The sequence below is a fragment of the Nonomuraea sp. NPDC049480 genome, assembly GCF_044465905.1.
Taxonomy (GTDB): domain Bacteria; phylum Actinomycetota; class Actinomycetes; order Streptosporangiales; family Streptosporangiaceae; genus Nonomuraea.
Window position 1 is genome coordinate 793,390 of the sequence record NZ_JBITMD010000002.1, and the last position, 56,487, is coordinate 849,876.

Consider the following 56,487-nt stretch of genomic DNA (forward strand, 5'->3'; position numbering starts at 1 on the left):
TGACCCTGCGCGGCTGGCTGCCCGCGGTCGGGGCGGCCGCGCTGAGCGGCGGCGCGGAGGCGCTGCGCGCGTTCAAGCTGGAGGTGGGCCGGGCGGTCTCGCCCATGCTGGCCGGCAGCGCGCCCAATGTCGCCGCGGCCCTGGAGAAGGCCGGCACGCCGGCGGCGCTGGAGTGGAAGCTCGACGGCGTACGCGTTCAGGCCCACCGTTCCGGCTCGGAGGTGAAGGTCTTCACCCGCACGCTCGACGACATCACCCCGCAGGTTCCCGAGCTGGTCGAGGCCGTGCTGGAGATGCCGTCCGACGACCTGGTGCTGGACGGCGAGGTGATCGCGCTGCGTCCCGACGGCCGCCCGCACCCGTTCCAGGTCACGGCCGGCCGCGCCACCAGCAAGACCAACGTCGCCCAGCTGCGCGAGCGGACGCCGCTGAGCGTGTTCTTCTTCGACGCGCTGCGCGTCGACGGCGCCGACCTGCTCGACCTGCCCTATGCGCGGCGGCAGGAGGCCCTGGCCCGCACGGTCCCGCAAGGTCTGCTGACGCCGCGGCTGGTCACGGGGGACGTGGCGGAGGCGGAGAAGTTCTTCACCGACGTGGTGAAGGCCGGGCACGAAGGCCTGGTGGTGAAGTCCCTGTCGTCCCCGTACGCGGCGGGCCGCCGGGGCGCCGGCTGGATCAAGGTGAAGCCCCGCCACACACTCGACCTGGTGGTCCTGGCCGCCGAATGGGGCCACGGCCGCCGCGAAGGCAAGCTCTCCAACCTCCACCTGGGCGCCCGCGACCCGGAGGGCGGCTTCGTGATGCTCGGCAAGACGTTCAAGGGCCTGACGGACGAGCTGCTGGCCTGGCAGACCGAGCGCTTCCTGGAGTTGGCCGAAGGGCCGACGGACGCCTGGACGGTCAACCTCCGGCCGGAGCTGGTCGTGGAGATCGCCTTCGACGGGGTCCAGCGCTCGCCCCGCTACCCCGGCGGCATGGCACTCCGCTTCGCCCGGGTCCTGCGCTACCGCCTGGACAAGCGCGTGGAGGACGCGGACACCGTGGACACGGTCCGCTCCCTCATGTTCTGACGCCGGACTCCGGCGCTGACGGCAGACGTCGGCGGAGCGCTCCCATGATCCAAGGCGCACAGGTGGGCATTATGGGCGATCTTGCCATATAAGTGACATATATCACTTACTGTCCCATTAAGGTGTCTTTATCCGTATTTGGTCCCATATGTTCGTCCTCACGTCGGCGGGGTCCCCCACCCCGCCGACGGATCGGCCCCGCCGTACGGCCCCCCCTCTCCGGCCTGGCCTTTCCCTGCCCTATCCCCCATTGAGGACCGTGGTTTACCTTGGGACAGCACTCCCAGAAACCGTTCCCCTCCGGCAGGCGCCGCTGGAGCGCCATCGCAGCGGGTGCCGCCGTCATCGCCACCGCCTCGACCACCGCTTGGGCGGCCCTGGCCAACGACGACTCCCCCACCACAGCCCGGGAATCGATCGGCAAGTCCACCGAGTCCACCGGCGAGCCGGCGACCTCGAACGAAGCCGCCGTCCAGGCCGCCCCGAAGACGCACTCCCCGGCTCCCAAACCGCCGGCGGGCGCCGACCCGAAGCCCACGAAGCTCGTCGTGCCATCCACCAAGTCCCCGCGGCCGGCGATCAAGGCCGAGACCCGGCCCACCACGTCACCGCGGCAATCCGCCGAGGCCGAGCCGCAGCCCGCCAAGTCCCCGCAGCGGTCGGCCAAGGCTGAGACGGAGGCCACGAAGCCCAAGGTCCGCGTGCTCTCGTCCGGCGCATGCGGCGCTTCGTTCTACGACGAACCTCAGATGACGGCCAGCGGCGAACGCTTCAATCCGTCCGCCATGACCGCCGCACACAAGACCCTCCCGTTGGGCAGCAAGGTCCGGGTGACGAACCCGAACACCGGCGAATCGGTCACGGTCCGCATCAACGACCGCGGCCCGTACGCCGGCGGCCGCTGCCTCGACCTCTCCGCCGCCGCCTTCGCCGCCATCGGCAACACAAGTGCGGGCGTCATGAGGGTCAAGTATGAGGTCCTGGCCCGCTAGATCGCCGGCCCGGGCAGGCACCGCACGCAACCAGGACCTCACCAGACGACCGCTGTTCCCCGCGCCACGAAGCTCCGCATGTGGAACCAGCAGCCGCGCCTCGCTGTCCACGCGCCTTTGGCGTCCACGCGCCTCGAGGTCACGGGCTCTGAACGTCGACAGCCTTCGTGGTCACGAGTCCTGGACGTCGCGAGCCCCGTGCGTCGCGCACCCTGAACGTCGGTCACACCCTGAACGTCGGGTGACCCCGAAAACGCGGATGCTACGGCGGCACAGGATTCCACGATCCTGGAGAACGCGGGCCCAGGACGCCGCAGATCCTGAAAAGCGCCGACCCCGGAAATCGTCGGTCCCTGGATTCGGAAGCACTCCGCCCCGCCGTGACCTGGCGAGGTCGCTGCGGGGCGGGAACCGGCAAACGATAGGTCCGGAGGCGATATGGCCGCTCGGGGTCACTTGACCAGGCGAATGGTCCAGGGGTAGCGGAAGGTGCTCTCCGACAGAGCGGAGACGCCGCCGACGATGGCGAGGACGACGGATGCGACCCAGATGAACGGCAGCAGCACGACACCGATCAAGGTGAACGGGAGCAGGACCGTCGCACCGACCACCGTGATCTGGAAGTTGAGCGCCTCCAGAGCGTGCCTGCGGATGTAGGGCGAGGTCTTGCCGCCGGTGAGCAGCATGATCAGGGGGCCGACGATCGGGATCCCGAGGAGCACCAGCAGGTGGGCGGCGGCCGCGCCGAGGCGTTCGTTGCTCTCCGGCGCGCGCTCGTGCCGAACCGGCGCCGGTCGCGGGACGAGCTGGGGCGCGGCCTGGGTGCCGTACAGCTCGGTCATGATGGGCATCAGGTCGCCGTGGGTGCGCGCGGTCATCGCACGCTCCAGCCGGTCGTCGAATTCGAGCTTGTCGAAGCGGCCCTCCGCGTACGCAGCCTGGACGTGCTCGACCACATGCTCTCGGTCCTGGTTGGTGACGCGCAGATGAGCTGGCGGCACCTGTCCCGGCCCGGGGGTTCTCGGTACCCCAGCCATAGTCGCCATGACACTCCTTAGATAATCGGGGCAGACATTCACATACTGCGTCGCCAATGCCGCGGGCGCCATCGGGAGAATCCCGGAGGTATCCCCGAGATCATCCCCGACGCACGGGAGCTCCAGACGGTATAAAAAGGATTCATGAGATGGCGAGACCGCTACGGCCTTCGTCGGCGGCGCGGCCCTAAGATCGCGAAGTTCGACCGTGAGGCGACAGACGCCGACATCGAGGCGCTTATCGCCTTTGCCCGTTCGCGGCGTGGCGTCGAGTTCTACGTCGAGCCTGAGACCTTTGCCACCGACACGACCGCTGTGGCGGTGGCCGACGACGGTGAATGGACCAGGCGCAGGGTCGGCTCCCCTGCCGTGATCCACAAGGTCGCTCGCGACCTTGCATTACCCGTGTACGACGTTCAGCTCACCGGGTATCCGCCACGCATGCGGGCCTACAACGAGCGTCGCCGGCGGGAAGAGGGCAGCCTCTGACCCGTCCCCGATTCCTCTATCATCCGCGCCCCCTTCGTTTCCCATTCCCCCCTTTCGTGCGTTGCCCGTCTTTGGGCGTTGGTCCGTTGAGTGCGCAGGTCTACAGGTATTGCCGGCTCGCGCGAGTGCGCGGTGTGGGTGAGCGTGTGCGCCGGTCATCCGGGTGGGACGGGTGAATCCGCCTCGTCGAGGAGGTTGACCAGCGGGAGCAGCCAGCCCGCGTGGGCCGCGCCCATGGCCTCGTCCAGCTCGGCCGGCGTGGGCAGGCGGCCTCGCATGATGGCGGGGGACAGAAGATTCTGGACCGCGTGCATGAGAAGGTTCGCCATCGAGTAGCCCGGGTCGATGGTCAGGGCCCGTTCGAGGGCGATCGTGGCCTGCACGCTGTTGCCCGCCCGCCAGGCGGCCATGGCCATCAGGGTCGCGGCGGGCGGGGCGAAGCGGGGCTCGAGCCTGCGGGTCAGGTCTCTCCAGAGCGCGGCGTGGGATTCGTGCATGAGCGTCCAGGCCTCGTCGCGGACCCTGATGATCGTCAGGTCCAGGCCCAGTCTCGCCGCTTCGGCGTCGTCGAGCCGGCCGCCTGCGGTGTGGATGGCGAGTGCTGATCGGACTCGTGCCAGGCCCTCGGCCACCTGGCGCCGGGCGAAGGCGTCCAGGTCGGTGGTGGCCGCGAGGCTGGCCCTGAGCTCCACGATCACGTCCGCCGTGGCGCGGCGCATCGCCATCCTCACGGGGCCGGTGACCGGGGCGAGCGTGCGTTCCAGTGTCTCGCGGTCCGGGAGGGCGACCAGGCCGTGCACGGTCGCCTCGGCCGCGATCCGGCTGGTGGAGGGGTCGTACGGGTTGCCCTCCGCCGGACAGCACATCGGGGCGTCGCAGACGTAGGACCAGTAGCGGCCCTCGTGGGCGCGCAGTGCCTCCCCGAGACGGACCCCGGCCTCGGCCGCCAGGAGCCTGGCCTCGTCGACCGCCGGTGTGACGACGTCTCCCGAGCCGTAGCCGATGATGACGACCTGGGTGACGCCTTCCCGGTCGAACAGGGGCACCAGCGGGGCCAGGGTGCCCGGCGGGAGCGGCAGACCCCAGCGGACCACCAGCTTGGCCTGGCCGCCGTCGAGGCCGATCACGATGAGGCTGCGGCTCGGGTGGAACCCGACGAGGTAGGGGACGGCGGCCAGGATGTCGGCGGGACTGCTCAGCGTGAGGAACGCCGAGGAGGAGGGCGAGGACGCCGAGGAGGAGGTGTTGGTGGTCATGGGCCGCAAGGGTGCCGAAGGTGCGGGTGGCGGCGCGGGCCCGAAAGCGGTTCTGGGGACAAGGCGCGTCGTTCGGCCAAGCTTGTGGACGGCGCCGGACCCCGGACGAAGGCGGTCTCGGACGTCGTCAGGCCGGCTTGATGGGGCCTGACGATCCGGGCTGAGGGGGAGCCAGGCGGTTGCGTACGAGGAGCGCGGCGCCCGCCACGGCGGCCGGCATCGCGATCACCGCCACCAGCGGCACCAGGAACAGCAGGAAGACCGCCACCCCGAACCCCAGCGCACTGGCCTTGTTCGCGCGCAGCAACGCGAAACGCTGCTTGCGGGCCATCCCCCGCCGCTCCAAGGGCAGCGTCGCGAGCTCGACTGTCAGGAAAAATCCGGACACGGCCGCGCCCAGCACCGGCGCCACCGTCTGCCCGACGACCGGCACGAAGCCCAGGAAGAACAGCGGAACCGTGAACAGCAGCACGTAGAGCAGCGTCACCGCGCTGTCCCTGATCGAGCGCGGCAGCGTACGCCACCACGGCTGTTCGACCTCGTGCTCCAGCACGTCCACCGCCGACGACAGCCGCTCGTAGAACGGCTCCCCGATCACCAGCGTGACCGCCGCGAACGTCACCACCGCCAGCGCCAGCCCACCGAGGAACAGGGCGATCCCGACCAGCGTGCGGAACAGCTCCCGCCAGCTCCACGAGTCCGCGAACGGCGTCAGGAACTCGGCCAGCTCGGCGGCGTTGGTGCCGAGATAGACGAGCGCCACCACGTACACGGCGAACGCGACCAGCGCCGGGATCAGCCCGAACGCCCACCATCGGCCGTTCCTGGCCACCCATCCGAACCCCTGGAGGAAGAAACCGACCCCAGAGGTGAAATCACGCAGTGATCGCATGCCCGGCAGGCTAGCGCCAGAAGGCCGTCACCGCGTAGCCCAGCTCCGCGAACAGTTCGCGAAGCAGCGGCAACGACAGGCCGAGCACGTTGCCGTGGTCGCCCTCGATGCCCTCCATGAACCACCCGCCGCGCCCCTCGATGCTGAACGCCCCGGCCAGGCCGATCGGCTCGCCGCTGGCGGCGTAGGCGGCGATCTCCTCCTCGGACGGCCGGCCGAAGCGCACCACGGTCGTGGCCACCTCCGCGACCTGGCGCCCGGCCGCCACGTCGATCACGCAGTGGCCGGTCACGAGGCGGCCGGTGCGGCCCCGCATGAGCCGCCAGCGCTCCACGACCTCCTCCTCGGTGGCCGGCTTGCCGTACGGGCGGCCGTCGAGCTCCAGGATCGAGTCGCAGCCGATGACCAGCCCCTCGTCCAGCCCGCTCGCCACCGCCTCGGCCTTCGCCCTGGCCAGCGCCAGACTGAGCGCGGCGGGGCTGTGCGCGGAGTAGGCGTCCTCGTCGACCCCGCTGACGATCACCTTGGGGTCGAGACCGGCGCTGCGCAGCAGTGCCAGACGGGCGGAAGAAGCGGAAGCCAGAACGATCACCGATCCAGCCTACCGGTCGTCACCAGTCGGGGTTCGACGTCCCTCGCGCGGACTGCCCCCGTTCCAGGATCCCGTACACACTGCCCTGAGGCGGCATGGCGCCGCCGAAGATGTTCGCCAGCAGCCCTTCCAGCGCCTCCGACAGCTCGGCGGGCGCCGCCGCCCGCTCCCCGGCCAGGTCGTCGGCTATGGCCGCGGCGCTCATGTCCCGGCTCGCGACCCGGCCCGCCAGCAGCGACATGACCATGGGGGCGATGAGCGGCAGCAGTTTCATGATCGTGACTCTGTCGATCCCGGAGAACCGCGCCAGCACGACCGCGGCCTGCTCGGTCCCCTGGCCGCCCAGCACGTGCCCGAGGATGCTGTGCCCGTCGCGGGTCAACGAGGCGACGTCGCCGTTGAACGGGTCGGCGTCCACGTGGTCGTCCAGCGCCCCGCGCAGCGCGTCGGCGCCGTCCGGGTGCTGGGCGTTGCGGGCCAGGCCGCCGACGACGGTGGCGGTCACGGCCTGGACGACGTCGCGGGCCTTGGCCGTGTCGGTGCCGAGCATCCCGGCGACCTGTTCCAGTCCCGGCTCTCCGAGCTGCTCGAGAAGCTCGTCCTGCAGCGTCACCGCTCTCCCCCGATCGTCGTCGGGGGAGAGCTTCCCGAATCGGGATCGAGCCAACGCCCGGATTGCGCTAATTCTCGGAAAAGCCCCTTCTCCGGTTCCCGGGGGAGTTCCGGCCCTCGGAAAGCTCCGGCCCCCGGACCACTACTTCTCCGCCGCGGCCACGGACTGGACGGTCAGCTCGCCGACGGCCGCGGACCGGGTCGTCAGCCCGGCGGCCGCGTACGCGCCGGCCTCGTCGAGCGTCTCGTGCTCCAGCAGCGCCTCCACGATGCCGTCGAGCTTGTCCCGGTTGTCGGTGAGGATCTGGACCGCGCGCTCGTAGCACTCCTCGACGATCCGCCGCGCCTCCTCGTCGACCATGGCGAGCGTGACGGGCGAGGCCTGCGGCTGCTGGCCGTCGTTGGGCAGGATGGTCAGCGGGCCGATCTTGTCCGACATGCCCCACCGGCCCACCATGCCACGGGCGATCATGGTGACCTGCTCGAGGTCGTTCTCGGCGCCGGTGGTGATGACGCCGTACACCACCTGCTCGGCCGCCATGCCGCCGAGCGCGCCGGTGATGCGGCCGCGGAGGTACTGCTCGTCGTAGGCGTACCGGTCGCTGTCGGGGGTGGACAGCGTGACGCCGAGCGCCCGGCCGCGCGGGATGATCGAGATCTTCCTGACCGGGTCGGCGCCCGGCTGGAGCATGCCGAGCAACGCGTGGCCGGCCTCGTGGAAGGCGGTCCTGGTGCGCTCCTCCTCGGGCATCACGATGCTGCGCGCCGCGCCGAGCTGCAGCTTCTCGAGCGCGTCGGCGAAGTCGGCCATCGAGACCTTGTCCTTGCCGCGCTTGGCGGCGAGCAGAGCGGCCTCGTTGACCAGGTTGGCCAGGTCGGCGCCGGTCATGCCGGGCGTGGTCTTGGCGAGCTGGTCGAGGCTGATCCCCTCGTCCAGCGGCACGCCGCGCGAGTGCACGCCGAGGATCGCGGTGCGCCCCGCCGCGTCGGGCAGGCCCACCTGCACCGTACGGTCGAAGCGCCCAGGACGCAGCAGCGCCGGGTCGAGGACCTCGGGACGGTTCGTGGCTCCGATGACGATCACGCCTTCGGCGCCGGAGAAGCCGTCCATCTCGGTGAGGATCTGGTTGAGCGTCTGCTCGCGCTCGTCGTGCCCGCCGATGCCGCCGGCCCCGCCCCTGGCGCGCCCGATGGCGTCGATCTCGTCGATGAACACGATCGACGGCGCGACCTTGCGCGCCTCCTCGAACAGGTCGCGTACGCGCGAGGCGCCCACGCCGACGATCATCTCGATGAACTCGGAGGCGGAGGCCGAGAAGTACGGCACCTTGGCCTCTCCCGCCACGGCCCTGGCCAGCAGCGTCTTGCCGGTGCCGGGCGGCCCGGCCAGCAGCACGCCCTTGGGCAGCTTGGCCCCGAGCCTGCGGTACTTGTCGGGGTCCTTGAGGTAGTCGACGATCTCGACCAGCTCGTTCTCGACCTCGTCGATGCCCGCGACGTCGTCGAACGTGACGCGCACCTTCCCGGCCTCGACCGGCTTGGCCGCCTTGGACTTGCCGAGCCCGCCCAGGCCGCCGCCCATCATGCTGGCGCCACGCCGCATGATCCAGATCCACAGTCCGGCAAGCAGCAACACGGGCAGCAGCGACAGCAGCAGGTTGGAGAAGAAGCCGCGGGTGATGGGCTGCGAGGTGATCTCGACCTGGCCGGTGGCGAGCTGCCGGTCGAGCTGGTCGGTGTTGGCGAAGGCCGGGATCTCGGTGGCGAACTTGGTGTACGACTCACCGCTCTCGGGGTTCTTCGCCGCCGCCCTGAGGTCGCCCTCGACCGACAGGCCCTGGGCGTAGACGTCCTTGACGTTCTTGGCGTCCACCTGCTTGGTGAACTCGGTATAAGAGATGGTCTCGACGGATCCGCTGTCGACGAATGACGAGACGACGAAGAAGGCCGCGTACACGACGAGCAAGGTGACGACGAATCGCCACCAGTTAATCTTGGGCCGGCCTCCCGGCGTGCCGGGCAGGCCTTCCGAGCGCCAGGGCGGCTTGCCCTTGCCTTTGTCCGGCGCCTGCGGCGGTCCAGAGCGTTCCACGGCGTCACTCCCCATATCGCCGCAACCATGATCTTTCTAGCCTAGAACACGCACCCCTGAGACCACGCGACTGATGTCCCGCCACTGCTTGCGCTGCGCGTCAGGCACTGTGACGAACGCCAGGCCGGGCTTGCTCATTCCCCCGTCCATGACCACGACGGCCGCGCGCGAGGTGTGCTTGCCGTAAGTGACGCGGTAGACGAGCATCCAGCCCCGCTTGACCTGCTGCGAGGCGAGCCAGCGGATCTTGGCTCCCTTGGGGTGGTGGTTGAGGGTCCAGCGGGCGGCCAGCAGGGCCGTGTCGCGCGCGGACTCCTGCTCCAGGATGGGGAGCGGGCAGGTGACGAACATGCCGCGCAGGCTGGTGCCGCGCTTCTTGGGCAGCACCTGCCTGGTGCTGAACGGCGCCGCCCCGTACGCCTTCCACGGTTTGGTGAGCTTGGGCACGGCCAGGCCGCTGCGCGTGTCCTTGACCACCCGCCGGGACGGGGAGCTCAGGCTCATGCGCTTGACCGCGCCGGTCAGCCGGGGGACGCGCGAGTCCGCGTACAGGGCCTCCATCGCGGTGTAGCCGGGCGCGAGCGACGGTCCCGGCGTCGGCGCGGCCTTGGCCGCAGGGGCTTGCGAAGGTGCGGGTGCGGGGCCGGACGAGGTCGGCGCGGCCGGCGGCGCGGTGACCGGCCGTGCGACGACCTCGCCCGGCTCTGCCGGGAGCACCACGACGAGCGTCACCGCGGCGGCCGCCACGGCGGCTGTCACGGCGAGCCCCCGGTACACCACCCGCATCCGGATATCCCAGATGCGGGAGCGTTTGGGCGGAGAAGCAAGGGCTCCAGGCCTGGGCGCGGTCTTCACTTGGGAACCCTTGATCACATCTTCCCCATCGTGCACGACGGGAGCGTACGACATATCGCGCCATTGCGCCCAGGAAGCAACCGAAGTGCAATCATGGCGTGGTGGAACAGGTGGAGCTACGATTCGACCACGCATCCCGAGCGTCGCAAACGCACACGAATCTCTCGGCGATCCGGCAGAGCGCGAGCGGCCTCTGGGTCGCCGGCGACGAGACCGCGACCTTCGAACATCTGGCGTGGACGGGCGATCACTTCGGTGAGCAGCGCACGTTCCGCCTGGCCGACTACATCGACCTCCCCGCGGGCCCGGAGGACGAAGCCGACATCGAGGGCCTGGCCCGGGCGAACGGCTACCTGTGGCTGGTCGGCTCGCACAGCCTCAAGCGCAAGCGGGTCAAGTCGAAGGACCCGGACAAGGCCGCCGACCGCCTGGCCACGGTGGTCAGGGAGGAGAACCGCTTCATCCTGGCCCGCCTGCCCCTGCGCGACGAGGCGCCGGGTCCCGGGGCGGTCCTGGCCGGCGGCCACAACCTCACGTCCTACCTGCGCGAGGACCGGCATCTGGGGCCGTTCCTGGCGCTGCCCGGCAAGGACAACGGCTTCGACGTCGAGGGCATCGCCGTCGTGTCGGAGCGGGTCTACATCGGGCTGCGCGGCCCCGTGCTGCGGGGCTGGGCGGTGGTGCTGGAGCTCGAGCTCCGGCGGCTCGACGACGGGGGCCGGCGCCGGCTACGGGTACGCGAGCCGTACCGCAAGCACTTCCTGGACCTGGGCGGGCTCGGCGTGCGGGACCTGTGCCCTGACGGCGACTCACTCCTGCTGCTCACCGGGCCCACCATGGACCTCGACGGACCGGTGCGGGTGATGCGCTGGCGGCCGGAACGGCGGTCCGGCGTGGTCCCCGGGGACGAACTGGAGATGGTGCTGGAACTGCCCTACGGCGTGGGCTGCGACCATCCCGAAGGCCTGGCGCTGCTGGACGACGGCCGGCTCATGGTCGTGTACGACAGTCCGTCGCCCGCACGCATCACCCCGGCCGGCGGCGTGCTGGCCGACGTGTTCACGATCTAGCGACCCGGCCGAAGAGCCAGGGAGCGTCCGCGACGAACGTGGACGAACCTGGCTCGATCTCGGTGAACCCGGCGTCGCGCACCACGGGCAGCCCGGCGTCGACCTTGGCGTCGAAGCCGTCCTGGTCGACGGCCGTGCGCACGGAGACGGCCAGGCCGTTCGCGCGCCAGTCCGCCCGCTCGGCCGCGTCGCTGGCCCACCAGGCGAGCTGGGCGGCGTGCCCGGCCTGCGCCATGGCCTTGCCCGCGGACATGGCGAGCTTCGGGTTGGCCCACAGGATCGGCGGCTCGGCGGGCGGGAGCTCGCCGGTGTCGGTCAGCTCGGTGCCCGACACCTGCAGCCGGGCGAGGTCCCTGGGCCAGTCGTCGAGCGGCACGGGCGGGTGCACGCGCACCTCCGCCGTACGGTGCTCGATCGTGCGCCCGGGCAGCGCGATCGCGCGCCGCCACTCGCTGCCCCTGGCCCGGCGCACCACCTTGCGGATCTTGCCGGTGGCCTGCCAGGCGTGCAGCTCGTCCGCCCACTCCCCCGGGTCGTCGAGCAGGCTCAGCACGGCCATGGCGGCGGCTTCGAGGGCGTCGGTGCGTTCGGGGGGCCCGGTGGTCTTCATGGCCCGCTCGATCCTGACGACCAGCGGCAACACATAGAGCTCGTTCATCACTTCTTAGCATGCCTGATCGCCAGGGACATGCCGGCGGCGATGAGGCAGAGGGCGCCGGCGCCGTACCAGGCGAGGTCGTAGGCGCCCAGGTGGTCGCGGGTGAGACCGGCGCCGACGGCGGCGAACGCGGCGCCGACCTGGTGCGAGCCGAACACCCATCCGAACACCACGGCCCCGTCGGCGCCGTAGATCCGCCGGCACAGCGCCACCGTGGGCGGCACGGTGGCCACCCAGTCCAGCCCGTAGAAGACGATGAAGATCAGCATGCTGGGCTCGGTCGTGGCCGCGAACAGGCTGGGCAGGACCATCAGCGAGAGCCCACGCAGCCCGTAGTACACGCCGAGCAGCACCTTGGGGTCGATCTTGTCGCTGAGCCAGCCGGAGGCGATCGTGCCCGCGATGTCGAAGATCCCGATGACCGCCAGCAGCGAGGCCGCGACCGGCTCGGCCATGCCGTGGTCGTGCGCGGCGGGGATGAAGTGGGTGCCGACCAGCCCGTTCGTGCTGGCCCCGCAGATCGCGAAGCCGCCCGCGAGCAGCCAGAACGGCCGCGTCCGCGCCGCCCGCGCGAGCGCGGTGACCGCCCTGACCGCCGCGTTGCCCCGGCTCGGCTCGGTACGCACCGCGCCCGGCTCCGCGCCGTGCGCATTCGCCTCACTCCGTGAGGCGGCTCGGTCGCCATATGCCGTCGTGCCCACGTCCTCGGGACGGTCGCGCAGCAGCCACCACACGAACGGCACCACGGCCAGCGCCGACCCGGCCACGGACAGCGAGGCGAACCGCCACCCCGGTCCCTCCGCGAGCTGGGCGAGGACGGGCAGGAAGATCAGCTGGCCGGTGGCGCCGCCCGCGGTGAGGATGCCGGTGACCAGGCCGCGATGGCGGACGAACCACCGGTCCACGACGGTCGCGGCGAACACCAGCGCCATCGACCCCGTGCCCAGTCCCACGAACACACCCCAGAGCAGCAGCAACTGCCAGCTCGCCGTCATGAGCACGGTGAGCCCGCTGCCCGCGGCGATCAGCAGCAGGGCGAGCGCGACCACCCGGCGCATGCCGAAGCGGTCCATCAGCGCGGCCGCGAACGGGGCGGTCAGGCCGTAGAGCACCAGGTTGACCGACACGGCCAGCGAGATCGTGCCGGTCGACCAGCCGAACTCCTCCCGCAGCGGGTTGATCAGCACGCCCGGGGTGGCCCGGAACCCGGCGGCGCCGAGGATGGCCACGAAGGCGACGGCCGCCACGAACCAGGCCCTGTGCAGCCCGCGACGGGTGGGGGTCGGGGTGGTGCTCAACGTCATGCGCCAATCCTGATTTATCCCCTTACACGGCGACGAGTGGCCGGAAAGCCAATATGTGAAAGAATCAAGCCATGACCCATCGTGTCGCCGTGGTGGTGCTCGACCATTTCGCCCCCATGGACCTCGGCGTGCCCGGCCAGGTGTTCTGGGCGGCCGAGACCCCGGAGGGCGAGAAGTTGTACGAGGTGGTGACCTGCTCCGAGGGCCGCCGCCCGGTCCGCTGCTCGGCCGGCTACAGCGTCCTGCCCGACCACGACCTGGACGTGCTCGACGCCGCCGACACGGTCCTGGTGCCCGGCATCCACGCGGGCCGGGCGATGAAGGACGGCACGATCTCGGACACGCTGCGGGCGGCGCTGCGGGACCGGCCGCGCACGATGTCGATCTGCACGGGCTCGTTCGTGCTGGCCGCGGCCGGCCTGCTCGACGGCCGGCCGGCCACCACGCACTGGCGCGAGGCGGGCCGGTTCGCCCAGCTGTTCCCGCAGGTGAAGCTGGATCCCGATGTGTTGTTCGTGGACGACGGCGACATGCTGACCTCGGCCGGGGTGGCGGCCGGAATGGACCTGTGCCTGCACGTCATCAGGCGCGACCACGGCAGCGAGGTGGCCAACCGCGCGGCCCGCCGCTGCGTCATGCCGCCGTGGCGGGAGGGCGGCCAGGCCCAGTACGTCGAGCGCCCCCTGCCGCACGATGCCGCCGCCGGCGGCACGGCGGCCACCCGCGAGTGGATGCTCGCCCACCTGGAAGACCCGCTCGACCTGGGCGCGCTGGCCGGCCACGCCAGGATGAGCGTGCGCACGTTCACCAGGCGTTTTCGCGAGGAGACCGGCGTGAGCCCGGCCAAGTGGCTGACCGGGCAGCGGGTGCGGCACGCCAGGCACCTGCTGGAGACGACGGACCTCGGCGTGGAGGCGGTGGCCAGGCGGGCGGGCTTCGGCACGGCGGTCTCGCTGCGCCAGCACCTGCACGCGGCGGTCGGGGTGGCGCCGCTCGCCTACAGGAACACCTTCCGCCGCGTCTGACGGGTTGCCCGAACCGGCTTTCCCGGCCCTAGAATCAGCGCCAGGAAGATCGTCCAGGAGAGGTCGTCACATGACCGAGGCGGATCGCGTACCTGCCGGGATCAACCCGAACGTGCCCAGCGTCGCCCGCATGTACGACTACTACCTGGGCGGCCGGGACAACTTCGCCGCCGACCGCGAGGCGGCCGAGAGGATGATGGAGCTCGGCCGCCGGATGGGCAACGACGCCCGCGCGATCGCCCAGGCCAACCGGGGGTTCCTCGGCCGGGCGGTGCGGATGATCGCCGAGGCGGGCGTGCGCCAGTTCATCGACATCGGCGCCGGACTGCCCACCCAGGACAACGTGCACCAGGTGGCCCGGCGGCACGGTCCGGGCTCCCGGGTCGTGTACGCCGACAACGACCCGGTCGTCCTGACCCACGCCCGCGCGCTGCTGGCCAGGGACACGGACGTCATCGCCCTGGAGGGCGACCTCAAGGACACCGACGCGATCCTGGACGACCCGCGCGTGGCCGAGCACCTCGACCTCAGCCGGCCGTTCGCGGTCCTGCTGGTGGCGGTGCTGCACTTCGTCCCCGACAACGCCGAGGCGGCTCAGATCATGGCCCGCATCCGGCAGCGGCTGCGCCCGGGCGGCTATCTGGTGCTGTCGCATCTGTACGCGGGCGACGCCACGGCCGACGAGACCGAGACCGGCCAGCAGGTCTACCGGGGCACGACCTCGGGCGGCCTGGCCAGCCGCGGCTACGCCGAGATCGCCTCCTACTTCGAGGGTCTCGACCTGCTCGGGCCCGGCGTGGTTCCGGTCGCCGACTGGACGCCCGACGCTTCCCCCGACGGCTCGTACGACCTCGTCAAGTCCGGCATTCTGGCCGGCGTGGGGCGCGTACGCGGATAAATCATCTTTTGTCAGGCGCGAACGGCACGCCCGCCGCCCGCGCTCTGATCAGGACGACCAGCGCCTCGCCCAACAGTCCGACGCCGATCGACAGCGGCATGGACCTGGTCTCGGCGTACATGCCGGCCATGACCGCCAGCGCGCCCACGCCGAGGCTGATGGCGAACGTGATCACCCAGACCACCAGCGTCTTCCACGTGTAGCGCTGCCAGAGGACGCCGTCCTTCGGATAGACGACCGCGGTGGCGGCCCGCAGCGCGCCGAAGGCCACGCCGAGCAGGACCGTCACGGCCAGCCACCCGGCGTCCAGCGCGGACAGGTCCTGTTCCAGCACGCCGTGGCCGCCGATCGCGACCAGCACGACAGGCGGCACGTACACGTCCCTGGCGACGAGCGGCTCGCCCATCATCCGCCTGGCCACGACATAGACGACCAGTCCCACGACGAGCAGTGTTTTTAGCACATCCATGCCAAATAAATTAGCAGGGGCATGCTATAAAGACCACCATGCCGAAGAAAGTCGATCCCGAGGCCCGCAGGGACGAGGTCGTGGACGCGGTGTTCCGGGTCGTGCGCCGCGCGGGGTTCGAGCAGGCGTCCCTGCGCAACGTGGCGGAGGAGGCGGGGCTGGCCATCGGCTCGGTCAGGCACTATTTCGACGGCCACACGGATCTGATGGTGTTCGCGATGCGGGCCTCGCTCGATCGGGTGAGCGCGCGGCTGATGGAGCGGGTCGGCCCGCTGCCGGCCACGGAGGATCCCGGCGAGCGGGCGGAGGGCGTCGAGCGGATGCTGGCGGAGCTGCTGCCGCTGGACGAGCGGCGGCGGGAGGAGGCCACAGTGTGGCTGGCGTTCACGATGGCCTCCCGCACCCGCCCGGAGCTGCGGCCGCTCGCCCAGGAGGCCTACGACGGCATGCGGAGGCTGGTGCGGCGGATCGTGGACGGCGTCGCCAGGCACCGGCCGGTAGGCGATCCCGTGGTGGAGACGGAGCGGCTGTGCGCACTGATCGACGGGCTCACGCTGGAGGGCGTGCTCCACCCGGACCGGATGACGCCCGAGCTGATGCTCCGGGCGCTCCGCCGCCACCTCCAGACACTCGTGGAACCATCCGGCTAGACCCCGGGTCCGCGACGCCCGTCTCACGCGTCTGGGCTCTCACGGGAGCAAGGGTTCGCGGGCGTTAGATTGAGGAGATGTCCCTGAGCCTCGAATTCGTCAGCACGATCAGGGCTGATCGGTCCGGATCGATCGACCTGCTGTCCGACGCGGACGGCATGACGACCTGGGTCCACGAGCACGCGGCCGACCTCGACGTCGATCCGGGCTTCACCGCCACCGAGGAACTGCGCGAGGAGACCGTGCGGCTGCGTCAAGCCGTACGCGCGCTGTTCGCCAGGGCCGTGGCCCCGGAACCGCCGAGCCGGGCGGACGCGACGGACCTGCCCGGCTTCGCCGAGTCGCTGGCCCTGGTCAACACCTGCGCCCTGGCCGCTCCCCGGGCCCCGCAGCTGGCCTGGAACGGTGAGCCGTCCCTCGTCGCCGTGCCCGCCGCGCCGGCCGATCCGTCCGTACGGGTGCGGGCCGCGCTGGCGACAGCGGCCGTGGAGTTCCTGGCAGGACCGGATCGGGCGCAGCTGCGTACCTGTCAGGCGCCGCGGTGCGTGCTCTATTTCGTCAAGGAACACCCACGTCAGGAGTGGTGCTCGACGGCCTGCGGCAACCGCGCCAGGGCGGCCAGGCACTACCGGGAGCACAAGAAGTGACCCACATCTAACGCCAAAGAGGTCGGCTTGCCGTTATATTGCTTCTAACGGCAAGCCAGTCTTTCAGGCGTTAGATGAGGAGTGCGGAATGTCATTTCGGACCGGGCACGTCGGGCTCAATGTCACCGATCTCGACAAGTCCAAGGACTTCTACCAGCGGGTCTTCGGCTTCACCGTGGCGGGCGAGTCGCAACAGGACGGGCGGCGGTCCACGTTCCTCGCGCAGGACGGCACACTCGTGCTGACCCTCTGGCAGCAGAGCGAGGGCCGCTTCGCCGCCGCTCTGCCCGGGCTCCACCATCTGTCGTTCCAGGTCGCCGACCTCGCGGCGGTCAGGAAGGCCGAGGCGGTCATCAGGGAGATCGGGGCGACCCTGCACCACGACGGCGTCGTGCCGCACGGCGAGGGCTCCTCCTCGGGCGGCGTGTTCTTCGAGGACCCCGACGGCATCCGTCTGGAGATCTTCGCCCCGGACGGCGGCGGCGACCGCCCCGCGCCCACCTCCGGCGCGCCGACCTGCGGGTTCTTCTAATGCGACATCCAGGCGAGGTCGCCGTGCAACGGCGGGCGGGGGTGCGGGCCGAGGATCACGGCAGCTCGCGCACCCGGCCGGAGATCCCGGAGGTGGCCGCGGCGTTCCTGCGCGAGCAGCACATGCTCGTCGCCGGCGCGGCCGACGACCGGGGGCGCCTGTGGGCGAGCGTGCTGGCCGGGCCCGCCGGCTTCGCCTCCCCTGAGGACGACCGCACGATCGTGGTACGCGCCGTGCCCGGCGCGCCCGATCCGCTGCACGGGCTGTTCGAGCGGGAACGCGACGTCGGACTGCTGGCCATCGAACCGCGCACGCGGCGCAGGATGCGCGTGAACGGCACCGCCGTGCAGGCGGGCGAGACGCTGGTGGTGTGGACGGAGCAGGTCTATTCGAACTGCCCCAAGTACATCCAGACCCGCGAGCCCACCGCCGAGCCCGGCGGCGCCTCGGCAGGCCTCGGGACCGGGACCGCCCTGACGGCTCGCCACCAGGCGTGGATCGGCGCGGCGGACACGTTCTTCATCGCCACCGGCGTCGAAGGACTCGGCGCGGACGTGTCGCACCGCGGCGGCAACCCGGGATTCGTCAAGGTCACGGGCCCGGGATCGCTGGTGTTCCCCGACTACGCAGGTAACTCGATGTACACGACGCTGGGCAACCTGGAGCTGAACCCGGCCGCCGGGCTGCTGTTCGTGGACTGGGACCGCGGGGAGACGCTGCACCTGACCGGGCGGGCCCGGGTGGACTGGGATCCGGCTGACGTCCCTGGGGCGCAGCGGCTGGTGCGGTTCGAGCTGGACGAGTACGCGCACGTCGCGGGCACGGTCGCGGCAGGCTGGACGGCTCCGGGCCACCACCGCTTCAACCCGCCGGTCTAGAGCCCCTTCTCGAACCAGTGGTGCGCGTACGGCTCGTCGTTGAAGGGCGCCACCTCGCGATATCCCGACGCCCGGTACAGCGCGATGGCCTCGGTGAGCGTCCGGTTGGTCTCCAGCCGCACCGTACGGATCCCGCTCGCCGCGGCCCGGCCCTCGGCCTCGGCGAGCAGGCGGCGGCCCAGGCCGAGCCCGCGCGTGGCGGGATCCACCCACATCCGCTTGAGCTCGGCGGACCCGCTGTCGTGATGCAGCTTGAGCGCCACGCACCCGACCGGCTCGGCGCGGAGCGTGGCGACCAGCAGCATCCCGGCCGGCGGGCGGAGCTCGTGATCGCCGGCCGAGATGCTGCTGCCCGGGTCGAAGCCGCCGTCGAACCGGCGGGCCAGCTCGTCGACGTACGCCTGGATGCAGTGGCGGGCGTTCGGGTGGCGCGGGTCGAGCACGTCGACGGCGACCGCCGAGGCGAGCAGCAGGCGTTCGACCTCCGACATGGCGGTCACCAGGCGCTCGCGCTGCCGGTCGGAGAGCGGTTCGAGGATCGACGCGGCGGCCTCGTCGGACCTGCGGTCCAGCTCCTTCCGCTCGGCGATCCCGGCCGGGGTGAGCCGGGCCGTGCGGACCCGTCCGTCGGAGCCGCCGTCGTCGACGACGACCAGCCCGCCGGCCTCCAGCGAGCGCAGCAGCCGGCTCAGGTATCCCGAGTCGAGCTCCAGCCGGGCCCGCAGGGCGCGGAGCTCGCTGCCGTCCGCGCCGATCTCCCAGAGCAGCCGTGCCTGCCCGAGCGGACGGTCCCTGGCGAGGAATCTGTCGTTGAGCGCCCCGATGCGCTGGGTCACGGTGCGCTGGAACCGGCGTACCTGTCCGATCGTCGTCGCGTCCATTCTCTGACCTTAGTCAGAGAATTTTCGGTCCGCCAGGCCGAGTCACAGGAGCGGGTCCGCCACGGGCACCGTGCTGTAGTCCTCGCCGGCGACCGGCCGGATGTCCTCCCAGCGCACCCACCGCGCCCGCCCTTCGTGCGCCACGCCGTCGCCGGCGTCACGCGTCCGGGGCGGCCAGAGCAGGAATCCCCATCGCCCTCCTTCGACGTCGTCTCCCCAGGCCAGCAGGTAGCGCGCCGCGCCGGGGCGAATCGCGGCGGCGTGCTCGACGATGGGCGGCCGCCAGAGCTCGGGCAGTTCCTCGGGGCTGAGATCCATACCCTAAGTATACGAACTCCAGTTCGATAATGCCAGGCGACACACCCGCACGGGATGAACGGGCGGTTAATTCCCGGTTAGCTTAGTTTCGACCGCGTTTCGCCCCTAGACTGCGCATTTGCCCGTTCATAGGGTTCTAGCCACGACGGGAAAGTCACCTATCGTGCTCCCGGCGTAACACCTCGATCAGCAAAGGCGCTCGAGCGGCCATCCCTCGGCGTGCGTGGTGGGCGGGCCGCGGCGCATGGCATAGGGAGCACTGTGCGGAAGTTCGTCACGTCTCTGTTCGGGCAGGTCCTGATCGCAGCCGCCATCGGCGCTGTGGTCGGCCTGCTCTTCCCCTCGTTCGCCGCCGAGCTCAAACCGCTCAGCGACGGCTTCATCACCTTGATCAAGATGGTCATCACGCCTCTGGTGTTCTGCGTGGTCGTCGCGGGCATCGCCGGAGCGGGGGAGCTCAAGCGGGTGGGCCGGGTCGGCCTCAAGACCATCGTCTACTTCGAGGTCATCACCACCGTGGCGCTGGTGCTGGGCCTGGTGCTCGCCCTGGTCTTCCAGCCGGGCGCTGGCATGAACGTCGACCCCGCCTCGCTCGACGCCGCCAAGCTCGCGACCCAGCAGGAGAACGCCGCCAAGCTCGCCGAAGGCGGACCGGTCGGCTTCATCCTCGGGCTCATCCCCACGTCGGTGATCGGCGCGTTCGCCGAGGGCAACGTGCTCCAGGTGCTGCTGTTCGCGGTGCTGTTCGGCTGCGGGCTGCTGCTCGTCGGGGAGAAGGCCCGCCCGGTCGGGCAGTTCATCGAGACGGTCTCCGAGGTGCTGTTCAAGGTCGTCGCGCTGATCGTCCGGCTCGCCCCGGTGGGCGTGCTCGGCGCGGTGGCGGTCACCGCGGGCAATTCGGGCGGGGACGCCCTGGTCCGCCTGGGCTGGCTCGTCGTGCTGTTCTACGTCGCGGTCGCGATCTTCGTCGTCGTGATCCTCGGATTCGTGACCAAGCTGGCCGGGTTCAACATCTTCAAGCTGATCGGGTACCTCCGCGAGGAGGTCCTGGTCGTGCTGGGCACGGCCTCGTCCGACAGCGTGCTGCCGCAGGTCATGCGGAAGCTGGAGCACATGGGCATCAAGAAGTCCACGGTGGGCCTGGTCATCCCGACCGGCTACTCCTTCAACCTGGACGCGTTCTCGATCTACCTGACGCTCGCCGCCGTCTTCATCGGGCAGGCCACCGGCGTCCCGCTGTCCATGGGCGACCTGCTGGTCGTGCTCCTCGTCGCGCTGATCACCTCCAAGGGCGCGCACGGCATCCCCGGTTCGGCCATCGTGGTCCTCGCCGCCACACTCAGCTCGATTCCGGCGATCCCGGTCGCGGGCCTGGTCCTGGTGCTGTCCGTGGACTGGTTCATGGGCATGGCGCGTGCGGCCGGCAACCTGCTCGGCAACTCGGTGGCCACCGTGGTCATCGCCGCGTGGGAGGGCGACATCGACAAGGAGCGCGCCACGAGCGTCCTGGACGGCAAGGAGGTCGCCGCGATCGGCCCGGAGGAGCCGGTGACTGTGCCGGCCTAGCGCCATCGCCTGTGCGCGCGTGGTGGAGGCGTCCCCCCCGCCGGGCGGACGAAGTTGACCCGGTCGAGGTGCGGGCGGTAGCCGGGGGGCCCGCGGCCGGCTTCTCCTTGATCAGGTCTCGTACGACGGCGCCGTCCACGGTGACCTGCCGGTAGACCTGGCTGCGCGACCGATGACAGCCAGGATGACGTGCCGGTCGTCGTACCACCCGGGTATGGCGTGGACGTCCCCGCCGATCCGGTGGACGACCGCCCCGGCGGCCGCGTCGACGACCCCGGCCTGCCGCCGTCCTCGCCCTTGCGAACGAAGGTGGCGTAGTAGCGTCCCGAGAGCGAAGCGGGACTTTCGTCCGATGTCCCAGTTGGAGAGGCGATGCCGCGGTCCCGCCTTGACCAGCCGAGGGATGCGATCGGTCACGTTCAGCGTGATGAACGCGAAGGTGGTGATGCTCTCGTCCCGAGGCGTCCGGTAGGCGGCGAACTGGACGGTACGGCCGCCCGGGGACCACTGCGGCGAGGCCACCGGGGGCGGCAGGGAGACCGTGTGCTTCCTGCCACTCTCGCGGTCGATCAGGTCGATCTTCCGCTGCGGCAGCCACAGCCGCCTCGCCGGTGGGACCCCGGGATCAGGACGCGGAGCCGAGCTTGCGCAGCAGGTCCTGATGTGCGAACTGCCCGTAGTACTCGAGCATGCCGGCGATCCGGCCTTCCCGGAAGGTCACCCTGATGATCAGCCGGTTCTCATAGGTGCCGCCGGCGGTGAGCTCGGCGACCATTCGCTCCTCGACGATCGCGACATCGGGGTCGTCCGTCTGGTGGAACCGGACGTCGTGCACGGCGATGCTCCGCGCGCCGGCGGTCATACCGCTGAACGCCGCGTGCAGTGCCTCACGTCCGGTGATGACGGCGGGAAGACCCGCGACCGGCAACGCGGCCTCGTAGCTTGCGTCGTCGCACCAGTAGCCGATGAACTCGTCGACCTCGCCGGCGTACAGCAGCTTGCTGGATCGGTTCCACACGTCCTCGTTCCGGGCTCGGGCGGTGGCGATGATGTTCGACATCATGATGAACTCCTTGAGGTGAGACAGACACGAATTAGGCGACGGCTCCGATGCCGCGCGGAGGTGTGGGGGTGCCGTGAATCCGGCGGGCGTAGCGCCGGAACGCGCGGCGTCCCAGCGGTGGTAGCAGCCGGCGCAGCGGCGCGGGAAGCTTGCGCATCTCGATGGCGATGACCTCGGGGTCTCCCTCGTAGAGCATCATCCCGAAACCCAGGAACATGAGCCGCTTGGGAATCGACGACATCCCTTGGACGGTGAACTCCTCCCACTCCTCGGCCGTGATGTGCCGCGCCATGATGGGCAGAAGGTGGGTCTCCTCAGCGTCCAAGTGCTCGAACAGCACCGTACAGAGGCTGGACAGGATCGCGGCCAGAGCCTCACCGTCCGGCGTGGACGCGGTACGCCGCCAGGTGCCGAGTGCCGCCTGCGCCTGGTCGAGCAGCTCCGCCACCTGCTCGTGCTGGCTCTGCATCACATGCACCAGCGGAGCGAGCTCACCGGGAACCCGTTCGAGCAGGGCCCCCCACAGCAGTTCGTCCTCGATGCTGTGGTGGTGATGCAGCAGCGACAGGAACAGGTCCGCGTGGCCTGCGACGATCGACGTCCGGCGGCGGTCCCCGGCGGCGACCGCGCGTACCGCCGCCGGGGACAGGCCCAGCTCGCGGCGGAAACTGCTGTGTGCCACCCGCATCATCCGCACGTCGATGAGTCCTTGCCCGTGCAACCGTTGCCCGTCGGTGGTGTGGTTCGTCACGAGTCTCTCCTTTCTCTCTGACGAACACAGCTTGCGCGCGCGCACTTGGAAGACACCCCGTTCCCACTTGGACGCACCTCTCTGACACGTGGCGAGTGCCTGTACCGTTGCCGGGGTGCGTTATCAGGTGCTGGGACCGATCGAAGTTCTCGACGTGGGCGGCGATCCGGTCCAGCTCGGCGGCCAGAAACAGCGCGCGCTGCTCGGCCTGCTGCTGGCCGCTCGCGGCAGAGTCGTCTCGGTCGCCCACCTCGTCGACGAACTGTGGGGCGACGACCCGCCGCCGAAGGTGCTGGCCTCGGTGCAGTCCTACGTCGCGAACCTCAGGCGGGTGCTCGAACCGGACCGCCCGGCACGAGCGCCCGCCCGGATCCTCATCACACGTCCTCCCGGTTACGCCGTCGCCGCCGCCTCGATCGATTGCGCCGAGTTCGAGAGGTTGACGAGCGCGGCACACGAAGCCCGGGCGACCGATCCGGCGCACGCGGTGGCACTCCTGCGGGCCGCCGCCGGGCTCTGGCGCGGCGAACCCTACGCGGACGTCGCCTCGGCGGCCCCCGGGCTGGCCGCCGAGGCGGCCCGGCTCGACGAGCTCAGATTGCTGGCAACGGAGGATCGTTTCCGCGCCGAACTCGCCCTCGGGGTCCATGCCCGGCTCGTGGGGGAGATCGAGCAGCTGGTGGCCGCGCACCCCCTGCGGGAAGCGGCGTGGGGACTGCTGGCGGTGGCCCTGTACCGATCTCAGCGCCAGGGCGAGGCGCTCGACGCGTTGCGGCGTGCCAGGCGGCTCCTCTCCGACGAGCTCGGTGTCGATCCCGGGCCGGAGCTGAGGCGGCTCGAAGCGGCGGTGCTGCGCCACGAACCGTCGCTGGACGCCGGTCCCGCTCCCGACAAGCCGCCGGCGTACGCCGCCCCTGTGGACGTCAGTCCACGTGTCGCCGAGTCCAGACTGGTCGGGCGCGATGTGTGGCTGACCCGCCTGACCTCCTATCTCGTCGACGCGACCGCTGGTCGCGGCACTGCGGTGCTCGTGACCGGCGAACCCGGCATCGGCAAGACCGGCCTGGCCCGCGCCCTGACGGCGACCGCCGCCGCGATGGGCGTCCGCACCGGATGGGGACGGTGCGAGGAAGCCGCCGGTGCTCCGGCCCTCTGGCCGTGGTCGCAGGCGTTGGGTCCGCTGGTGAACGCCGCCGGCGCGGCCCCTCGGCCACCGGCCCTCGCGGCCCTGTTGCCCGGCCTGAACGGCACGGCCGCAGCCGCCCCGGCCCAGGATGTCGACACGGCGGTTTTCCAGCTGGCCGAGGCCACCGCAGCCCTGCTGCGTGCCGCGGGACCGACCTTGCTCGTGCTCGACGACCTGCACTGGGCGGACGGCGACACGCTGCGCCTGACTCGCCGGCTCGGCACGATGCTGGCCGGCCTGCCGGTCCTGCTGCTCCTGACCAGCCGCGACGCCCAGGCCGATCACACGCCGGAGCTGGCCGACACACTGGCCGACCTCACCCGCGCCGATCTCCTCCGGGTCGCTCTTCGCGGGCTGGACCCGGCAGGCGTGCGGGCCTACGTACGGCTCCGCTATGGCGTGGAGATTCCCGATGAGGTCGCGGCGGCGTTGCGGGAACGCACGAACGGCAATCCGTTCTTCGTCGGAGAGGTGGTCCGGCTGCTGGCGGATGAACGCCGTCTCACCGAGCCCGGCACCGTGGCCGCGCTGCGGGTCCCGGACGGGGTTCGAGACGTCGTGCGCCGGCGTATCTCCCAGCTGCCCGGCGACGTCGAAACGTTGCTGTCGACGGCAGCGGCGTGCGGGCCCACGTTCGATGCCGATCTCGTCGAGGCGGCCTCGGGACTGACCGCGGACGCCGCGATGAGCGCCACCGAGGCCGCGCTACTGGCTGGATTGATCATGGAGGAGGGTCAGGGCCACAGATTCACTCACGCCCTGGTTCGAGAGGCGGTCTACGCCCAGCTGCCGCCGAGCCGGCGCCGTCGGCTGCACGCGGCGATCGCTGCGGCGATCGAGGAGCGGTCCGGTGGAGCGGGCGAGACGCGCTCCGCCGAACTCGCCCACCACTACGGCAGCGCCGGACCCGGCCATGCCCGCGCGGCCTGGACCCACGCCTTGCGGGCGTCGGCGCTCGCGGCGCGGCAGCCCGCTCCCGCTGAGGCCGCCCGCCTGCAGGAGGCCGCGTTGTCGGCGCTGTCACGCGACCGCACCGCCACGGCCTCGGACCGCTACGACGTCCTCATCGGTCTCGCGCTCGCGCGGAAGCGCGCGGGCTACGAACGACAGGCGTGGGAGGCCACGCGCGAGGCCGCCGAGGTCGCCCTCGCCAGTGGAGACGTCGTCGCGGCAGCGCGGGCGGCGGTCGCGACCACCGCGGACGCGATCTGGAGCTGGCGTGAATACCAGGTTGTGGACTCCGGCGGCGTCGCGCTGGTCGAGCGATTGGTCCGGGACCTCCCACCGGGACACGAGATGATACGGGCCCGGCTGCTCGCCGCTCTCGCGGCGGAGATCTACTACGGCACGGACACCGCCGACCGGGCGGTGGCATTGTCGACGGAGGCCGAGGCCCTGGCTCGGACCCATGGCAGCCGGGCCGATCTGGCCCGCGTGCTCGAGCTCCGCCATGTCGCCTACGAGCGACCGCACCTGTTGACCGAGCGGCTGTCGGCGGCGCGCGAACTCGTCGACCTGGTCAAGTCGGCGGACGAGCCGGCCGCCGTCGCCCGCGCGCTGGTGTTCCGCGGACGTGACCAGATCGAGCAGGGCGACGTCGGTGCGGGATTGCGGGACTACCGGCACGCGCGGGAGCTGGCGCAGACGCACGGGCTTGCCCCGGCGCTGGTCGCGCTCAACTGGGCCGACGCGATCGTCGCCGCCGCCCGCGGCCGGTTCGCCGAAGCGGAGCAGGCGACGGCCAAGGCGCGCGAGTTTCACTCGGCCACGACTGTCGCCGGCGCCGCCGAGGTGCCCATCGCGGTGGCGGCGACGCTGAACCTGGCGCGAGGCACGCTGCCGGCGATCGAGCGTCTGCTGGCCGAGGCCGCCTCCGTCACCGGTCTCCCCCTGCTGCACGAGTTGCACGCACTCGCTTTGCTGCATTCAGACCGAAGCGAGCAGGCGCGGTCCGCGCTCGGTCCGTGGCGGCAGCAGCCGGACGTGCCCCTGGATTACATGTGGCTGACGCATCAGGCGGTCCGGGCGGAGCTGTGGTCCGCACTCGCGCCGCCTGAGGCCACGCGCGAACTGTTCACACAGCTGGCGCCCTACGCGGACCGGATCGTGATCGGCGGCACGGGGGTGACCTTCGCGGGTTTCGCCGGACATCATGTCGGCCTGCTGGCCAGGGCCTGCGACGACCTGAACGGCGCCGTGGACCACCTCGAGGCGGCGTTGCTGCGCAACGAGGACGCCGGCCTCCGGCCCTTCGCCGCGGCGAGCGCACGCGAGCTTGCCACCACCCTCCTGCACCGCGACCGGCCCGGCGACCATGCGAAGGCGGCCGAGATGACCGCCCGCGCAACCACACTGGCCGGGCCTGCTCCGGCGGAATACCCGCGCTGAGCCATCCAGCCGAGCCGGGCGATCGCGTCAATCGATGAGTGGCCACATGCGAAACCGCCCCTTGCCTACGGTTCCGTAAGTAAGAGGCGGTTGATCGGGTGGAGCTATGGGGATTCGAACCCCAGACCTCCTCCATGCCATGGAGGCGCGCTACCAACTGCGCTATAGCCCCTTGCCGCTTGTATGAGTTTAGCCGACTCCACGACCGCGAAAGCACGTTCCAGAGTTCCGTAAAAGCCGGCCACCGGCTCGTGCCCGCCCTCGGGCAGGCACGACCGGCGTCTCCGTCTTCGGGCCACTCGGCCCACCCGAGCGACCGGCTATCCGACCGCGCGGGCCTTGTCGATGAGCGCGGCCAGTTCGGTCACCATCGGGTCCTCGGAGGCCGTCGCCAGCCGCGCCGCGTGCTCGCCCAGCGTCGGCAGATCCAGGCCGAACGCCTCCTTGTCCCGCAGGAAGACCGCGAACGCCGCCACGACCACGTCCACCTGGAGCCGGATCGGCGTCCCCTTCTCCCACACGCCCTCGACCAGATCCCCCGCCTGCAGGGACTTGCTCGCCTCGGAGGCGGCCCGCGTGTCGGGGTCCTGCCAGCGCACGGTCGCCTGGACGAGCTGCCCCGACGCGCCGGGCTTGAGCCGGACGGAGTAGAGGGCCGTGACCGAGTGCCCCGGGCCGATCTCGCCGCCGTCGCGGGTGTCGTCGCGGAACTCCTCCGTCGTCAGCGCACGGTTCTCGTACCCGATGAGCCGGTAGCCCTCCACGACCGACGGGTTGAACACGACCTGTGCCTTGGCGTCGCGGGCGCGCAGCTCGATGGTGGCCGGCAGCTGGGTGGTGAAGATCTTGTCGGCCTCCTCCTGGCTGCTGACGTACACGGCCATGCCGTCGCCGTTGTCGGCCAGTTGCTCCATCAGTTCGTCGCCGTAGTCCCGGCCGACGCCCACGGTGAGCAGCGCGACCTGCTTGCCCGCGTGCTCCTTGACCCGGTCCAGGATGGTCTGCCACTCGGTGCTGCCCTGGTTGGCGAGGCCGTCGGAGAGCAGGATGACCCGGTTGGTCGCGGCCGGGCGGAACGCCTTGGAGGCCTCCTCGTACCCGGTGACCAGGCCGGCCTCGAGGTTCGTGCCGCCGTCGATGACGAGCCGGTTCACCGCGCTCTTCAGCTCGTCCCTGGCCGTCAGCGGGGTCATCGACGCGATCACCTCGGCGTCGTCGCTGAACGCCACGATCGACACCTGGTCGCCGGGCGCGAGCTGGTCGAGCAGCGTGAGCAGGGCCGACTTGACCAGGTCGAGGCGTCCCGCCTCGGACATCGAGCCGGACACGTCGATCACGAACGTGAGGTTGGCGGGCCGCCGCGCCGCCGCGCCGGATCCGCGCGTCTGCAGGCCCACGCGCAGCACGGCCTCGTCGCGGGCGGGCAGCTTCGCGCCGTCCACGTGGACGGCGAACCCGTCGTCCGGCGGCTGCGCGTAGTCCTGCTTGAACGCGTTGACCCACTCCTCGGGCCGGATCTCGCCGGGCGCCGGCCAGCGGCCCTCCTGGAGGGTACGGCGGGCGTAGCTGTACGAGGCGGTGTCCACGTCCAGCGCGAACGTGGAGATCTGGGCCGTGGTCGTGTCCTGCTCGGCGTTCTCCTGGGCGGGCTGTTCGCCGGGCGACTGCGGTGACGGGGCCGACTTCCGGTACTGCGGGGCGGCGTTCTCCGCACTGGTCGCCGTGCCGGCCCCGCCACCGCACGCGGCGAGGGCGAGGACGACAGCGAGCCCGGCACCGACCGCCAAAGGACGAATTCTCATCTGAACCACCTCCGCCCCCTACGACGGCAGCAGGTCTTCAGCGGCCGGGCCGGTGACGCAAGCGAGTACAAACCGCGATCGATACGTGATCAGTTGTGACCAGTGGTGCAGATGAGGTGCCCGGCCAGCCGCCGCCGCTGAGCAGGTCACGGTTTCCCATCCGGATCCCGCCCGGTGGCCCCGGCCGGATCACAGCCGTGGGCGACAGACCTCGGCGGGCGCCTCCAGCACGACCAGCCCGATCAGGACCGGGCAGGCGCTCACCAGTGGAGCAGGAGCAGCTCGGCGGAGAAGCCGGGCCCCAGGGCGAGCAGCACCGCGGGCGTCCCCGGCCGGCCGCGGGTCTCCTGCAGCACGTGGAGCACCGAGACCGACGACAGGTTGCCGTGCTCGCGCAACGACCGCCAGGTCACGTCGAGCGCCCTGGGCTGCAGGCCGAGCATGTCCACGATCTTCTCGATGACCCTGGGTCCGCCGGGGTGGCAGATCCAGGTGGCGACCTGGTCGGGAGTCAGGCCGTAGTCGGTGAGGAAGGCCCTGATGTCGGCGGCCAGCACCTGCTCCACGAAGCCGGTCAGCTCCGGGTCCAGCACGATGCGGAACCCGTGCTCGCCCACCTCCCATCCCATGAGCTGCTCGGTGCCGGGGTAGAGGTGGCTGCGGGTGGCCACGACCTCGGGTCCGGGGCCGCGCCCGGTCGCCACGACGGCCGCCGCGCCGTCCCCGAACAGGCCGCTGGCCACGAGGTTCGCGATCGAGGTGTCGTCGCGCTGGATCGTCAGCGAGCACAGCTCCACGCAGACCAGTGCCGCCACGTCGCCGGGCCAGCCGCGCAGGTAGTCGTGCAGGCGGGCCAGCCCGGACGCGCCCGCCGCGCAGCCGAGCCCGAACACCGGCACCCGCTTGACGTCCGGCCGCAACCCGGCCCGCTGCGCCAGGCGGGCGTCCAGCGAGGGCGTGGCCAGGCCCGTGGTGGAGCAGAACAGCAGGTGATCGACCTTCTCGGCGCGTATGCCGGCCTTGGCGAGCGCGCCTCTCAGCGCCTGCTCGGCCAGGTCGAGGGCGATCTCGACGTACATGTCGTTGGCGCGGGCAAAGGAGTCCAGCTTGGCGTAGTCCTCCAGCGGGAGCGCGAGGTTGCGGCCCGTCACGCCGGTCGCGGCGTGGAAGCGTCGCAGGAGGTCCTCGTCGCAGTGGGTCAGCCGGGAGAACGCCTCGGTGATCTCCGCCTGCTCGTAGCGGTGATCAGGCAAAACAGTCTGTACTCCCGAAATGTGCATATAGCATTCCTGCCGCTGAGCGGGCCCGGCTAACATGCGGGCATGCCGCTGCCCGACCCGTCCCGGCCCCACAGGGTGGCCGTGCTGGCCTTCGACGGCATGGCGCCGTTCGAGCTGGGCTGCGTCGTGGAGCTGTTCGGGCTGCCCCGGCCCGAGCTGGACGTCCCCTGGTACGACCTCAGGGTGTGCGCGGAGACGCTGGAGCCGCTCCGGGTGGTGGGCGGGTTCACCCTGCGGGCGGAGCATGGGCTGGACGTGCTGGCCGGGGCCGGCACGGTGATCGTCCCCGGGGTGGCCGACGTCCGGGGGCGGGTGTCCGGGGAGCTGATCGCGGCGCTGCGGCGGGCGCACGCGCGCGGCGCGCGCCTGGTGTCGATCTGCTCGGGCGCGTTCGCGCTGGCCGCCGCCGGGCTGCTGGACGGGCGCGCGGCGACCACCCACTGGAAGTACGCCGACCTGCTCCAGGAGCGCTACCCCGCGGTGCGGGTCAACCCGTCGGTCCTGTACGTGGACGGCGGCGACGTGCTGACCAGCGCGGGCAGCGCCGCCGGGCTCGACCTGCTGATCCACCTCGTACGCACCGACCACGGCCCCGGCGTCGCCAACGCCGTCGCCCGCCGCCTGGTCATACCGCCGCACCGGGAGGGCGGCCAGGCCCAGTTCATCGAGGCCGCGGTCACGGCGGTGGAGGACGACGACGCGGTGGCCAGGGCCATGTCGTGGGCCATGGACCACCTGGCGCAGCCGATCAGCGTGGCGGACCTGGCCGGGGTGGCGAGCATGTCGCAGCGGTCGTTCATCAGGCACTTCAAGCGGCAGACCGGCACCAGCCCGCTGCGGTGGGTGATCTCGCAGCGGGTCGCGGCCAGCCTGCCGATGCTGGAGTCCACGGCGGCGCCGGTGGAGGAGATCGGGGCGGCGGTCGGGTTCGAGAGCCCGGTGACGTTCCGGCACCACTTCACCAGGGCCATGCGGACGTCGCCGTCGGCGTACCGGAAGGCGTTCAGCGGGTGAGCCGCCAGAGCGACGTCACCTCGGCGGCGCGGGCCGCGTGCAGCGGATCCGTCATGTCCTTCGTCCGGCTGTGACGCGGCACGGCGTCCAGGCGGCCGGCCACCCGAAGCCCGGCCCCCTCGAACGCGACCTTCAGCTCGCCCCTCTCCCGTAGCCCCAGGTGCTCGGCCAGGTCGGACAGGATCAGCCACGCCTCACCCCCCGGCTCGAGATGCTCGGCCAGCCCGCTCAGGAACCCCTGCAGCATCCGCCCTCCCGGGTCGTAGACGGCGTGGTCGAGGGGCGAGATCGGCTTGGCGGGCAGCCACGGCGGGTTGCAGACGACGAGCGGCGCCCGCCCCGGCGGGAACAGGTCGGTCCGGACGATCTCCACCTGGTCGTCCAGCCCCAGCCGCGCCACGTTGTCCGCCGCGCACTCCACCGCCCGCTGGTCCAGGTCGGTGGCCACGACGTGCCGGACGCCGCGCCTGGCGAGCACCGCCGCCAGCACCCCGGTGCCCGTGCCGATGTCGAACGCCAGCCGGTCGCCGGGCAGCGGCGCCTCGGCGACCAGATCGACGTATTCACCCCTGATCGGGGAGAACACGCCATGGTACGGGTGCACGCGGGCGCCCAGCGCGGGGACGTGCACGCCCTTCCTGCGCCACTCGTGGGCCCCGATCAGTCCGAGCAGCTCGCGGAGCCGGCCCACGCCCGGGGGCGCCTCGGGGCCGTACACCTCGGCGCAGGCCTCCCGCACGTCCGGCGCCCTGCGCAGCGGGACGACGTGGCCGGCGTCGTACGGGACGAGCAGCATGCCGAGCGTGCGGGCGCGCTGGGACTGGGCCTGGCGGTGGCGGTGGAAGCCGGAGCCAGGGGCGGCGGGCTTGCAGCGGCGGGCCATGGCATTGAGGAGCTGGCGGGCGTTCTGGAAGTCGCCGCGCCACAGCAGCGCGGTGCCCTCGCAGGCCAGGCGGTAGGCGGTGGCGGCCTTCATCCGGTCGTCGGCGACCACCACGCGCTCCGGCGGCGGCGCGCCCAGCGCCGAACGCCAGGCCGCCGACCGTTCCCGCCCCGCCTCGGTCCATCGGATCATCAGACCCTGACGGTTTCACGGACTGCCCGTCAGGGCCACCTGTTTTCCGGCGGCAGTGCATGTCAGCGAGCGCCGGCCGACCTCATCTGGGGACATTTCTGACATGAAGCAGCGGACAATTATCGCCTACTCATCTGGACAATTCTGATAACCGGGTGGTGGCGCGGCTCATGGACCGGATCCGGCGCCTGCTGGACGAGGAGAACATCTAACGCGCCGCCGGGCCGCCTCGCGGTGCGGCGCGCAGGGCGTCGAGCATGAGCGTGAAATGGCGCCGCCACTGCTCGGGCTCGGCCTCCGCCACCCGCGAGTTGGCCATCATGAAGAACGCCAGGTCGATCGGCCCGACGTCATTCCGCAGCGCCCCGGCCTGCTGGGCCCGCGCACGCTGACGTCTCCGGCTTGACCTTCCGAAGGCGACGGCTTGACTCCTTAGCGGTGCTAAGTCTATACAGGACTTAGCACCGCTAAGGAGCGTCGAACATGACCACCACCGTCATCCCGTACACCTATGGCGCCGTGACCTCGGCCGACGGCACGACGATCGGATACCGGCGGTTCGGCGGCGACGGGCCCGGCCTGATCGTCGTGAGCGGCGGCTACCTCGCCGCGCAGCACTACACCGAGCTGGCGGACGCGCTCTCCCGCACCTTCACCGTGTACGTGCCCGACCGGCGTGGACGCGGACGCAGCGGGCCGCCCGGCGAGACGTACGACATGGCCAGGGAGTGCGAGGACGTCGAGGCCCTGCTGGCGGAGACCGGCGCGCACCTGGTGTTCGGGCACAGCTCCGGAGGGCTCATCGCACTGCAGGCGGCGAAGACGCTCCCGGGTGTCCGCAAGGTGGCCGTGTACGAACCGGCGCTCTCCATGTACGGCGCCTTCTCGATGTCGTGGATCCCCCGGTTCGAGCGCGAGCTGGACCGAGGCGAGCTGGCCGCCGCGATGGTCACCTTCAGCAAGGGGACGCGGGCGAGCAGGAAGGTCGCCGCGCTCCCGCGGTGGCTGCTGGTGCCGATGATCGACCGGCTCCTGCGCCGACGGGCCGCATCCGTCGGGCCGGACGAGCAGTCCCTGACGGAGCTCATCCCCTTGCAGCGCCTCGACGTGCAGATCTTCCAGGAGATGGCGGCCGGCGACGGCTACGCCGAGCTTCGTGCGGAGGTTCTCATGGTGGAGGGCGACAGGACTCCGCCCCCCGTCCACAAGGCGCTCGACGCGCTGCAGCGAGCGTTGCCGCACGCCCGGCGCGTCACGCTCCGGGGTGTGGGCCACGAAGCGCCGCTCAACCACCGCGGCGGCCCGGAGCGCGTCGCCGAAGTGCTCCGGTCGTTCTTCGCGTAGTGCCGTCAGGGACGGGTCGTGCCGCGCGGACCCAGGTCCAGCACGGCGTACGCGTCCTTGATCCAGTCCGTCAGCACCGGGCGCGTCTCCGCCGGGTCGATGATGTCCTCCACCAGGAACGCCTCCGCCGTACGGAACGGCGATCTGACCGCCTCCAGACGCTCGGCGATCTCCGCCTTCAGCGCCGCCGCGTCCGGGCCCGCCTCCGCCAAAAGGCGTTTGAAGGCCACCTCCAGCCCGCCCTCGATCGGCAGCGACCCCCAGTCGCCCGACGGCCAGGCCACCCGGAGCGTGTATCTGTCGTGCGGCCGGTGGGCGGCGCCGGCGACGCCGAAGACGCGGCGTACCAGGACCGAGGCCCAGGGCACGGTCGACTGGTAGACCGCGGCCAGGGCGCGGGCACCCCTTCTGATCGTGCCGGCCTTCTCGGCGGCCGTGCCGATGACGAAGCCGGGCTGGTCCACCAGGTGCACGACCGGCAGGTGGAAGGTCTCCGCGAAGTCCACGAACCTGGCCATCTTGTCCGATCCCTGGGCGGTCATGCCGCCGCCGTAGACGCGGGGGTCGGAGGCCAGCACCGCCACCGGACGGCCGTCCAGGCGGGCCAGCGCGGTGATCATGGAGGGGGCGAACCTCCGGCCCAGCTCCAGGACGCTGCCGGTGTCGAAGACCAGGTCCAGGATGCGGCGCATGTCGTAGGGCCGGCGGCGCTCCCTGGGGACAAGGTCGCGGAGCTCGGGCGAGGTCCGGTCCGGGGCGTCGGCCGCATCGGCGACCGGCGGTGAGTGCCAGGCGCTCTGCGGCAGATAGCCGAGCACCTGTCCGGTCAGGGCGAACGCCTCCGGCTCCGAGGCCGCGACCAGGTCCACCGTGCCGGCCGCCGCGACCGTGCGCCAGCCGCCCAGCTCCTCCTTCCCCACGCTCTCCCCCATCCCGGCCTCCACCACGGCGGGGCCGGCGATGAACACCTGGGAGAGCTCCTTCACCATGATCGAGACGTGCGAGGTGACCAGGCGGGCCGCGCCGAGCCCGGCGACCGGGCCCAGGGCCAGCGCGATCACCGGGATGCGGCCGAGGTTCGCCACCACCTGGTCCCAGCCGGGGTTGTAGGGGACGTAGGTCCGCCCGTACTCCTCCAGCTGCTTGACGCTGCCCCCGCCGCCCGTCCCGTCGATGAGCCTGATGAGCGGCACCCGCATCTCGCCCGCCATGCGCTCGGCCAGGACCTGCTTGTCGTGGATGGCGGCGTCGGCGGCCCCGCCGCGCACGGTGAAGTCGTCGCCCGCCACCACCACCCGCCGCCCGCCGACCCGCGCCCGGCCGATGATCACATTCGACGGTGTGACGGTCTCCCCGGTCGCGTGGCCGGCCAGCGCCCCGATCTCCTGCCAGGAGTCCGTGAGGGCCGCGAGGCGTTCGCGGACCGTGAGGCGGCCGGTGGCGTGCTGGCGGGCGACCCGCTCTTCGCCGCCCATGCGCTCGGCCAGCTCCCTGCGGCGCTTCAGCTCGGCGAGCTCGGGGTCCCACACGGCGGCGCTCCCTTCCCACGACGTACCGGCTGGTCGGTACGTTACCCGACGGTCCCTCTCAGATCAGCACCCCCGGATTGAGGATCCCGCGCGGATCCAGGGCGTCCTTGGCGGCCCGCAGCGCGAGCGCGAAGGCGTCCGGGCGCTGCCGGTCGTAGAAGGGACGGTGGTCGCGGCCGACGGCGTGGTGGTGGGTGATCGTGCCGCCCATGCGGAGAACGGTCTCCGAGAAGCGGCGCTTCAGCTCGTCCCATTGCTCGGCCTCCGCGCCCCGCACGGCGGGGACCAGCACCGTGTAGTACGGCGCGGGGCCGTCGGGATAGGCGAAGGCCAGACGGCACGTGGCGCTCCCGTCCGCCTCCGCCATGACGGCCTCGTGCAGGGCCGGGAAGCGGTCCCACGTGACGGCGGTCTCGAACGTCTCCGCGATCACCCCGAGGCCGGGGTAGGCGTTGCGCAGGTACGGCATGCGCGTGAACGCGCCCTTCCACTCCTTGTCCTGCCGGGCCTCGCCGGCCACGCCCCCGTGCCGCGAGGTGATCTCCAGCGCCCGCGCCACCCAGGCCCCCACGGGGTGGCCGGCCGACTCGAACCCCACGATGAGCAGGGCGTGCCGGCCGTCGCCCCCGGAGGTCAGCGCGGCCTCGCGGGCGTCCAGCAGGCGGCAGTTCGACGGGTACAGGCCCGACTGCGCCAGGTCGTGGACGGCGGCCACCCCGGCACGCCACTCGGCGAACATCACCGGCACCGACGCCTTGTACGCGGGCCGCCGCTGCACGCGGACCCAGGCCCGGGTGATCACGCCCAGAGCGCCTTCCGAGCCGAGCAGCCAGCGGTCCGGGGACGGGCCGGCCCCGGAGCCGGGCAGCCGGCGCGACTCCCAGACGCCGCCGGCGGGCGTGATCGCGCGAATCGACTCCACCAGGTCGTCGATGTGGGTGTGCAGGGTGGCGAAGTGGCCGCCGGCGCGGGTCGCGATCCAGCCGCCGAGCGTGGACAGTTCGTACGACTGCGGGAAGAACCTCAGCTGCAGCCCCTCGGGCAGCCCGGCGTTCAGCACCGGGCCCGTGGCCCCGGCCTCCACCAGGGCGGCTCCCGACACCGGGTCCACCTCCAGGACGCGGTTCATGCGCCCGAGGTCGAGGCACACCGACGGGCCGTCGAAGCGGGCCTCGACACCGCCCACCACGCTTGTCCCGCCGCCTCTGGGCACGACCGCCACTCCCCGGTCCGCGGCCCACTCCAGCACCCGGACGATCTCGTCCTCGTCGCGGGGCAGCGCGACCAGGTCGGGGGCGTTGGCGAAGTCGCCGCGGTAGGCGCGGATCAGGTCCCGGTACGCCTGCCCGTAAGTACGCACGGCCCGTTCAAAGGGGTCGGCGGTGCAGAAAGCGGGCGCGGGCAGCCGTGGAGCCGGCAGCAGCGACGGGGAGAAGGGCGCGGGCGGCTCCCACGCGGATGGGTCGCCCAGCCCGGTGTGCCCGGCGAACAGGCGGGCGGTCTCCCTCAACGCGGACTCGTCCGGCTCCGGCCCCCATGCCCAGTGCGACCGCACCGGTGATCAGAGCCGGTAGTCGAAGGTGTAGGAGTGACCGCCGTCAGGGGCGATGATGACGTCCATCTCGCCCCTCAGGCCGCGCAGCTCCCCCGTCGCCGAGTCCGGCACGACCGAGATGCGCAGCGCCTGCTCGCCCTCGTCGCTCACCGCGTTGTGCTGGACGACGAAGCTCCCGGAGCGGCCGTCCAGGGTCCCCTCGACGCGTTCCAGGGCCACGTACGAACGCGAGCTCTCGACCGGGGTCGTCGCCACCAGCAGGGTGACGACGCTGGTGCCGGTCAGGTCTCCATGGAAGGTCTTGGTCATGGTGACGAGCCCGAGCGTGACGCCGTCACGGTCGTCGTAGGGCGGCTTGGCGTCCCAGCCGGCGGTGTCGAAGGTTCCCTTGGCGTTCATGGGAACCATGGTGACAGTCATACCTGTCAGATGACGTCAGGTACCGGCGAGACGTTCCACCACCGGTGCGAAGGCGTCCAGGTATTGAGCGTTCACGGAGACATAGGAGACGCCGAGCCGGTCCCTGCGCCGGCGCAGGACGTCGGCCATCTCGCCGGGCGTGCCCCTGAGCACGCCGGTGGCGGTGGCGCCGAGGGCGCCGAGCCAGGCGGGCGGCTCGCCGCCGGCGGCCGCGAGGTTCATGCCGAGCTCCAGGTCGGGGAAGCGGTCGCCGGCCAGCTCGTACAGTTCGTCGACCTTGGCCGCCACCTGGTCCTCCGTGGAGTGCGGCGGCACGCCGAGGGCGATCGTGTCGGCCTTGGCCGCGGCCAGCCGGAGCAGCCTGGTGCCGGACGCGGCGACCAGGATCCGGGCGTCCTTGACGGCGTCGATGGTCTCGGAGAGCCGCTCGATGCGCTCGCTCGGCGTGCCGAACCTGACGCCGAGCTCGGCGGCGTCCCGCTCGGCGTCCGGCCTGCCGGCGCCGAGGCCCAGCTCGAACCGGCCGCCGGAGAGGGTCTGCAGGGTGGTGGTCTCCCACGCCACGGCGCGGGACGTGCGGTTGGCGGCGCTCAGCACGTACGTGCCGACGTGCAGGGTCCTCGTGACCGCGGCCGCCGCGGCGGCGGCGCTGAACGGGGAGAAGGTGCCGAGCGTGTCGGGCACCAGCAGCGTGGCGTAGCCGAGGTCCTCGGCCCGGCGGGCAAGTGCGGCCCACGCGCCGGCGTCGGGCGCCTGCCCGGCGACCGCGCCGAATCTGAACGGGTGATCGGTCATGCCACCACGATCGCCGACCGGCGGGCCCGGCACATCGTCCTGAGGACCGGTGAGCGGCTACGTCCGGGGGCGCAGCCGCTCCGCGGACTCCTACGCTTCCAGAAGTATCCGGGTGAAGTCGTTGGCGAACTTGCCCGCCGGGTCCAGCCGCCCGGCCAGCGCGCGGAAGCGGTCCGGGCAGGACGGCCACCGGGTGAACAGCTTGCCCCAGTGCGGGCGGGGGTCGAACGGCGCCAGCGTCTCCTCCACCAGCTCCAGCACCGGCAGCACGCCGGCCGGGTCCTTGACCCAGGTGAAGTGGATGCCCACGCTGTCGCGCCCGCGGAAGGGGCTGAGCCACAGGTCGTCGGCGGCGATCGTGCGCACCTCCGAGATCTGCAGCACGGGCCGGATGCGGTCGCCGATCGTGTACAGCTCCCGCAGCGCCTTGACCGCGTGCTCCCGCGGCAGGATCAGCTCCGACTGCAGCTCGTCGCCCGCGCCGCTCGGCTCGAAGTCGGGGCGGAAGTGCGGGAGCCGCTCGTGCCACGGTCCCGGCACGCCGAGCTGGACGGTGCAGCTGTCGGCGGGCATGGTCGGCAGCGGGTGGCGCGGGGCGTCGGCGGGGCGGGTGCCGTACCAGTCGGGGCTGGCCAGCTCGTCGGTGCGCTTCAGCCAGACGCGGGTGTCGCGCCAGTCGGTGAACAGGCTGACGCTGTAGCCGCCGGCGGAGATCTCGTCGAAGTCGGCGAGCGCGTCGGTGGACAGGCCCTCGCGGACGTACTGGCGTACCTCGAAGGCGGGCACCAGGTCGAGCGTCAGCGAGGTGACGACGCCGAGCGCGCCCAGCGCCACCACCGCGCCGGGGAAGTCGGCGTCGCCGCGCGCCAGGGTCAGCACCGAGCCGTCGGCGGTGACCAGGTCGAGCGCGGACACAGCGGCGGCCAGGCCCGGGATCGCGTCGCCGGAGCCGTGCGTGCCGGTCGCGACCGAGCCGGCCACGGAGATGTGCGGCAGCGAGGCCAGGTTCGCCAGCGCGAATCCGGCCTGGTGCAGGACGGGGGCCAGCCGCGCGTACGTCATGCGCGCGGGCACCCGCGCCGTGGCCGCCGAGCTGTCGATCTCCACCGCGTCCGGCATCCGGTCGAGGACCACGAGGTCGCCGGTGGTGTCCGCGACGTCGTTGAACGAGTGGCCGCTCCCCAGCGCCCGGACCCGGGGACTGGCCGCGACGAGCCGCTGGAGCTCGTCGAGCGAGGTCGGATGGTGAACGTCTCGCGCCCGAAATGCAGTATTTCCCGCCCAATTGGTCAGCGTCACGCCTTACCCTCCCACAATCCGCCTTGCCGAGCCCGACCGGGTACCGCTAGTTTCATGAGCCGTTGACGGAGGTGTGCCGTGCTCTACCTGTATGAGGTCATCGGCCTGGTCACGCTCGTGCTCTGGCTGTACTGCCTCTTCGATGTGATCACCACACCGGACACGCTCTGCCGCAACCTGCCCAAGATCGGCTGGGTGGTGATCGTGCTGCTGTTCCCGCTGGTCGGCTCGGTCGCGTGGCTGGTGGCGGGGCGGCCGGAGCGGGCGCAGACGCCCACGCGGCCCAGCGCGTTCCCGGAGTACGACCGCCCGGGCCGGTTCGCCGCCACCAGCCCGGACGACGATGAGGAGTTCCTGCGCCGCTGCCGCGAGCGCGCCGAGGAGCAGCGCAGGAACGCACCCGAGAAACCCGCCGAAGAGGACTGAAGCGACTACAGGCCCTGGGCCAGGCGGAAGTACGCCTGGTTCCAGCGCAGCTCCTTGGTGAACCGTTCGGTCGTCGTGCCGGCGTCGATGACCAGCAGCTCCACGCCCAGCATGTCGGCCAGGTCGGTCAGCTCCTCCCGGCCGACGGCCGTGGACAGCACCGTGTGGTGCGGGGCGCCCGCGGTGAGCCACGACTCCGTGGACGTGCGCAGGTTGGGGCGCGGGCTCCAGACCGCGCGGGCCACCGGCAGCTTGGGCAGCGGCTGGGGCGGCGCCACGAGGTCGATCTCGTTGGCCACCAGGCGGAACCGGTCGCCCATGTCGGCCAGGCCGACCACGATGCCGGGCCCGGGCTCGGCGTCGAACACCAGCCGGACCGGGTCCTCCCTGTCGCCGATGCCCAGCGGGTGGATCTCGCACGACGGCGTGCCTGCCGCGATGGACGGGCAGACCTCCAGCATGTGCGCGCCGAGGATGAGCTCCTGGCCGGGCGTCAGGTCGTAGGTGTAGTCCTCCATGAACGACGTCCCGCCGGGCGTCATGGCCTTGAGCGTGCGTACCAGCACCGAGGTCTTCCAGTCGCCCTCGCCGCCGAAGCCGTACCCGTCGGCCATGAGCCGCTGCACGGCCAGGCCGGGGAGCTGGCGCAGGCCGCCGAGGTCCTCGAAGTTCGTGGTGAACGCCTTGTAGCCGCCGGACTCGAGGAAGCTCCGCAGGCCCAGCTCGATCCTGGCCGCGTAGCGCAGCGACTCGTTGCGCTCGCCGAGCAGTTCGGGGGCGACCTGGTAGAGCTCCTCGTACTCCTTCACCAGCGCCGAGACGTCGGCGTCGGAGACCGCGTCCACAACCTCGACCAGGTCGTTGACGCCGTAGGTGTTGACCGAGACGCCGAAGCGCAGCTGTGCCTCTACCTTGTCGCCCTCGGTGACGGCCACGTCGCGCATGTTGTCGCCGAAGCGCACGAGCTTCAGCGTGCGGACCTCGGCCAGGCCCTTGGCGGCGCGTACCCAGGTCATGATGCGCTCGGCCACCGCCGGGTCGCTGACGTGCCCGGCCACGGTCTTGCGCGGCACGCCCACGCGGGCCTGCACGTGGCCGAACTCGCGGTCGCCGTGCGCGGCCTGGTTGAGGTTCATGAAGTCCATGTCGATGGTGGCCCACGGCAGCTCGACATTGGCCTGGGTGTGCAGGTGCAGCAGCGGCTTGCGCAGCGCGTCGAGACCGGCGATCCACATCTTGGCCGGGGAGAACGTGTGCATCCACGCGATCACGCCGGCGCACGAGTCGTCCGCGTTGGCCTCGAGCATGATCCGCCGGATCGCGGCGGCATCGGTCAGCACGGGCTTCCAGTCGACGGGGACGGGCAGCTGCTCGGCGATGCGCTGAGACTGCTCGGCCACCTGGCGCAGCGTGTCCTCGCCGTACAGTCCCTGGCTGCCGGTCAGAAACCAGATCTTCAACGCGGGCTCCTCTGTCCGTAGACGTTCTGATAGCGGTCGTACAGGCGGTCGATGTCGTCCTGCGCGATGGGCAGCGGGGTGCCGAGCTGGCGGGCCACGTGCACGGTACGGGCCACGTCCTCGCACATCACGGCCGCCTTCACCGCGGCCTTCGGGTCCTTGCCGATCGTGAACACGCCGTGGCTCTGCATGAGCACGGCCTTCGAGCGGTGACCTTTGAGCGTCTCGACGATGCCCTGGCCGATCGAGTCGTCGCCGATCAGCGCGAACGGGCCGATCGGGATCTCGCCGCCGAACTCGTCGGCCATCGCGGTCAGCACGCACGGGATGGCCTCGCCGCGGGCGGCCCAGGCCGAGGCGTATGTCGAGTGGGTGTGCACCACGCCGCCCACGTCGGGCATGTTGCGGTAGACGTACGCGTGCGCGGCCGTGTCGCTGGACGGCGCGTGCTCGCCCTCCACCAGGTTGCCGTCGAGGTCGCACACGACCATGTTCTCCGGCGTCAGCTCGTCGTAGGAGACCCCGGACGGCTTGATCACGAACAGGTCCTCGCCCGGGATCCGGCCGGAAACGTTTCCAGCAGTCCAGGCGACCAGGTTGTACCGGACCAGCTCGGCATGCAGCTCGGCGACTGTCTTCCTCATGTTCACGCGTGGGCCTCGTTCCTGATCGCACGGAGGGTGTGCAGCATCTGTCCGTCTCCGAAGAAGTCGTGGAGCCTGCGGTACTCGGCGTAGAGCCGGTCGTAGGCGTCGGCGCGGGCCTCGTCGGGCACGTACGCGGCCTCGGTGCGCTGGCCCATGGCCGCGGCGGCCGCCTCGATGCCGGGGTAGGCGCCGGCGGCCACGGCCGCGTGGATGGCCGAGCCGAGCGCGGGCCCCTGGTCGGAGCCGATGACCGACAGCGGGCGGCGCAGCACGTCGGCGTAGATCTGCATGAGGAAGGGGTTCTTCAGCAGGCCGCCGGCCACGACGAACTCCTCGACGGGCACGCCGGCCTTCTCGAACGTCTCCACGATCATGCGGGCGCCGTACGCGGTCGACTCGATGAGCGCCCGGTAGACGTCCTCGGGCTTGGTGGCCAGGGTCTGGCCGATGATCACGCCGGAGAGGTTGTGGTCCACGAGCACCGAGCGGTTGCCGCCGAACCAGTCCAGCGCGACCAGGCCGTGCTGGCCCACCGTCTGCTTCTCGGCCAGAGCGGTGAGATGCTCATGCCCTTCGGATCCGAAGTTGTCCACGAACCAGGCGAAGATGTCGCCCACCGCCGACTGCCCGGCCTCGTAGCCCCACAGTCCGGGGACGATGCCGTCCTTCACGACGCCGCACATGCCGGGGACCTCGGCGAGCTGGTCGCTGGGCATGACGTGACAGGTGGAGGTGCCCATGATGGCCACCATCTGGCCGGGGCGCACGGCATCGGCGGCGGCGTTGGTGACGTGGGCGTCCACGTTGCCGACGGCCACGGCGACGCCCTCGGGCAGCCCGGTCCACCCGGCGGCCTGGGCGGTCAGGCGGCCGGCGAGGCCGCCGAGCGGGGCCACCGTGACGCCGTTGACCTTCTCGCCGACCTGGCCGGTGGCGAGCTTGCCGACGAAGCCGGAGAACCCGGGGTTGAGCTCGGCGAGGAACTCCTCCGACGGGTACGCGCCGTCCTGGAAGACGCCCTTGTAGCCGACCGTGCAGATGTTGCGGCTCTCGACGCCGGTGAGCTGCCAGATGATCCAGTCCGCGGCCTCGATCCAGCGTTCGGCCCTGGCGTAGACGTCGGGGGCCTCCTCGAGCACTTGCAGGCCCTTGGCGAACTCCCACTCGGAGGAGATCTTGCCGCCGTAGCGCGGCAGCCAGCTTTCGCCTCGGCGCGCGGCCAGTTCGTTGATGCGGTCGGCGTGCGGCTGCGCGGCGTGGTGCTTCCACAGCTTCGGCCAGGCGTGCGGCAGCTCGGGCGTCTCGACGCACAGGGGCGTTCCGTCCGCCGTGGTCGGCAGCACGGTGCAGGCGGTGAAGTCGGTGCCGATGCCGATGACCTGCGCGGGGTCGACGCCCGCGGCGGCGACCGCCTGCGGGACGGCGATCTTGAGTACGTCGATCCAGTCCTGCGGCGACTGCAGCGCCCAGTCGGGGCCCAGCCGCACGTCGGAACCCGGCAGCGTCTGCTCGATGACGCGATGGGTGTACTCATGGACGGCACTGCCCAGCTCGGCGCCGTCGCTCACGCGGACGACGACCGCACGCCCGGACAGCGTGCCGAAGTCGACTCCGACCACGTAATTGTTAGCGTTCACATTGAACTCCAGGGGGTTTTTCCGGGGGCCATGCACATCATCTACCGGGAAGGGGCCGTACTCGACCTCACCACGAAGCTGGGCCTCACGACCAGGCGCTCATACACGGTGGCGCCCACATCGATCTGCCGCAGCAGAACCTCGATGCAGTGCCGGCCCACCACGTCGAAGTCCTGCCTGACCGTGGTGAGGGGCGGCGAGAAGAACTCGGACTCGGGGATGTCGTCGAAGCCGACCACGCTGATCTGCTCGGGCACCCGCACGCCCAGCTCGCTGAGCGCGCGCAGCACGCCGAGCGCCATCTGGTCGTTGGCCGCGAAGACGGCGGTGACGCCGTCCATCGCGGCCAGGCTCTTGCCCGCCTCGTAACCGGCGCGCGGGCTCCAGTCGCCCGCCAGCGGCTCGGGGGCCGGCCGGCCCGCCTCCCTCAGCGCGGCACGCCAGCCCTCCATCCGGCCCTCGGTCTCCATCCAGTCCGGAGGGCCGCTGACGTGCCAGACCGTCTCGTGGCCCAGCTCCAGCAGGTGCCGGGTGGCGAGCTTGGCGCCCTCGGCCTGGTCGATGCAGACCACCGACACGTCGGCCTGGTGCCTGGTGCCCTCCACCGCCACCGCCGGCATGCCGGCCGGCAGGCTCTCCAGGGCACGCGAGGCCGAGTGCTGCGGCGCTACCACCACGACCCCGTCCACGCCCTGCTCGGCGAGGTAGGCGAGAGCGTCACGCACGCTGGCGGCGTCGATGGACTTGAGACTCACGATGCTCACGAAGTAGCCCGCGGTCCTGGCCGCCTGCTCGATGCCGTAGATGGTGCTGGCGGGGCCGTACAGCGTGGTGTCGAAGCTCACCACGCCGAGGGTCCTCGAGCGCTTGGTGACCAAGGCCCGGGCGACCAGGTTGCGCCGGTAGCCCAGCCGGGTGATCGCCTCCTCCACCCGGGCCCGGGTGTCGGCCCGGACGTTGGGGTGGTCGTTGAGCACCCGGGAGACCGTCTGGTGTGACACGCCTGCCTCCCTGGCCACGTCCGCCATGACCGGGAGGCGACGTTTGGGGGTGGTCACGGTTCTCCTTTCGCTGGGCTTTGGGGATCTTAGCTAACGCGAGGCACCTGCCCTGCGCTTGGTCCACACGTCGAACGCCACGGCGGCGAGGAGGACGGCGCCCTTGACGAGCATGACCTGCTCGCTGGGCGAGCCGATCAGGGACATGCCGTTGTTGATCACCGCCATGATCAGACCGCCGGTGATCGCGCCGACCACCTTGCCGACGCCGCCCTGCACGGCCGCGCCGCCGATGAAGGCCGCGGCGATGGCGTCCAGCTCGAAGCTGTTGCCCGCGGTCGGACCCGCCTGGTTGAGCCGGCCGGCGAAGATGACGCCGGCGATCGCCGACAGCACGCCCATGTTGACGAAGATCCAGAAGACGACCGACTTGACCTTCACGCCGGACATGACGGCGGCCTGGAGGTTGCCGCCGATGGCGTAGATCTGCCGGCCGAAGACCGTGCGGTTGGCCATCAGCGAGTACGCCAGCACGAGCACCGCCAGCAGCACCAGCACCCACGGCAGGTTCTTGAACCGGGCCAGTTGCACGACCAGGAAGAGGATCAGCGCGGCGCCGGCCGCCAGTTTCAGCACGAACAGCGCCATCGGCTCGACGGACTGCCCGTAGCCCTTGCGGGCGTTGCGGGTGCGCCACTGCGCGGCCGCCATGCCGGCGATCGCGACGATGCCGATCAGCAGGCTGAACAGGTCGGCGCCGCCGAGCGGGCCGAGGCCGATGTTGCCGAGGTAGGTGTTGGTGAAGCCGTTGGCCAGCGTGCGGACCTGGTCGGGGAACGGGCCGATGCCCTGGTTGCCGAGCACGGTGAGGGTCAGTGCGCGGAACAGCAGCATGCCGGCCAGCGTCACGATGAACGCCGGGATGCCGAAGTAGGCGATCCAGTATCCCTGCCAGGCCCCGATCAGAGCGCCGGCGACCAGGGTGATCAGCAGGGCCAGCGGCCACGGCATGCCCATGTTCACCATGAGCACGGCGGACAGGGCTCCGGTGACCGCGACCACCGAGCCGACCGACAGGTCGATGTGCCCTGCGATGATGATGAGGATCATCCCGATCGCGAGGATCAGGACGTAGGAGTTCTGGACGATGATGTTCGAGATGTTCTGCGGCTGGAGCAGCGCGCCGTCGGTCAGCACCGAGAACAGCGCGATGATCAGCGCGAACGCGATGTAGATACCGCTCGAACGCAGGTTCAGCGAGAGCCCGCCGAGCGACACCCTGCCCGGCTGCCGTGGCGCTCCCCCGTCGCCGCCCTTGGCGCCGACCTGCACGTCGGCGGGCGTGATGCTGCTCATGCGCCCGCCTTCGTCGGGCGCATGAGCAGCAGCTGGCTGTGTTCCATTTTTCGCTCGCTGCGCTCGCTCATGAGAGCTTCTCCTGTCCCTTGGTCATGAGATACATGAGCCGTTCCTGCGTGGCGTCCTCGCGGGACACCTCGCCGGTGATGCGACCCTCGGAAAGCGTGTAGATGCGGTCGCACAGGCCTAGCAGCTCAGGCAACTCAGAAGAGATCACCAGCACGGCCTTGCCCTGGTCGGCGAGGCGGTTGATGATCGTGTAGATCTCGTACTTGGCACCGACGTCGATGCCCCGGGTGGGCTCGTCGAGGATGAGCACGTCCGGCTGGGTCAGGATCCACTTGGAGAGCACGACCTTCTGCTGGTTGCCGCCGCTCAGCTTGCCGACGACGCTGTCGACGCTGGGCGCCTTGATGTTCATGCTCTTGTGGAACTCCTGGGCGACCTTGTATTCCTCGTTCTCGTTGACCCAGCCGCGCTTGGCCAGGCCCTTGAGCCCGGCGGCGCTGATGTTGCGCTTGATGTCCTCGATGAGGTTCAGCCCGTACCGCTTGCGGTCCTCGGTGGCGTACGCGATGCCGTGCCTGATCGCGTCCTGCACGTTGCGGATCTCGACCGGCCGGCCGTCCTTGAAGATCTTGCCGGAGATGTGCACGCCGTACGCCCGCCCGAACACGCTCATCGCCAGCTCGGTGCGTCCGGCGCCCATGAGCCCCGCCAGGCCGACGATCTCGCCGCGGCGCAGCGTGAGCGAGGCCCCGTCGACCACCTTCCTGCCGGGCTGGCTGGGGCTGTGGACGGTCCAGTCCTCGATGCGCAGCGCCTCGTCCCCGATGGTGGGCTCGTGCGGCGGGAAGCGGTTGTCGAGGGCGCGGCCGACCATGCCGGAGATGATGCGGTCCTCGGTCACGTGGTCGGTCGCCATGTCGAGCGTCTCGATGGTCCGCCCGTCGCGGATGATCGTGACGGCATCGGCGATCGCGGTGACCTCGTTGAGCTTGTGGGAGATGATCACACAGGTGATGCCCTCGCCCTTGAGGCCGCGCAGCAGGTCCAGCAGGTGGGCGGAGTCCTCGTCGTTGAGCGCGGCGGTCGGCTCGTCCAGGATGAGGAGCCTGACCTCCTTCGACAGCGCCTTGGCGATCTCCACGAGCTGCTGCTTGCCCACGCCGATGTCGGCGATCGGCGTCGTCGGGTTCTCGCGCAGGCCGACCCGCTTCATCAGCTCGTCGGCCTCGTAGTTGGTGCGGTTCCAGTCGATGATGCCGCGCTTGGCGCGCTCGTTGCCGAGGAAGATGTTCTCCGCGATCGACAACTGCGGGCTGAGCGCCAGCTCCTGGTGGATGATGACGATGCCGGCATGCTCGCTGTCGCGGATGCCGCTGAACTCGCAGCGCCTGCCCTCGAAGGTGATCTCACCTTCGTACTCGCCGTGCGGGTAGACCCCGGACAGCACCTTCATCAGCGTCGACTTGCCGGCGCCGTTCTCACCGCAGATCGCGTGGATCTCGCCCCGCCGGACGGACAGGTTGACGTCCTGCAGCGCCTTCACGCCGGGGAACGTCTTGGTGATCCCGCTCATCCGCAAGATGTGCTCGGTCATATGCCCCTCGCTCAGGGAAAGCCCGGGGACCTCGCGGTCCCCGGGCTCAGTCCCTTACTTGAGCTGGTCCTCGGTGTAGTAGTTGCCGCCGATGATGACTTCCTTGTAGTTGTCCTTGTCGACGGCCACCGGGTCGAGCAGGTACGACGGGACGACCTTGTTGCCGTTGTCGTAGTCCTTCTCGTTGTTCACCTCGGGCTTCTCACCCTTGAGCACGGCGTCGGACATCTTCACGGTCTGCTCGGCGAGCTTGCGGGTGTCCTTGAAGATCGTGGAGTACTGCTCGTCGGCGATGATCGACTTGACCGACTGGAGCTCGGCGTCCTGGCCGGTCACGATCGGGTACGGCTTGCCGTAGCCGGAGCTCTTCAGCGCCGACAGGATGCCGATGGACAGGCCGTCGTACGGGGAGAGCACGCCGTCGACCTTCTTGCCACCGGTGTAGGTCTTGGTGAGGATGTCCTCCATGCGCTTCTGCGCCGTGGCGGGGTCCCACCGCAGGATGGCGGCCTGCTTGAAGTCGGTCTGGCCGCTCGCGACCTTGAGGGTGCCGTCGTCGATCTTCGGCTTGAGCACCGACATGGCGCCGTTCCAGAAGAAGGTGGCGTTGTTGTCGTCGGGCGAGCCGGCGAACAGCTCGACGTTGAACGGGCCCTTCTTGCCCTCCTCGACGCCCAGCCCCTTGAGCAGCGAGGTGGCCTGCTGGACGCCGACCTTGAAGTTGTCGAACGTGGCGTAGTAGTCGACGTTCGGGCTGTTGCGGATGAGCCGGTCGTAGGCGATGACCGGGATCTTGTTGTCAGCGGCCTGCTGCAGCTGCGAGGTGATCGCGGTGCCGTCGATCGAGGCGATGATCAGGAGCTTGGCGCCCTTGGTGATCTGGTTCTCGATCTGGTTGGCCTGGGTGGGGATGTCGTTCTCGGCGTACTGGAGGTCGACCTTGTAGCCCAGCTTCTCCAGCTGCTGCTTGACGTTGTCGCCGTCGTGGATCCAGCGCTCCGACGACTTGGTCGGCATGGTCACGCCGATCAGCGCGCCCGCGTTGCCGGCGGACGCGGAGGAAGAGGCCTCGGCGTCGACGGTCTTCTGGCTGGAGCCGCAGGCCGTCATGGTCGCGGCGAGCGCGATGGCCGACACCACGCCCCCGATTCGTCCCAACCTCATGTCTTCTCCTTGCGATGGGGGTCGCGGCAGCGCTGGAACACGGCAGCTGCCGATAGAGCAACGAACTCGATCACAGAACGTGACGAATCAGAACAAAATTCGCGTTCGTTTCCGCCGATTGTTATCGTTAACAAAGGCTATGTCAACGATTGAGCATAACCTCCCGGAAACTTTCCGGTAACGCTCAAGCGCAGGTCAACGCCTGGATCGGGCGGAGAACAGGCGCTGCAGGAGGATGAAGACGAAGAGCAACATTCCGATGAAGATTTTGGTCCACCACGACGACAGCGTGCCCTCGAAGCTGATGATCGTCTGGATCAGACCCAGCACGAGCACACCGAGCACGGTGCCGAACAGGAAGCCGCTCCCGCCGGTCAGCAGCGTGCCGCCGATGACGACCGCCGCGATCGCGTCCAGCTCCATGCCGACGGCGTGCAGACCGTAGCCGGAGAGCATGTAGAACGACAGCAGCACGCCGCCGAGCGCCGAGCAGAACCCGCTGATGGCGTAGACCGTGACCTTCGTCCGCCCGACGGGCAGCCCCATCAGCACCGCGGACTGCTCGTTGCCGCCAGTGGCGTACACGGACCTGCCGAGGCGCGTGTAGTGCAGCACGTACGCCGCCACGAGCACGACCACCACGGCGATGATCACGCTCGGTGAGATCCACATGTCCGCGAACAGGTCGATCCGCGTCTGCGCGAACGCCGTGAACGTCGGGTCCTCGATCGGGATGGAATCCGTACCGATCGTGTAACACAGCCCCCGGGCCAGGAACATGCCCGCCAGCGTCACGATGAACGGCTGGATGTCGAAGGCGTGCACGATGTAGCCCATCACCAGCCCGAGCCCGGACCCGATGGCCAGCACCAGCGGCACCACCAGGTACGGCGGCCAGCCGGGCCCCGCCATCAGGCTCGCCGAGATCATCGTGGACAACGCCACCACGGAGCCCACCGACAGGTCGATGCCCCCGGTGAGGATCACGAACGTCATCCCGACCGCCACGACCAGCAGGAACGCGTTGTCGATGAAGACGTTGAGAATGATCTGCCCGGTGGCGAAGCCCTCATAGCGGATCCCGCCCACCACGAACATGGCCGCGAACAGGCAGCCGGTCACGAGGACCGGCAGGAACTTGGCCGGAATGGACATCCGGCCGGCAGTGAGCGTCGTCATGCGGTCACCCGCACCTTCTCCTCGGATGCCGGGCTGGGCGGTGCGGTGCGCCCGCGCCGGCGGAACGCCTTCGCGCGGAAGGACGGGGACTGGATGAGGCAGACGGCCGTCACGACCAGCGCCTTGAACAGCAGCGTGGTCTCCGGCGGCACGCCGATGGAGTAGATGGTCGTGGTCAGCGTCTGGATGATCAGCGCGCCCAGCACGGTGCCGGCGAGCGAGAACCGGCCGCCGGACAACGCCGTGCCGCCGATCACGACGGCCAGGATGGCATCCAGCTCGATCCACAGGCCGGCGTAGTTGCCGTCGGCGCTGGAGACGTTCGAGCTGATCATCAACCCGGCCACGCCCGCGCACAGGGCGGCGAACGCGTACACCATGATGATGATCCCGCGCGAGCGGATGCCCGCGAGCCTGCTGGCCTCGGCGTTGCCACCGACGGACTCGATCAGCATGCCCAGCGCCAGCCGCCGGGTCAGGAACGCGGTGATCGCCAGCATGGCGATCACGAGGATGATGCCGAACGGCAGGGTCAGCCAGTAGCCGCCGCCGATCACCTTGTACGCCGGGCTGTTGATGGTGATGATCTGCCCGTCGGTGATGAGCTGGGCCAGGCCGCGCCCGGCGACCATGAGGATCAGCGTGGCGATGATCGGCTGGATGCCGACGCCGGCAACCAGGAGCCCGTTCCAGGCCCCGAGCACCACACTCAGTCCGAGCGCCACCACCACGGCGGTGAACACGCTCGCGTCCTGGCTGATCTGCAGGCACGCCAGCGCGCCCGAGATCGCCACGACCGAGCCCACCGACAGGTCGATGCCGCCGGTCGCGATGACCAGGGTCATGCCGAGCGAGACCAGAATCAGCGGGGCGCCGAACCTGAGGATGTCGATCAGGCTGCCGTAGAGATGCCCGTCCTTGACCTCGATCGAGAAGAAGCTGGGCGTGAAGAACACGTTGAGTGCCAGCAGCAGCACGAGGACCACCGCCGGCCACAGGAGCCGTCTCATGAGGTCCGGCCTCCGCTCGCGATCGTTTCCATGAGCACGTCCGTCGTCAGGGAGTCGTCGTTGGGCAGCTCGGCCACCAGCCGCCGGTCGCGCAGCACCTCGACCTTGTGGCTGAGCCGCAGCACCTCCTCCAGCTCGGCGGAGATGAACAGCACCGCCATGCCGCCGTCGGACAGCTCGGCCACCAGCCGCTGGATCTCGGTCTTCGCTCCGACGTCGATGCCGCGGGTGGGCTCGTCGAGGATGAGCAGCCTGGGCTCGAGGATGAGCCACCGGGCCAGCACGACCTTCTGCTGGTTGCCGCCGCTGAGGTTGCGGACGAGGTGCTCGGGGTTGGGCGGGCTGATCTTCAGCGCCTTGGTGTATTTCCCGACCAGCTCGTCCTGCTGCTCGCGCGGCACCGGCCGGGTCCAGCCCCTGGTGGCCTGGAGGGCGAGGATGATGTTCTCGCGGACGGTGAGGTCGGGGATGAGCCCGTCGGCCTTGCGGTTCTCCGAGCAGAACGCGATCTTGTGGTTCATGGCCGCGCGCGGGGTGCGCAGCGACGCCGGCGACCCGTCGATCGCGACCTCGCCCATGCCGGCGTGGTCAGCGCCGAAGAGCAGCCGGGCGATCTCCGTACGGCCGGAGCCGAGCAGTCCCGCCAGGCCGACGACCTCGCCCTCGTGGATGGTCAGGCTGAACGGCTCGATGGCCCCGGTACGGCCCAGCTCGCGTGCCTGGACCAGCGGGCGGTCGAAGACCTTGGCCTCGCCGTGGAGGCGTTCGAGCGCGGCCAGCTCCTGGCCGATCATCTTGGCGACCAGCTCGACCTGCGGGAGCTCCTTGGTCAGGTATTCACCGACGAGCCGGCCGTTGCGCAGGATCGTCATCCGGTCGGAGATCTCGTAGATCTGGTCGAGGAAGTGGGAGACGAAGAGGATGGCGATGCCCTCCTCCTTGAGCCGCCTCATCACCCTGAACAGCTGCGCGACCTCGTCGGCGTCCAGGCTGGAGGTCGGCTCGTCGAGGATCAGCACGCGGGCCTCGACGTCGATCGCCCGCGCGATGGCCACCATCTGCTGGATGGCCAGCGAGTACGTCGACAGCGGAGCCGACACGTCCAGGCTCAGCTCCAGCCGCGACAGCAGCTCGTTCGCCCTGGTCCGCATGCGCTTCCAGTCGATGCGCCCGAGGCGGCGCGGCTCGCGGCCGATGAAGATGTTCTCGGCCACGGAGAGGTTCGTGCAGAGGTTGACCTCCTGGTAGACCGTGCTGATGCCGGCCTTCTGCGCCTCCAGGGGGCTGCCGAACGCGACGGCGGCGCCGCCCAGCACGATGGTGCCCGCGTCGGCGGGATAAACGCCGGTGAGCACCTTGATCAGGGTGGACTTGCCCGCGCCGTTCTCTCCCATGAGCGCGTGCACCTCGCCGGGCAGCAGCCTCAGGTCCACGCCGTCCAGGGCCTTCACCCCCGGGAACTGTTTGCCGATCCCGCTCATCGTCAGGACCGGCGCGGGTACAGCCATGTCATCCCTTTCTCTGTCATGGCCTCACTTCGTGAGGCGGGCTCGGTCGCCCTATGCCGCGCGGTCGCCCCGCACTCCGGCTGGAGTCGTTCCATGACTCCAGCCGGGGTGCGCGGCGGATGACTGCCCCGCGAGCCCTGCTGACGCCCCCTCCAAGGACCCAGCCGGAGCAGGCGGGACCAGGTTCGTCAGTACTGACGGGTGGACAGGACCTGCTTGGCCTGCTCCTGGGTGAACGTGGTCTCCTCGGTCACCACGCGGGCCTGCACCTGCTCACCCTTGACGACCTTCTTGGCCAGGTCCATCAGCTGCGGGCCGAGCAGCGGGGAGCACTCGACGATGTAGTTGATCTTCCCGTCGGCGAGCGCCTGCATGCCGTCCTTGACGGCGTCCACGGTGATGATCTTGATGTCCTTGCCGGGCACCTTGCCCGCGCCCTCGATGGCCTCGATCGCGCCCAGACCCATGTCGTCGTTGTGCGCGTAGAGGACGTCGATGTCCGGGTGGGACTTCAGGAAGGCCTCCATGACCTCCTTGCCCTTGGCCCTGGTGAAGTCACCGGTCTGCGAGGCGATGATCTGGAACTTGGACTCCGGCTGGATGATCTCCTGGAAGCCGGCCTTGCGGTCGTTGGCCGGGGCCGAGCCGGTCGTGCCCTGCAGCTCCACGATCTTCACCGGGTCGGTGGAGTCCTTGTACTCCTCCACCAGCCACTTGCCGGCCTTGCGGCCCTCCTCCACGAAGTCGGAGCCGAGGAAGGTCTTGTAGAGGGAGGTGTCCTTGGAGTCCACGGCGCGGTCGGTCAGGATCACCGGGATCTTCGCGTTCTGCGCCTCCTTGAGCACCGTGTCCCAGCCGGACTCCACCACCGGCGAGAAGGCGATGACGTCCACCTTCTGCTGGATGTAGGAGCGGATGGCCTTGATCTGGTTCTCCTGCTTCTGCTGGGCGTCGGAGAACTTGAGCGTGATGCCCGCGTTCTTGGCCGCGTCCTGGACGGACTTGGTGTTCGCGGTCCGCCAGCCGCTCTCCGCACCCACCTGGGAGAAGCCCATGGTGATCGTGCTGTCGCCGCCGCCGTCGGTGTTGGCGGACGTGCTGCCGCCACTGCCGCAGGCCGCCATCGACATCGCCGTGAGCCCGGCGAGCATCAACGCCGAGATTCTCTTGAACACGTGGGGGGTTCCCTTCTTTGTGAACGCTAACATCCCATGCGGATGCAGCGCTTTCGCCTTCCGGTACGGCCTAGGAGGCCCGGGCCGTGCTGGCCCTGGACACGAACGCCGGCGGCACCACGAGCCGCTCCCGCTCCTGGGGACCGCCTTCGAGTTGCCGTACGAGCACCTCGATGCTGTGTCTTCCCACCGCGTCGAAGTCCTGTCTGATGGTCGTGAGCGGCGGCGAGAAGTACGCCGACTCGGGGATGTCGTCGAAGCCGACGACGCTCACCTGGCCGGGCACCCTCACCCCCTGCTCGGTGAACGCCCGCAGCACTCCGAGCGCCATCTGATCGTTGGCGACGAAGATCGCGGTGACGTTCTTCATGCTCGCCAGGCTGCGGCCCGCCTCGTATCCCGAGCGCGGACTCCAGTCCCCGGCGAGCGGTCGCGGGACCTCGCGGCCCGCCTGCTCCAGCGCGGCCCGCCACCCGGCCACGCGACCCTCGGCCTCCAGCCAGTCGGAGGGGCCGCTGACGTGCCAGACCGTCTCGTGGCCCAGCGACAGCAGGTGCTCGGTGGCGAGCCTACCTCCCGCGATCTGGTCCACGCAGACCACCGACATGTCCCCCGCCTCGCCGCCTTCGACGGCGACGGTCGGGATGCCGAGCGGCAGATCCGCCATGGACCGGGCGGCCGAGCGCTGCGGCGCGACCACCACGACCCCGTCCACTCCCTGGTCGGCCAGGTAGTCGAGGGCGTCGCGGACGCCGCCCTTGTCGATGGACTTGAGGCTGACGATGCTGACGAAGTAGCCGGCCGACCTGGCCGCCTGCTCGATGCCGTACACCGTGCTGGCCGGGCCGTACAGCGTGGTGTCGAAACTGACCACGCCGAGCGTCCTCGACCTCTTCGTGACCAGGGCGCGGGCGACGAGATTACGGCGGTAGCCGAGCTTGTCGATCGCTTCGAGCACCCGGGTGCGGGTCTCACTTCGCACGTTCGGGTGATCGTTGAGCACGCGGGAGACCGTCTGATGCGACACGCCGGCCTCCTTGGCCACATCGGCCATGACCGGCAGGCGACGCCCCAGCGTGGCTCCCACTGCGTGCTCCTTTCCTGGCTTGGCCACGACTGTGAACGTTAACAACGGGTCTCGTCAAGGGGAGACGGATTACGGTCGGGTTACGTGAGCCCGGCTCTTGACGTCGTGGTCCGCCAGTCCTTAACTTGTCGCGAATCGCTGTTGTTAACGCTAACTTAAATGTTAGCGTTAACAAGACTCGAGGAGCCCCCCACTCATGACGCGAATCGCCTTATCGGCCCTGCTCCTGGCGGGTTTGCTGGTGGCGCCGCCGCCCGCGGCCGCGCTGGCGGATCCCATCCCGGAAGGCGCCGTCGTCGACCAGTTCGACGGCACCACGCTCGGCGAGGACTGGACGGTCCTGTCACCCGACGACTCCCGCTGGTCGGTGTCGGGAGGCGCGCTGCACGTGGACACCCTGGCCGGCGACACCCACCAGGGCACGAACAACGCCAGGAACCTCTTCCTCGTCGACGTCCCCGCCGGCGACTTCGAGGTCGTCGCCAAGCTCGACGCGCCGGTCGCGCTCGACTACCAGAGCGCGGGCCTGCTGGCCTGGCAGGACTGGGACAACTACGTACGGGCCGGGCTGGCCCATGTCGGGTTCGCAGGCGGGCCGGTGATCGAGACGGCCACCGAGGTCGGGGGCGCCTTCACCTCGGCCTTCGCGGCGCGCCCGGGCTCGGCCGCCGAGATCGTCAAGCTGGCGCGCACCGGCGACGAGTTCGTCTCCTCCTACTGGGACGGCTCGGCCTGGGTGCAGGCGTCCAAGATGACGGCGCGGCTGGACGTCAAGCAGCTCGGGCTGTTCGCGCTCTCGGCGCAGAACGGCACGTCCATGCGCGCCGACTTCGACTACATCGCGATCAAGGCGACCGAGGGCGGGGCCGTGGTCCCGTCCGGGGCGTTCACGTTGCGGGCGCCGACGCTGCCGTACCTGTCGGCCGACCGGACCGGCACGGTGCGGGCCTCGGCGCGGCCGCCGATGACCGGCCTGGCCCTCACGGCCGCGGCGAGCGGCGACGGCGTGACGCTGAAGGACGTGGCCACGGGCAAGTTCCTGCAGGCCGCCGGCCACGTCCGGCTGAGCGGGACGGCGTCGGTCTTCCAGCTCAGGGACGCCGGCGGCGGCAAGGTCACCGTGTCGTCGGGCGGCCGCGACGTCTCCGTCAGCGACGGGAAGCTCGTCATGGGGACCGATGCGACGAAGTTCCGGGTCGAGGGCTACCTCTCGGGCAAGCTCACCGTGGACGCCAAGGCCAAGGGCACCAAGGTCAGCCCCAACCTCTACGGCGTGTTCTACGAGGACATCAACCACGCCGCCGACGGCGGGCTCTACGCCGAGCTGGTGCAGAACCGCTCGTTCGAGTTCAACTCCGTCGACGAGCGCTCCTACACGGGCCTGACCGCGTGGAGCAAGGCCGAGCGCGGCGCGACCGCCACGCCGGCGATCTCCGATGAGGAGCCGTTGAACCCGAGCAACCGCAACTACCTGCGGCTCGACGTGTCCGGCGACGGCACGGCCGGGGTGAGCAACGCCGGCTTCAACCGCGGCCTGGCGCTGAAGGCCGGCAAGCGGTACGACCTGTCGCTGTGGGCCAGGCGCGCGGACGGCGGCCCGCTGACGGTCACCGCCGAGGACGGCGCGACCGTGCTCGGCACGGCGACGCTGCAGCTCAAGGCGGGCGGCTGGGCCAAGTACACCGCGTCGTTCGTGTCGTCCGGCACCACGGACGCGGGCCGGCTGGTCGTCCAGGCGCCGGCCGGGCGCACCGACCTGGACATGGTATCGCTCTTCCCGCGTGACACGTTCAGGGGACACGGGATGCGGACGGACCTGGCGAAGATGATCGCCGATCTGAAGCCGCGGTTCCTGCGTTTCCCCGGCGGCTGCGTCACCAACGTCGGCACCTACGAGCCGTACTCGGAGAACCAGGACCGGCGACGCATCTACCAGTGGAAGGAGACGATCGGCCCGGTCGAGGAGCGGCCGGCCAACTTCAACTTCTGGGGCTACAACCAGTCGTATGGCATCGGTTACTACGAGTACTTCCAGTTCGCCGAGGACATCGGGGCCGAGGCCCTGCCGGTGCTGTCGGTGGGCGTCAACGGCTGCGGCGAGAACCGGCCGCTGACCGACGAGGCCAAGCTGGCCAGGTGGGTGCAGGACACGCTCGACCTGATCGAGTTCGCCAACGGGCCGGTCACCTCGGAGTGGGGCAGGAAGCGCGCCCAGCTGGGGCATCCGCGGCCGTTCGGGCTGGACTACATCGGGCTCGGGAACGAGGAGATCTACCCCGAGTTCTTCACGAACTATCCGAAGTTCGCCGACGCCATCAGGGCCAAGCACCCGAAGATCAAGATCATCAGCAACTCGGGGCAGACGTCGCAGGGCGCCTGGTTCGACCAGATGTGGCAGTTCGCCCGCGACCAGAAGGCCGACCTGGTCGACGAGCACTACTACAACAACCCCGACTGGTTCCTGGCCAACAACCACCGCTACGACTCCTATGACCGTCAGGGGCCGAAGGTGTTCGTGGGCGAGTACGCCTCGCGCGGCAACGCCTTCTCCAACGCGCTGGCGGAGGCGTCGTACATCACGGGCCTCGAGCGCAACTCCGACGTCGTCGAGCTGACCTCGTACGCGCCGCTGCTGGCCAACGTCGACTACGTGGACTGGGCGCCCGACCTCATCTGGTTCGACAACGACCAGGCGTACGGCTCCCCCAGCTACTACGTCCAGCGCCTGTTCTCCACGAACGTCGGGGACCGGGTGGTGCCGAGCGCGTTCGAGGCCGAGGCCAGGCCGGTGGATGACATCAAGGGCGCGGTGGGCCTGGGCGCCTGGCGCACCCAGGTGCGCTACGACGACGTGAAGGTCACCGCGGCGGACGGCACCGTCCTGTTGTCGGACGACTTCTCGGCGGGCGCGTCCCAGTGGACGCCGGGGCTGGGGACGTGGGCCGTCCAG

Annotated in this window: 52 protein-coding genes and 1 tRNA gene (2 of these 53 cut by a window edge); 16 read left to right on the top strand and 37 right to left on the bottom strand. The window is 70.5% G+C overall.

What is annotated here, in order from left to right; all coding sequences use genetic code 11:
• Both ACIBX3_RS09040 and ACIBX3_RS09045 read left to right on the top strand, forming a co-directional pair.
• A protein-coding gene (locus ACIBX3_RS09040) for an ATP-dependent DNA ligase (protein ID WP_397114737.1) crosses the window boundary here: on the top strand, positions 1-1,070 show its 3' portion. It extends 454 nt beyond the left edge of the window; only the last 1,070 of its 1,524 coding nucleotides appear in the window; the start codon falls outside the window, past its left edge; its stop codon occupies positions 1,068-1,070.
• Positions 1,071-1,339: 269 nt separating this feature from the next.
• On the top strand, positions 1,340-2,062 hold the full coding sequence (locus ACIBX3_RS09045) for a septal ring lytic transglycosylase RlpA family protein (RefSeq protein ID WP_397114739.1): 723 nt from the start codon (positions 1,340-1,342) through the stop codon (positions 2,060-2,062).
• A 452-nt stretch (positions 2,063-2,514) separates the two neighbouring features.
• Here ACIBX3_RS09045 and ACIBX3_RS09050 read toward each other — a convergent pair whose 3' ends face one another.
• Entirely contained in the window at positions 2,515-3,108 is a 594-nt protein-coding gene (locus tag ACIBX3_RS09050) for a DUF1707 and DUF4870 domain-containing protein (RefSeq protein WP_397114741.1), read from the bottom strand.
• A 135-nt stretch (positions 3,109-3,243) separates the two neighbouring features.
• Between ACIBX3_RS09050 and ACIBX3_RS09055 the strand changes: the two genes are divergently transcribed.
• Positions 3,244-3,588 (top strand): hypothetical protein, encoded by a 345-nt coding sequence (locus tag ACIBX3_RS09055; RefSeq protein WP_397114743.1) that lies wholly within the window; start codon positions 3,244-3,246, stop codon positions 3,586-3,588.
• Positions 3,589-3,743: 155 nt separating this feature from the next.
• On the opposite strand, the gene ACIBX3_RS09060 is transcribed toward ACIBX3_RS09055, so the two are convergent.
• From ACIBX3_RS09060 to ACIBX3_RS09085, 6 genes are all read right to left on the bottom strand, one after another.
• Positions 3,744-4,844, bottom strand: a complete 1,101-nt coding sequence (locus ACIBX3_RS09060) for a DUF4192 domain-containing protein (protein WP_397114745.1) — start codon at positions 4,842-4,844, stop codon at positions 3,744-3,746.
• A 127-nt stretch (positions 4,845-4,971) separates the two neighbouring features.
• Positions 4,972-5,736 (bottom strand): EI24 domain-containing protein, encoded by a 765-nt coding sequence (locus ACIBX3_RS09065; protein WP_397114747.1) that lies wholly within the window; start codon positions 5,734-5,736, stop codon positions 4,972-4,974.
• A 10-nt stretch (positions 5,737-5,746) separates the two neighbouring features.
• Entirely contained in the window at positions 5,747-6,328 is a 582-nt protein-coding gene (locus tag ACIBX3_RS09070; protein WP_397114749.1) for a Maf family protein, read from the bottom strand.
• A gap of 19 nt (positions 6,329-6,347) precedes the next feature.
• The gene (locus ACIBX3_RS09075; protein WP_397114751.1) at positions 6,348-6,941 is read right to left on the bottom strand and encodes a DUF937 domain-containing protein; all 594 of its coding nucleotides are present in this window, start codon (positions 6,939-6,941) and stop codon (positions 6,348-6,350) included.
• A 141-nt stretch (positions 6,942-7,082) separates the two neighbouring features.
• Entirely contained in the window at positions 7,083-9,032 is a 1,950-nt protein-coding gene (ftsH, locus tag ACIBX3_RS09080) for an ATP-dependent zinc metalloprotease FtsH (protein ID WP_397114753.1), read from the bottom strand.
• A gap of 36 nt (positions 9,033-9,068) precedes the next feature.
• Positions 9,069-9,818: a hypothetical protein gene (locus tag ACIBX3_RS09085; RefSeq protein ID WP_397114755.1), complete on the bottom strand. Its 750-nt coding sequence runs from the start codon at positions 9,816-9,818 to the stop codon at positions 9,069-9,071.
• A gap of 179 nt (positions 9,819-9,997) precedes the next feature.
• Here ACIBX3_RS09085 and ACIBX3_RS09090 point away from each other — a divergent pair, with 179 nt between their 5' ends.
• On the top strand, positions 9,998-10,957 hold the full coding sequence (locus ACIBX3_RS09090; RefSeq protein WP_397114757.1) for a DUF3616 domain-containing protein: 960 nt from the start codon (positions 9,998-10,000) through the stop codon (positions 10,955-10,957).
• Here ACIBX3_RS09090 and ACIBX3_RS09095 read toward each other — a convergent pair.
• The gene (locus ACIBX3_RS09095; protein ID WP_397114759.1) at positions 10,947-11,615 is read right to left on the bottom strand and encodes a peptidyl-tRNA hydrolase; all 669 of its coding nucleotides are present in this window, start codon (positions 11,613-11,615) and stop codon (positions 10,947-10,949) included. The genes ACIBX3_RS09090 and ACIBX3_RS09095 overlap by 11 nt on opposite strands.
• Positions 11,615-12,919, bottom strand: a complete 1,305-nt coding sequence (locus ACIBX3_RS09100; protein ID WP_397114761.1) for an MFS transporter — start codon at positions 12,917-12,919, stop codon at positions 11,615-11,617. The genes ACIBX3_RS09095 and ACIBX3_RS09100 overlap by 1 nt, the downstream gene beginning before the upstream one ends.
• A gap of 71 nt (positions 12,920-12,990) precedes the next feature.
• Here ACIBX3_RS09100 and ACIBX3_RS09105 point away from each other — a divergent pair, with 71 nt between their 5' ends.
• Together ACIBX3_RS09105 and ACIBX3_RS09110 are read left to right on the top strand one after the other, a co-directional pair.
• Positions 12,991-13,944 carry a GlxA family transcriptional regulator gene (locus ACIBX3_RS09105; protein WP_397114763.1) on the top strand — a complete coding sequence of 318 codons (954 nt, stop codon included), beginning with the start codon at positions 12,991-12,993 and terminating at the stop codon, positions 13,942-13,944.
• 70 nt (positions 13,945-14,014) lie between these two features.
• Positions 14,015-14,842: an SAM-dependent methyltransferase gene (locus tag ACIBX3_RS09110; RefSeq protein ID WP_397114765.1), complete on the top strand. Its 828-nt coding sequence runs from the start codon at positions 14,015-14,017 to the stop codon at positions 14,840-14,842.
• A 1-nt stretch (position 14,843) separates the two neighbouring features.
• Here ACIBX3_RS09110 and ACIBX3_RS09115 read toward each other — a convergent pair whose 3' ends face one another.
• Positions 14,844-15,311, bottom strand: a complete 468-nt coding sequence (locus ACIBX3_RS09115) for a hypothetical protein (protein WP_397114767.1) — start codon at positions 15,309-15,311, stop codon at positions 14,844-14,846.
• A gap of 38 nt (positions 15,312-15,349) precedes the next feature.
• Here ACIBX3_RS09115 and ACIBX3_RS09120 point away from each other — a divergent pair, with 38 nt between their 5' ends.
• From ACIBX3_RS09120 to ACIBX3_RS09135, 4 genes are all read left to right on the top strand, one after another.
• Positions 15,350-15,961 carry a TetR/AcrR family transcriptional regulator gene (locus ACIBX3_RS09120; RefSeq protein WP_397114769.1) on the top strand — a complete coding sequence of 204 codons (612 nt, stop codon included), beginning with the start codon at positions 15,350-15,352 and terminating at the stop codon, positions 15,959-15,961.
• A gap of 77 nt (positions 15,962-16,038) precedes the next feature.
• On the top strand, positions 16,039-16,608 hold the full coding sequence (locus ACIBX3_RS09125; RefSeq protein WP_397114771.1) for a CGNR zinc finger domain-containing protein: 570 nt from the start codon (positions 16,039-16,041) through the stop codon (positions 16,606-16,608).
• 88 nt (positions 16,609-16,696) lie between these two features.
• Positions 16,697-17,140, top strand: a complete 444-nt coding sequence (locus ACIBX3_RS09130; protein WP_397114773.1) for a VOC family protein — start codon at positions 16,697-16,699, stop codon at positions 17,138-17,140.
• The gene (locus ACIBX3_RS09135; RefSeq protein WP_397114775.1) at positions 17,140-18,018 is read left to right on the top strand and encodes a pyridoxamine 5'-phosphate oxidase family protein; all 879 of its coding nucleotides are present in this window, start codon (positions 17,140-17,142) and stop codon (positions 18,016-18,018) included. Before ACIBX3_RS09130 ends, ACIBX3_RS09135 begins: the two co-directional genes overlap by 1 nt.
• Here ACIBX3_RS09135 and ACIBX3_RS09140 read toward each other — a convergent pair.
• Positions 18,015-18,899, bottom strand: a complete 885-nt coding sequence (locus ACIBX3_RS09140; protein WP_397114777.1) for a GNAT family N-acetyltransferase — start codon at positions 18,897-18,899, stop codon at positions 18,015-18,017. The genes ACIBX3_RS09135 and ACIBX3_RS09140 overlap by 4 nt on opposite strands.
• Before the next feature lie 42 nt (positions 18,900-18,941).
• Positions 18,942-19,217, bottom strand: a complete 276-nt coding sequence (locus ACIBX3_RS09145) for a hypothetical protein (RefSeq protein ID WP_397114779.1) — start codon at positions 19,215-19,217, stop codon at positions 18,942-18,944.
• A gap of 261 nt (positions 19,218-19,478) precedes the next feature.
• On the opposite strand from ACIBX3_RS09145, the gene dctA reads away from it, so the two are divergent.
• Positions 19,479-20,783, top strand: a complete 1,305-nt coding sequence (gene dctA / locus ACIBX3_RS09150; protein ID WP_397114781.1) for a C4-dicarboxylate transporter DctA — start codon at positions 19,479-19,481, stop codon at positions 20,781-20,783.
• A 111-nt stretch (positions 20,784-20,894) separates the two neighbouring features.
• On the opposite strand, the gene ACIBX3_RS09155 is transcribed toward dctA, so the two are convergent.
• The 3 genes from ACIBX3_RS09155 to ACIBX3_RS09165 all read right to left on the bottom strand — a co-directional run bounded on the left by ACIBX3_RS09155 (position 20,895) and on the right by ACIBX3_RS09165 (position 22,597).
• Entirely contained in the window at positions 20,895-21,305 is a 411-nt protein-coding gene (locus ACIBX3_RS09155) for a hypothetical protein (RefSeq protein ID WP_397114783.1), read from the bottom strand.
• A gap of 103 nt (positions 21,306-21,408) precedes the next feature.
• Positions 21,409-21,846 (bottom strand): nuclear transport factor 2 family protein, encoded by a 438-nt coding sequence (locus tag ACIBX3_RS09160; RefSeq protein ID WP_397114785.1) that lies wholly within the window; start codon positions 21,844-21,846, stop codon positions 21,409-21,411.
• A gap of 31 nt (positions 21,847-21,877) precedes the next feature.
• Positions 21,878-22,597 carry a hemerythrin domain-containing protein gene (locus ACIBX3_RS09165; protein ID WP_397114787.1) on the bottom strand — a complete coding sequence of 240 codons (720 nt, stop codon included), beginning with the start codon at positions 22,595-22,597 and terminating at the stop codon, positions 21,878-21,880.
• 115 nt (positions 22,598-22,712) lie between these two features.
• On the opposite strand from ACIBX3_RS09165, the gene ACIBX3_RS09170 reads away from it, so the two are divergent.
• Entirely contained in the window at positions 22,713-26,171 is a 3,459-nt protein-coding gene (locus tag ACIBX3_RS09170) for a BTAD domain-containing putative transcriptional regulator (protein WP_397114789.1), read from the top strand.
• A gap of 99 nt (positions 26,172-26,270) precedes the next feature.
• Here the strand turns inward: ACIBX3_RS09170 and ACIBX3_RS09175 are convergent.
• From ACIBX3_RS09175 to ACIBX3_RS09185, 3 genes are all read right to left on the bottom strand, one after another.
• A tRNA-Ala gene (locus tag ACIBX3_RS09175) sits at positions 26,271-26,343 on the bottom strand.
• Between the two features lie 148 nt (positions 26,344-26,491).
• Positions 26,492-27,973 carry a von Willebrand factor type A domain-containing protein gene (locus ACIBX3_RS09180; protein ID WP_397114791.1) on the bottom strand — a complete coding sequence of 494 codons (1,482 nt, stop codon included), beginning with the start codon at positions 27,971-27,973 and terminating at the stop codon, positions 26,492-26,494.
• Positions 27,974-28,233: 260 nt separating this feature from the next.
• On the bottom strand, positions 28,234-29,289 hold the full coding sequence (locus ACIBX3_RS09185; protein WP_397114793.1) for a type III polyketide synthase: 1,056 nt from the start codon (positions 29,287-29,289) through the stop codon (positions 28,234-28,236).
• Positions 29,290-29,295: 6 nt separating this feature from the next.
• Here ACIBX3_RS09185 and ACIBX3_RS09190 point away from each other — a divergent pair, with 6 nt between their 5' ends.
• Positions 29,296-30,267: a helix-turn-helix domain-containing protein gene (locus ACIBX3_RS09190; protein WP_397114795.1), complete on the top strand. Its 972-nt coding sequence runs from the start codon at positions 29,296-29,298 to the stop codon at positions 30,265-30,267.
• Here the strand turns inward: ACIBX3_RS09190 and ACIBX3_RS09195 are convergent.
• Positions 30,257-31,342, bottom strand: a complete 1,086-nt coding sequence (locus ACIBX3_RS09195) for a methyltransferase (RefSeq protein ID WP_397114797.1) — start codon at positions 31,340-31,342, stop codon at positions 30,257-30,259. The two genes, ACIBX3_RS09190 and ACIBX3_RS09195, sit on opposite strands and share 11 nt — an antisense overlap.
• A 208-nt stretch (positions 31,343-31,550) precedes the next feature.
• Positions 31,551-31,793 carry a hypothetical protein gene (locus ACIBX3_RS09200; protein ID WP_397115030.1) on the bottom strand — a complete coding sequence of 81 codons (243 nt, stop codon included), beginning with the start codon at positions 31,791-31,793 and terminating at the stop codon, positions 31,551-31,553.
• A gap of 32 nt (positions 31,794-31,825) precedes the next feature.
• Between ACIBX3_RS09200 and ACIBX3_RS09205 the strand changes: the two genes are divergently transcribed.
• Positions 31,826-32,686: an alpha/beta fold hydrolase gene (locus ACIBX3_RS09205; RefSeq protein ID WP_397114799.1), complete on the top strand. Its 861-nt coding sequence runs from the start codon at positions 31,826-31,828 to the stop codon at positions 32,684-32,686.
• A gap of 5 nt (positions 32,687-32,691) precedes the next feature.
• Here the strand turns inward: ACIBX3_RS09205 and ACIBX3_RS09210 are convergent, their stop codons facing one another.
• The 5 genes from ACIBX3_RS09210 to ACIBX3_RS09230 all read right to left on the bottom strand — a co-directional run bounded on the left by ACIBX3_RS09210 (position 32,692) and on the right by ACIBX3_RS09230 (position 38,284).
• Positions 32,692-34,215: an acyl-CoA carboxylase subunit beta gene (locus tag ACIBX3_RS09210; protein WP_397114801.1), complete on the bottom strand. Its 1,524-nt coding sequence runs from the start codon at positions 34,213-34,215 to the stop codon at positions 32,692-32,694.
• A 58-nt stretch (positions 34,216-34,273) separates the two neighbouring features.
• A complete protein-coding gene (locus ACIBX3_RS09215; RefSeq protein WP_397114803.1) occupies positions 34,274-35,725 on the bottom strand; it encodes an FAD-binding oxidoreductase in 1,452 nt (483 codons plus the stop codon).
• Between the two features lie 51 nt (positions 35,726-35,776).
• A complete protein-coding gene (locus ACIBX3_RS09220) occupies positions 35,777-36,169 on the bottom strand; it encodes a DUF3224 domain-containing protein (RefSeq protein WP_397114805.1) in 393 nt (130 codons plus the stop codon).
• A 36-nt stretch (positions 36,170-36,205) separates the two neighbouring features.
• Positions 36,206-36,985, bottom strand: a complete 780-nt coding sequence (locus ACIBX3_RS09225) for an LLM class flavin-dependent oxidoreductase (protein WP_397114807.1) — start codon at positions 36,983-36,985, stop codon at positions 36,206-36,208.
• Positions 36,986-37,075: 90 nt separating this feature from the next.
• The gene (locus ACIBX3_RS09230) at positions 37,076-38,284 is read right to left on the bottom strand and encodes an FAD-binding protein (protein WP_397114809.1); all 1,209 of its coding nucleotides are present in this window, start codon (positions 38,282-38,284) and stop codon (positions 37,076-37,078) included.
• 78 nt (positions 38,285-38,362) lie between these two features.
• Between ACIBX3_RS09230 and ACIBX3_RS09235 the strand changes: the two genes are divergently transcribed.
• On the top strand, positions 38,363-38,710 hold the full coding sequence (locus ACIBX3_RS09235) for a PLD nuclease N-terminal domain-containing protein (RefSeq protein ID WP_397114811.1): 348 nt from the start codon (positions 38,363-38,365) through the stop codon (positions 38,708-38,710).
• A gap of 5 nt (positions 38,711-38,715) precedes the next feature.
• On the opposite strand, the gene araA is transcribed toward ACIBX3_RS09235, so the two are convergent.
• The 12 genes from araA to ACIBX3_RS09295 form a co-directional block, all read right to left on the bottom strand.
• Positions 38,716-40,170 carry an L-arabinose isomerase gene (araA, locus tag ACIBX3_RS09240; protein WP_397114813.1) on the bottom strand — a complete coding sequence of 485 codons (1,455 nt, stop codon included), beginning with the start codon at positions 40,168-40,170 and terminating at the stop codon, positions 38,716-38,718.
• A complete protein-coding gene (locus ACIBX3_RS09245; RefSeq protein WP_397114815.1) occupies positions 40,167-40,814 on the bottom strand; it encodes an L-ribulose-5-phosphate 4-epimerase in 648 nt (215 codons plus the stop codon). Before ACIBX3_RS09245 ends, araA begins: the two co-directional genes overlap by 4 nt.
• A gap of 2 nt (positions 40,815-40,816) precedes the next feature.
• A complete protein-coding gene (gene araB / locus ACIBX3_RS09250) occupies positions 40,817-42,436 on the bottom strand; it encodes a ribulokinase (RefSeq protein WP_397115032.1) in 1,620 nt (539 codons plus the stop codon).
• 59 nt (positions 42,437-42,495) lie between these two features.
• A complete protein-coding gene (locus tag ACIBX3_RS09255; protein WP_397114817.1) occupies positions 42,496-43,512 on the bottom strand; it encodes a LacI family DNA-binding transcriptional regulator in 1,017 nt (338 codons plus the stop codon).
• Between the two features lie 33 nt (positions 43,513-43,545).
• Positions 43,546-44,808, bottom strand: coding sequence for a multiple monosaccharide ABC transporter permease (mmsB, locus tag ACIBX3_RS09260; RefSeq protein WP_397114819.1), 1,263 nt, complete (start codon positions 44,806-44,808; stop codon positions 43,546-43,548).
• 67 nt (positions 44,809-44,875) lie between these two features.
• Positions 44,876-46,414, bottom strand: a complete 1,539-nt coding sequence (mmsA, locus tag ACIBX3_RS09265; RefSeq protein ID WP_397114821.1) for a multiple monosaccharide ABC transporter ATP-binding protein — start codon at positions 46,412-46,414, stop codon at positions 44,876-44,878.
• A 54-nt stretch (positions 46,415-46,468) separates the two neighbouring features.
• Positions 46,469-47,578 (bottom strand): multiple monosaccharide ABC transporter substrate-binding protein, encoded by a 1,110-nt coding sequence (chvE, locus tag ACIBX3_RS09270; RefSeq protein ID WP_397114823.1) that lies wholly within the window; start codon positions 47,576-47,578, stop codon positions 46,469-46,471.
• A 195-nt stretch (positions 47,579-47,773) separates the two neighbouring features.
• Positions 47,774-48,757: a galactofuranose ABC transporter, permease protein YjfF gene (gene yjfF / locus ACIBX3_RS09275; protein ID WP_397114825.1), complete on the bottom strand. Its 984-nt coding sequence runs from the start codon at positions 48,755-48,757 to the stop codon at positions 47,774-47,776.
• Positions 48,754-49,767, bottom strand: coding sequence for an ABC transporter permease (locus tag ACIBX3_RS09280; protein ID WP_397114827.1), 1,014 nt, complete (start codon positions 49,765-49,767; stop codon positions 48,754-48,756). Before ACIBX3_RS09280 ends, yjfF begins: the two co-directional genes overlap by 4 nt.
• On the bottom strand, positions 49,764-51,275 hold the full coding sequence (locus ACIBX3_RS09285; protein WP_397114829.1) for a sugar ABC transporter ATP-binding protein: 1,512 nt from the start codon (positions 51,273-51,275) through the stop codon (positions 49,764-49,766). The genes ACIBX3_RS09280 and ACIBX3_RS09285 overlap by 4 nt, the downstream gene beginning before the upstream one ends.
• 188 nt (positions 51,276-51,463) lie before the next feature.
• Entirely contained in the window at positions 51,464-52,450 is a 987-nt protein-coding gene (locus tag ACIBX3_RS09290) for an ABC transporter substrate-binding protein (protein WP_397114831.1), read from the bottom strand.
• A gap of 70 nt (positions 52,451-52,520) precedes the next feature.
• A complete protein-coding gene (locus ACIBX3_RS09295; protein ID WP_397115034.1) occupies positions 52,521-53,504 on the bottom strand; it encodes a LacI family DNA-binding transcriptional regulator in 984 nt (327 codons plus the stop codon).
• A gap of 229 nt (positions 53,505-53,733) precedes the next feature.
• On the opposite strand from ACIBX3_RS09295, the gene ACIBX3_RS09300 reads away from it, so the two are divergent.
• Positions 53,734-56,487: the 5' portion of an alpha-L-arabinofuranosidase C-terminal domain-containing protein gene (locus ACIBX3_RS09300; RefSeq protein ID WP_397114833.1), read on the top strand. Its footprint extends 642 nt past the window's final position; only the first 2,754 of its 3,396 coding nucleotides appear in the window; the start codon lies at positions 53,734-53,736; the stop codon falls past the right edge of the window.

Excerpts from the sequence above, each read along its gene's own strand:
- ACIBX3_RS09050 (WP_397114741.1), bottom strand. The coding sequence starts at position 3,108 with ATGGCGACTATGGCTGGGGTACCGAGAACCCCCGGGCCGGGACAGGTG.
- ACIBX3_RS09055 (WP_397114743.1), top strand. The coding sequence starts at position 3,244 with ATGAGATGGCGAGACCGCTACGGCCTTCGTCGGCGGCGCGGCCCTAAG.
- ACIBX3_RS09060 (WP_397114745.1), bottom strand. The coding sequence starts at position 4,844 with ATGACCACCAACACCTCCTCCTCGGCGTCCTCGCCCTCCTCCTCGGCG.
- ACIBX3_RS09065 (WP_397114747.1), bottom strand. The coding sequence starts at position 5,736 with ATGCGATCACTGCGTGATTTCACCTCTGGGGTCGGTTTCTTCCTCCAG.
- ACIBX3_RS09085 (WP_397114755.1), bottom strand. The coding sequence starts at position 9,818 with ATGCGGGTGGTGTACCGGGGGCTCGCCGTGACAGCCGCCGTGGCGGCC.
- ACIBX3_RS09095 (WP_397114759.1), bottom strand. The coding sequence starts at position 11,615 with ATGAACGAGCTCTATGTGTTGCCGCTGGTCGTCAGGATCGAGCGGGCC.
- ACIBX3_RS09100 (WP_397114761.1), bottom strand. The coding sequence starts at position 12,919 with ATGACGTTGAGCACCACCCCGACCCCCACCCGTCGCGGGCTGCACAGG.
- ACIBX3_RS09105 (WP_397114763.1), top strand. The coding sequence starts at position 12,991 with ATGACCCATCGTGTCGCCGTGGTGGTGCTCGACCATTTCGCCCCCATG.
- ACIBX3_RS09110 (WP_397114765.1), top strand. The coding sequence starts at position 14,015 with ATGACCGAGGCGGATCGCGTACCTGCCGGGATCAACCCGAACGTGCCC.
- ACIBX3_RS09115 (WP_397114767.1), bottom strand. The coding sequence starts at position 15,311 with ATGGATGTGCTAAAAACACTGCTCGTCGTGGGACTGGTCGTCTATGTC.
- ACIBX3_RS09120 (WP_397114769.1), top strand. The coding sequence starts at position 15,350 with ATGCCGAAGAAAGTCGATCCCGAGGCCCGCAGGGACGAGGTCGTGGAC.
- ACIBX3_RS09125 (WP_397114771.1), top strand. The coding sequence starts at position 16,039 with ATGTCCCTGAGCCTCGAATTCGTCAGCACGATCAGGGCTGATCGGTCC.
- ACIBX3_RS09130 (WP_397114773.1), top strand. The coding sequence starts at position 16,697 with ATGTCATTTCGGACCGGGCACGTCGGGCTCAATGTCACCGATCTCGAC.
- ACIBX3_RS09135 (WP_397114775.1), top strand. The coding sequence starts at position 17,140 with ATGCGACATCCAGGCGAGGTCGCCGTGCAACGGCGGGCGGGGGTGCGG.
- ACIBX3_RS09140 (WP_397114777.1), bottom strand. The coding sequence starts at position 18,899 with ATGGACGCGACGACGATCGGACAGGTACGCCGGTTCCAGCGCACCGTG.
- ACIBX3_RS09145 (WP_397114779.1), bottom strand. The coding sequence starts at position 19,217 with ATGGATCTCAGCCCCGAGGAACTGCCCGAGCTCTGGCGGCCGCCCATC.
- ACIBX3_RS09160 (WP_397114785.1), bottom strand. The coding sequence starts at position 21,846 with ATGATGTCGAACATCATCGCCACCGCCCGAGCCCGGAACGAGGACGTG.
- ACIBX3_RS09180 (WP_397114791.1), bottom strand. The coding sequence starts at position 27,973 with ATGAGAATTCGTCCTTTGGCGGTCGGTGCCGGGCTCGCTGTCGTCCTC.
- ACIBX3_RS09185 (WP_397114793.1), bottom strand. The coding sequence starts at position 29,289 with ATGTTAGCCGGGCCCGCTCAGCGGCAGGAATGCTATATGCACATTTCG.
- ACIBX3_RS09190 (WP_397114795.1), top strand. The coding sequence starts at position 29,296 with ATGCCGCTGCCCGACCCGTCCCGGCCCCACAGGGTGGCCGTGCTGGCC.
- ACIBX3_RS09195 (WP_397114797.1), bottom strand. The coding sequence starts at position 31,342 with ATGATCCGATGGACCGAGGCGGGGCGGGAACGGTCGGCGGCCTGGCGT.
- ACIBX3_RS09205 (WP_397114799.1), top strand. The coding sequence starts at position 31,826 with ATGACCACCACCGTCATCCCGTACACCTATGGCGCCGTGACCTCGGCC.
- ACIBX3_RS09220 (WP_397114805.1), bottom strand. The coding sequence starts at position 36,169 with ATGAACGCCAAGGGAACCTTCGACACCGCCGGCTGGGACGCCAAGCCG.
- ACIBX3_RS09225 (WP_397114807.1), bottom strand. The coding sequence starts at position 36,985 with ATGACCGATCACCCGTTCAGATTCGGCGCGGTCGCCGGGCAGGCGCCC.
- ACIBX3_RS09245 (WP_397114815.1), bottom strand. The coding sequence starts at position 40,814 with ATGAGGAAGACAGTCGCCGAGCTGCATGCCGAGCTGGTCCGGTACAAC.
- mmsB (WP_397114819.1), bottom strand. The coding sequence starts at position 44,808 with ATGAGCAGCATCACGCCCGCCGACGTGCAGGTCGGCGCCAAGGGCGGC.
- mmsA (WP_397114821.1), bottom strand. The coding sequence starts at position 46,414 with ATGACCGAGCACATCTTGCGGATGAGCGGGATCACCAAGACGTTCCCC.
- chvE (WP_397114823.1), bottom strand. The coding sequence starts at position 47,578 with ATGAGGTTGGGACGAATCGGGGGCGTGGTGTCGGCCATCGCGCTCGCC.
- yjfF (WP_397114825.1), bottom strand. The coding sequence starts at position 48,757 with ATGACGACGCTCACTGCCGGCCGGATGTCCATTCCGGCCAAGTTCCTG.
- ACIBX3_RS09280 (WP_397114827.1), bottom strand. The coding sequence starts at position 49,767 with ATGAGACGGCTCCTGTGGCCGGCGGTGGTCCTCGTGCTGCTGCTGGCA.
- ACIBX3_RS09285 (WP_397114829.1), bottom strand. The coding sequence starts at position 51,275 with ATGGCTGTACCCGCGCCGGTCCTGACGATGAGCGGGATCGGCAAACAG.
- ACIBX3_RS09295 (WP_397115034.1), bottom strand. The coding sequence starts at position 53,504 with ATGGCCGATGTGGCCAAGGAGGCCGGCGTGTCGCATCAGACGGTCTCC.